The organism is Amycolatopsis sp. NPDC059235, from assembly GCF_042754125.1.
Classification (GTDB): Bacteria; Actinomycetota; Actinomycetes; order Mycobacteriales; family Pseudonocardiaceae; genus Amycolatopsis; species Amycolatopsis albidoflava.
Genome location: NZ_JBHZAG010000002.1, coordinates 56,150 through 113,820, shown reverse-complemented (window position 1 = coordinate 113,820; position 57,671 = coordinate 56,150). Strand labels below are relative to the sequence as shown.

Here is a 57,671-nt window from a genome sequence, read left to right as displayed (position 1 = left end):
TCTCAACGCGATCGAGCGACGGCTGGTCCCAGCGGGCACCGAGATCGTGCTGCACGCGTCGGGGACTTACACCGCCGCCGACTACCAGCCGATCGAACCGTCGGCGCTCGTGCCGGTCACCGGACTGGACGAGGTGCGGGCCGCCGTGGACGCGGCGCTGGCCGTCCCGGTGGGGCGGTGACCGTGCGGACGCTGCGCATCACCGGGCCGCTCGACCGGGCGGAGCTGTCTGCCGTCCTGAAGCGGATCGCCGCCCGGCTTCCGGACGAGCCGTCGTCCACAGTGGACGCTCTTCCAGACGACTTCGACCTCTCCGCACCGCCCCTGCGGGCACGCCTGCGCTCCGTCGCCGAGGACGAGCACGTTCTGCTGGTCGCGCTGCCCCACGCCACTCACCTGCGGTTCGGGCAATTCCTGGCACACCTCGTCGCCGAGCTTTCCGGCTCCCAGGCACCCGAGTTCACCCCGGCCGTCGCAGCGAGCCAGCCGGTCGACTCCCGGCTCGACCTGGCCCCTTCCGGCGACTGCGCGCGGTTGACCACCGAACTCGACGCGCGCTTCGCCGGTCAGCCCGCTTCGGTCTTCCTCACCGCGATCGCCTTGCTGCTGCGGCGCTACACGGGCACCGGCGCGATGACACTCGGCCTGGCCGACGGCTCAGCGCTCGTCGTCGACCTCACTGAGGACCGGCCGGTTTCGGTCGCGCTCAGCGACATCGCCGCCGCCCGGCGCACGGCGGCCACCGGAATCGAAGTAGCGGTCGCGATCGACGAACTCCTCGACCATTCGAGCGTATGCGCTTTCGCCCTCGGCGAGGACGGCCCGCCCATCGCGGCAGGCAGGCTCACGCTGGAACCGGTCGCCCGTTCCTCGACGCCGTACGACCTGGAGATCATCCTGACTCTGCGGAGCCACCGGATCTCGTGGCTCGGGCATCTGCCGGAATCCCTCCTCGCCGACCTCGCCGCCGACCTGCCCACCCTGCTGGCCGAGATCCTCGACCATCCGGAGCGGTCCACGGCGCACCTGCTCCCGCACGCCCGCGGCGACCGGACACCGACCCTCGAACCCTCCGGCGACGCCCTGTTCCCCGCCGACGCGACCTCGATCGCGCACCGGTTCGCCGAGATCTGCCAACGGTTTCCGGCCAACCCGGCGATCCTGACCGACACCGAGTGCCTCACCTACGAAGAACTCGCCTCCCGAGCCGCCGGAACCGCGGCCCTCCTGCGCTCCGGCACCGGCCCGGTCGGACTGCTGCTCCCGCACGGACCGGCGCACATCGTCGCGATCGTCGCCGCCGTGCTCACCGGCCGGCCGTACGTGCCCCTGGACCCGCACCATCCCCCTGACCGGCTGGCCGCGATCCTGTCCCACGCAGGCGCCACCACGATCCTGACCGACCCGGAACACCAGCCCCTGTGCGATCGGATCGCCCCCACGCTGACCGTGCACCATCTGTCCACAGTGGAACTCCGCCTGGCGGACCTCGCCGCGTCCGGCGATTCCCTCGCCTACGTGCTGTACACCTCGGGATCCACCGGCAAGCCGAAGGCAGTCGCGCAAACCCACGCCAACGTCCTCTTCCAGGTCCGCAACCACGTCGACAACTTCCGGATCACCCCCGCCGACCGGCTCGGCCTGCTCACGTCCTTCGGCTTCGACATGGCCGTCACCGACCTGTTCTCCGCGCTGCTCAGCGGCGCCGCCGTGGTGCCGTTCGACGTGGCCGCGCACGGCGTGACCGCACTCGGCGAAGTCCTCGCGAAACACGAGGTGTCGATCTACCACTCGACGCCGACGATGTTCCGCTACCTGACCGATTCCCTCGGCGACCGCCGGCTACCCGCCCTGCGAGCGGTTCTCCTTGGCGGAGAACAGGTCCGCCGCGACGACGTGGAGCGAGCACGCCGCGTCGGTGCGCCGGATTGCGTGTTCGTCAACGGCTACGGCGCGACCGAGATCAGCTTCGTCACGCAGCACCACCTGGGACCCGACGCGCGGGTGGACGGCGAGGTGATCCCGGTCGGCCGCCAACTGCCCGGCGTCGAGGTTGTCCTGCTCGACGAGGCGGGCCGCCGCACCTGCCTGCGCGGCGAGATCACCGTGCTCAGCCAGCACGTCGCACCCGGCTACTGGCGGGATCCGGCCGCGTCCGCAGGAAAGTTCGTGACGATCGACGGCGTGCCCGCCTACCGCACCGGCGACCTCGCCCGCAGGCTGCCGGACGGAACCCTCCTGCACCTCGGTCGTGCCGACCGGCAGGTGAAAATCCGCGGCTACCGAGTCGAACTCGGCGAGATCGAGGCGGCGCTATGCGCTCAGCCTTCGGTGGCGCAGGCCGTCGCGGTGGCCGGGCAGGGCGAGATCCTCGCGTACGTCGTGCCACGGGGCGAGCGTCCGGATCCGGCCTCGCTGCTCGACGCACTCGCCCGGAAGCTGCCGCATTACCTGGTCCCGCGCGAGATCAGCGTCCTCGACACGTTTCCGCTGACCAGCACCGGAAAGGTCGACGTCCGCGCACTACCCGCACCGTCGCCGACGCGCCGTCCTCAGGGTGACGTGCCCCGGGCGATCACCCGCGCCTGGTCGGCTGTGCTCGGCCTGCCGGACCCGCCCGCGGACAAAGACTTCTTCGCCCTCGGCGGGCACTCCGCCCAGGTCCCGATGCTGAAACGCCTGCTGGAGAAGGAACTCGGCGTCGAAATCCCGCTCGGCCGGTTCTTCGACCACCCCACTATCACCGCCCTCGCCGACTCCCTGTCGAGCCTCCCCGACGGCACCCTGGACCGGGTCGGCGACCGCATGTCCCGCCGCCGCGCCGCCCGGGCAGGACGGCGCTCCCCGTGACCGAGGACATCGCGATCATCGGCATGGCGTGCCGCGTCCCGGGTGCCGCGGATCCGGATACGTTGTGGCGCAACCTGTTCTCAGGCGTCGACCCGATCCGCCGCTACTCCGACGAAGAGCTGCGCGCCGCCGGCGTCGAGGAGTCGCTGCTGCGCGACCCTCAGCTGGTGCGCACGGTAGGCCACCTCGACGGAATCGCCGACTTCGACGCGGAATTCTTCGGCTACCCCGCGGACGAGGCGGCGCGACTCGATCCACAACACCGGCTGCTGCTGGAAACCGCGTGGTCAGCTTTCGAGGACGCGGGCTACGACCCGGCTTCGTGCCCAGACACGGGAGTCTTCGCCAGCGTCGGCCCGAGCTGGTACGAGCACTACCGCTTGTCCGGCGCCTGGCCCGGCGCGCATTCAGTAGGCACCGCGACCGACCACGCCGCCGCCCGGGTGTCCCACGCACTCGGCCTGTCCGGTCCAAGCCTGGCCGTGCAGAGCGCGTGTTCGTCTTCGCTGGTCGCGGTATGCCTGGCCGCGCAAAACCTCGCCGACTTCCGCTGTGACCTCGCCCTCGCCGGTGCCGCCGCCATCCCCTACCCAGCCCGCCTGGCCGCAGACGACGGCCTGGTCTCGCTGTCCGGCCGCTGCCGCACCTTCGACGCCGACGCGGACGGCTCGGTTTTCGGCAGCGGTGCCGGCGTCGTCCTGCTCAAACGGCTCGCCGACGCGCTGGAGGACGGCGATGCCATCCACGCGGTGATCCGCGGCTGGGCAGTCAACAACGACGGCGACCGTCCCGATTACCGCGCTCCCAGCGGCAGCGGGCAGGCCGCCGTCGTGCTGGAAGCGTTGCGGGCAGCGGAGATCGACGCCGTCAGCTACCTGGAAGCACACGGCAGCGGCACGCTTCTCGGCGACGCGCTGGAGGTCGACGCCCTCGACCGCGCCTTCCGGCTCGCCGGGATCCCCGGGTGCCTTCTCGGTTCGGTGAAGCCCGCGATCGGCCATCTGGACGGGGCGTCCGGGGTCGTCGGCCTGATCAAGTCCGCCCTCGTCGCCCGGCAGGGCACCGCCCCGCCGACCGCGCACTTCCGGCGCCCGAACCCGCATCTTCCCCTCTCGTCCGGCGGCTTCACCGTCACCACCGAGCCCGTCGACCTGGCCGCACCCCGCCGCGTCGGAGTCAGCTCGTTCGGCCTCGGCGGGACGAACGCGCACGTGATCCTCGAACAACCACCGCCGCTCCCCCGCCCGTCGGCGGCTCCCTCGCCGCACCTCCTCGTGTTGTCTGCTCGCACCCCGCAGGCACTGGCCCAGACGGCGGCCCGGCTCCGGGAGCACCTGGACCGCGAACCGGACCTGCCGCTGGCCAATGTCGCGTTCACGCTGGCCACCGGACGCCGGGCGTGGCCGTGCCGCCAGTTCGAGATCGTCGCTGACCGTTCCTCCGCCGCCCAGCCTGCCGAGTCCCCCGAGCTGGCGAACCTCGGCAGGCAGTGGGCGGAGGGAGGCACGCCGGACTGGTCGGCGGTCTTCGCGGCCGGCCGCCGCCGGGTGTGGCTGCCGACGTATCCGTTCGACCGCACCCGTCATTGGGCCAAAGGGGTCCCGGTGCTTCCCGGATGAGGTCAGGTTTGGTCACGCACCGCCTTCCGCGTCCCGGAGCCGACAGGTGCCCGGAGCAGCCCGCAGGATCGCCGACCCGCGGCCACCGCTCGGTCCTCCCGAGCCGAGGTCAACGCGCGTCGCACAACGGCGCATCGCTCGCCCGTACCAGCGACGCACCCAGCTCCGTCGCCGTATGCAGCACCTTCCGCCCCGCGCGCACTGTCATGATCAACCCGGCATTGCGCAACGCACTCGCGTGCTCCGAAGCCGACGACAAACTCACCCCCGCCTGCACCGCGAGCTCGGTCGTCCCACGCGGCACCACCGCGGCCCGCAGGATCGCCGCCCGCCGAGCGCCCACCAGCGCCGACAGCCCGTCGCCGCTCGAGCGGCCCGGCGCGCTTCGCGCGGACACGCCCGGAATCGGATACACCACGGTCACCGGCTCGCCCGCCCCGCCCGGGATCACCACCGTCTCCGGGGCCAGGCACGACGGCACGAAGTCCAGCCCGTGCGGCGCTGGCAGGTCGCGGTCGGCCGGACTGCCGATCTCCACCACGTTCCCGCACTGGCCGATCGCCCCGGACACCGAGCCGATCGCCCTCGCCACGCCCTGGCGCAGCATGATGTGCCCGCGCTGGACCAGATCCGCCTGCGCGGTGGCCACGATCTCGGCCCACTGCGGCTCGACCAGGCCCCGGTATCCCTCCTCGACGGCCTTCACCAGCGCCGTCCGCGCGTCGCCGCTTCCGGCGGCGAGGTCGTTCAGCCAGGCGGCGGGCTGCTTCAGCCGAAACGTCGCCGCGAGGTCGGCGCGCACCCGGTCGGCGGGAAGGGCCGCGAGGTCGTCGAGCGCGGAGCCGATCTCGGCGCGGCGCGAGACGAGGAAGTCCGGCACCTCGCCGCGCGCGGAGAACAGGTCGAACAGCGGCCGGATCGGCCGAGGCGACCGGAACCGCACCGGGAACGGCCCGGCCGGACGCGCATCCCTTCTCAGCCGGCACAGCGCACCGAGCAGTTCGACAACCGGAAGGGGGCCTTCGAGAAATCGGACGGACTGAAAGGACTCCAGGGTCAGATGAAGCCGGATCACTATACCACCGATCTGACAGAAACGCCGTTTAATCCCCCTCCAGGCGAAGTCAATCAGGCCCGCGTACACGAAGAATACAATCGTCGCGGCAACCGTTCGCCGACTGCGACTTCAATGATTCCGCGACGCATTTATTGATGCGGCAATCGGTGTCGATTCCGGTGTTTCCCGACCCGGGAGGCGTCAGCTCGCGGGCGGCTCGGCGGACTCCGCCATCGCGGCGATCAGCGAGGCCGGACGCAGGTCAGTCCAGTTTTCGTTGACGTAGTCCAGGCACTGCGCCCGGGACGCCGGCCCGTGGACGGTCGTCCACCCGGCGGGCACGGCGGCGAACTCGGGCCACAGCGAGTGCTGATTCTCGGCGTTGACCAGGACGAGGTAAACCCCATTCTCGTCTTCGAACGGATTGGTCACAGCGTTCTCCTATTCCGGTCAGCGACAGCACCGCACTGAGAGCAGGATAGACCAGCATTGCCACGACGACGAGCAGTTTGCCGTCCAGGCTACCCGATTCCCGAATTCTTCGCCGGAATCGGTTCAGAACGGCTTCGCCGGCAGGTACTTGCCGTCCAGGGTGATCACCGCGCGTTCGCCGCCCTCGGGGTCGGCGACCTTCTTCACGTCGAGCTTGAAGTTGACCGCCGAGATGATCCCGTCGCCGAACTGCTCGTGGATCAGGGCTTTGAGGGTCGTCCCGTAGACCTGGAGGATCTCGTAGAACCGGTACATCGTCGGGTCGGTCGGCACCCCGTCCGGGATCGACCCCCGCACCGGGATCGTCTGCAGCAGCAGTGCCGCGTCCTCGCCGAGGCCGAGCAGCTCGGCCACCGCCTCGGCGGACGCCTTCGGCAGCGGATGCTGGCCGAGGACGGCGGCCGTCGTGAAGACCACCGACAGCCCCGAGGCGTCGGCGATCTCCTGCCAGGTGAGGTCCTTGCGGGTCTTGGCCTCCACCGCCTTCGCGGCGAGCGCCTCGCGGACGGCCGGGTCGAACTGGGTGTGCGCCATGGGGGTCCTTTCCTCGGGGATCTCGGGGGGACGCTTTGCCGCCGCGCCGCCGGGGAGTTCAGCGGGACAGGACGCGCTCGTGCAGGCGCCGGACCACCAGCCGCGCGGACTCGAAAGCCCCAGCCTGCCAGGCGGTGAGGTGGGTGAGCCAGTCCCCGGCGAAATACACCCGTCCGGCGGGCTTGCCGAGCAGCTGGTAGGCCGGAGTGCCGAGCGGGGGCATCGCCCACGCGCTTTCGAGGTGCGGCATCAGATGCCAGGTGACCGAGAACGAGTCCGCCAGCTCCGTGCGGTGCTTCGCGCCGTGGATCTTGACGCCCTGCTCCACCGCCCGCTGAACCCGCTGCTCCGGGGAAAGCTCCCCGTATTGCCGGGCATGGTTGCCGTAGCAGTAGTTCACGAGCAGGCCGCGCGGTCCGTGAAAACCGTGCGACGGATACCAGACGCGTTCGATGTCCAGGTCGGTGTCGGTGATCCCGCCGTAGATCCGGTAGTCGGTTTCCCACCAGCGGCTTTTGTACTCCAGGCCGATCTTCGCGGCCGTGCCGAGCTGCCACTTGCCGAGCGCGGCCTGGACGTCCGCGCCGAGGTTGTGCGGAATCCGGGCCAGCACCTGCGGGGGAAGCGCGGCGACGCAGAAATCGGCGACGAGGTGGCCTTCCTTGCCGTCCGGTTCGAGGAAGGTGACGCCGACCTTGTCCGGCGCGTTGACGATCCGGGTGACCGCCGTGCGCAGCCGGAGGCGCTGCGGGCCGAGCGCGCGGGCCAGCGCCGCCGGGATCCGGTCCATGCCGCCGACCGGCTGGAACATCAGCATCGCCTGCTCGTAGGTGAAATCGAAGGAGAAGTACCGGCCGGCGCCGTCGGCGAGCGTCTGGGCCAGCGAGGGCACCGGCCCCAGCGGCACGCCGGCCTGGTCGCCCGCGCCCGGATCGGTCGAGTAGCCGCGCCGGGAGGAGCCGAGGTAGCGCCTGCCCGCGGCCTTGTCCCCGATCGCGCCCCAGTCCCGCAGGAAATCCAGCAGGCGTTCCTTGTCCGTCGCGGTGAGTTCGCCGTCCAGCGCGCCGCGGTCGGTCGCCTTGGCGAGCAGTTCGCTGACATATCCGTACACGTCGGCCTTGGCGGTCCGGATCCGTTCCGGCTGGCGCATTCCGGCCGCCTCGTTGTAGACGAAACCGCTCGCGTTGGCATTGGCGAAGACCTCGATCGGCACCCCGAGTTCACGGCAGTAATCGAGCGTCACCATCCATTGCGCAATCCGCGCCGGCCCGGCGTTCAGATAGATTCCTTCACTGAACGCGGCGGTTTGCGTATTTCCGCGCAGATCGGTCTGCACGGTGCCGCCGCGCGCGGTGAAGTTACGGCCGCCCGGACGATCGGCCGCCTCCAGAACGGTGCAGTCGTATCCCCCTTTCGTCAGTTCGTACGCCGTCGCCAGCCCGGCTATTCCGCCGCCGAGAATCACCACTTTCGCCGCCCCGCGCCCGGTCAGCGCGAAGTCCGACCGGCGCGGCGGCTCGTAACCCGCGCTCGCGTGAGCCGTCGGCGCGAGGCCCAGCGCCCCCATCGTCGCGAACATCGCACCCGCGCCGCCCGCGGCCCCCATTGCCGAAAGAAACCGCCGTCTGCTCAATCCCGGCGGCAAGACGGAACCAGCCATCGGATATCTTCCCCTCTCCCCGAGAACCGCGATGCATAAGGATTTCCTTAGCGCGGCGAAGCTCCGGCGAGCCTACTGCAGATTGCGCGATCCGCTCAATACCGCATTCCGGGTAACCGTTTGAGCCGTCCCGGGTTATATTTTTCATCGGATTACGTCTTCCGCAACGTGGACCGTGCCGCGCTTCAGTATTCGTTGCACCAATTGGCAGCCGAATTCAGCGAAAACCCGGGGAAACGCACGCACCTGGCCCATTCCGCGGTCGATTCCGTGTTCGTCGCCGAACTCTCCTGCCTTTCCCGGGCGTTTCCCGTCGCGGTGGAATATGCCCGCCGGACACCGGACCGTGCGGCAGGATAAAGTGCGGGCGGAGCGAGGGGGCGCGATGGCGGCAGGCGAGGGGCAGTCCCGGTTGCGCTCCGCTGTTCTCGCGCAGGCCTGGCGGCGGATCCCCGGCGTCGAGGTCCTTTCGGCGGACGACGGCGGCCCGCTGACCCGCACGGTCAAGAAAATCGTCGACCCGCTGGTCATCCGCACCGCGGCCCGGCCCCGGCTCGGCCGCCCGCTGCTGGATCCCGCCGCGGCGGCGGAAGTGACCGAGCTGCTGCTGGCCGACTCGGCACGGCTGCGCGCCACGGCAGCGTGGTTCACCCACCTGAAACGGCAACGCCGGGCCCTGCGCATCACGGCGGGAAACGTCCAGGACGTGTGCTTCCCGCTCGCCTACGAGCTCGCGACAACCTTCGCCATGCCGGACGCCTCCGCACCGGAACGAGCCGCGGCGGCATTGCGCGAATGGCACGGCGAAGACGGCGCGGCCGGCGTCGATCAGCTGAGCCGGTACTTGGCAGACCCCCAACGCACCGCCGACTTGACCGCCGAACTGCGTCGTCGCTGGCACACCACCCCGGACCCAGGCCCGGCGGAAGACGCGACAGCCCTGCTCGACGCGGTCGTCAACGGCTTCACCGACCAGGCTTGGCAGGCGCTCGCCGACTCCCCTGCCGGACATGCGTTCGGCCTCGCGCTCCGCCAGCCCGGAGGCACCGCCACGCTCGCCCGGGCCGTCCGCGAGATTTCCGGCCTGCCCGCGCCGGATCTCGGCCTGCAGCGCGGCGAACGCACCGCCGTACCCCCGCTGAATCAGCGTGACGAGACCGGCAACGAGCTTCTCGAACGCAGCATCGAACGCCGGGTGCGTGCCACCCTGCGCCGCCTGCCCGCCGCTGAACAGAACCCCGTCGCCAGCCTCGTCGACGAAGAACTCAGCCGCGCGGCCGCCGGGTTCGGGCTCGAATTGCCGGTGCTGGCAACGTGTTTCGCACTCGGCGTCGTGCTCGCGCCCGCGCTTCGACCGCTCGACGCTCCCCGTGGCGACATCCCGGACTTCGCGCAGCGGCTCAACGCCCAGGTCGCCAGGGAGGGCTACGTCCTGTACGCCCGCCGGGCCCTGGCCGGTTCGACGCCCCTCACCGCGCAGCCGGACGCCGAGATCCTGCGAGAACTGCGCGCGTTCGCGAAGCGCTTCCTCGCCCGGCTGTGGGCTCGGCTGCACGGCTTCGACGTCAACGGCGAGACTCCGACCGCCGCGGCCGACATCCGGGACCTCCTCACCGGGGTTGTCCGGTCGACGTCGCTGGACCTGCGGACGAAGGTGCGCCGCGCCCTCGTCGCCAGCCTGCCCCGATTGGAGGCGGCCTCGTGACGCATCCACGCCCCCGTCGCCAGCCCGCCGCGACTGGAGGCCGCCTCGTGACGCATCCCGTGCACGCCCCCGTCATCGCCGCCGACGGCGCCCTCATCCGCTTCGCGCTCCCCGACCTGCTCGGCGCTCAGGTCGGGTCGATGCGGATTGAACTCACCGACGCCAGCGCGGCCGAACCGTGGCTGACCAGGCTCGTCGGTGCCGAAGCCAGCTTGACCGCGCTCCGCGACGGGCACGTCGACGTCCCGGCCCGCCCCGAACTGGCGCGGCTCGCACTCCTGCTGTGGGCCCGCCGCTGGTGGCCCGCCAGCCCGATCCTCGGAATCCCGTCGCTCGACCCGGCGCTGCTCGATTTCGAAGCCGCCGTCGCGACCACGGCAGTCGAAGACCTCGCCGAAGGCCTGCTCGACGGCTTCGAGGCCAGCCCGGGCGAGCTGTTCGACGCAGCAAACGGCTCGCTCGCCGCAGGACCGGTCGCCGAAGAAGTCCGGCGGCTAAGCACCCAGCTTTCCGCCTGGTTCGACCGCCAGGACGACCTCGAACGAGCCGAAGCCGCCACCGAACTGGCGGATCGGGTGGCCCCAGGCCAACGTGCGTACGCGTTGGCAGCGGGCTCCGGCCCCGCCGCGTCCGGCGAGGGCGTGCTGGCCGAGGGACGCGCCAGTGTCGACTGGGCGCGCGTCCCGCCAGGCGTTCTAGACGCCGCCGAGGACACGGTGACCTGGCGGATCGTCGCGACCAGGACCGCCGCCCGGCTTGAGGTCGAGGTCGCGGGCGCGCTCGACGACGCGTCCCTCACCGCCGTCGCGACTCACGACGGCGAGCCCTTCGCCGAAGTCGCCCTGCACCTCGGCGGCGGAGGATTCGCTGGGACCGCAGACCTGGACGAAGCCGGGACGAGGCTGGCTGCGACGTCCCCCGCCCGGCTCAGCCTCATCGTCGGAGCGGCAGACCCGGACGTCCACGGGACCACGCCGGAAGACCGGGCCGAGGTGATCTCCCTGGTGCGATCCCGCGAAACGCTGCCGCCCGCCGCCCGGACCTTGGCCGAGCGAGCCGTCGCCGACGAGGAGTTCTGACGTGCTCGCCGGGTTGCCGCCACCGCTCGAGCCGCCGGACCGGCCGCGGCCCCCGGAACTCGCCGACGCGGTTTCGCACGGCTATAATTGTCGTTGCGTCGCAAGGCATTTCGGGCTCGATCCGGCTGCTTACCGGGAACTGCCCGCGTGCGCGCTAACCGAAGCCGAGTACGACGCGCTGCTCGCCGAAGCCTTCGCCGTCCAAGCCGAGGCCAAGCGACTCGCAGTGGCGCGGGATGTCGCCGGTGCGCAGCGGGCTTACACCCGAATGCGCCAGCTCGCCCAGCAGCTCGACCGCGTCAGCCTCGAAGTCGCCGCCGTCAGCGATCTGGCCACTGTCTGCTACTCCGCCGGCGATCTCCGCAACGCGCGTCAGTGCGCGGAAGCCGTGCTCAGCGTCTTCGCAGTGAGCACCGCCGCCATCGTCCACTTCGGACAGTACGCCGAACTGCGGATGATCGAAGGATCGCGCGAGGTAGCGGAACGCGTCCTCATCTCACTGTCCACTGAGGAGGGTGACCTCGACAAGGCACGCGAGCTGCTCGCCGATCAGCGCCGCCGCGCGGCTTTCCGCAAGGCCGCCGAACCCGGCCAGTTCCCGCGCGAGCAACTCGACCCGCACGGCGCCGACGAGCTGGAGCTGCGCATCCTCGAAGTGCGCGTGCAAGTGGCCGCCGGAGATCCGGCCGGGGCGCGCGACGCGATCGACAAGATCCTGATCGAGCTGGACAATCTGGCGGAACTCGACGAGGTCCGCGTCCAAGTAGCGGCGCTGCAGGCGATGGCACGCGCCGAACGCGCCCGCATCCGCCAAGCAGGCGGCGAGGAAGCGGACGCGACGGCGGACCTGCTGCGGCTCGCCACCCGGCACGAGGGTCCGGCGGCGGCGAAATTCGCCATCGGACTGGCCGAAACCCGCGCGCTCGGCGGTGATTTCCCGGGCGCGATCGCGGCGATCGTCAAGGCCAGGGACGAACTCGCCGCCGCCGGAGTGACCGGAGACGTCGCCGAGGCCAGCTACGCACTAGGCACGTTGCTGCTGCTCGCCGGCGAAGTCGCACAGGCGCGAGACCAGTTCGAGCACGCGGGAAAGGTGTGGGCTGCGAATGGCGACACTCCGGGCGCGCGTCGACTCGCGTCCGCACTGGCTCGCTGCGCCGCTGCCGAGGGCGACTGGCCGTCCGCGGAGGAGCAGGTGGCCGAGCTCCAGGCGGCGGCACGCGAATCGGGCGAATGGCTGGAGTGCCTGCGCGCCAACTACCTGTCGGCCACGATCGGCTACGCGCGCGGCGAAGACCCGCGAGCGGTGCTGGACCTGCTGCTCCCGGTCGCCCTCGCCGCGCAGGAGTACCGGTTCGCCTTCGCGTCGGCGCAGGCGCGCACCGCGTGGGCGAACAGCGTCGCGGGACCGGCGACGGAACTGCTGATGGTCCTGCTGACCCAACTCGGCGAGACACGGCTGGCGGCCGAGATGATCGAACGCGCCTGCGCGGTCGGCGCGTATCCCGAAGATCGTTCCCTCGACCTGACCGGCGAACTCCCCACGCTGACCACAACGCCCGCCGAATCTGATCAACTTCCGTTGGCAGCACTGGGTTCGGTCACGTCGTCGCTGCCCTTCCGCCTCGCTCCGCCGCCCGGACTGCGCTGGTCACCGTCCTCGCCGATGGAACTGGACGCCTGGTCCCAGCTGGCCGCCGCACGGTACGGATGCGTCCCGGCACCTCGGGCTGTCGAGTCTTGGCCCGCCGCCGACCCGGGCCGCGAGACGTTCATCCTGCGCTATGCCGATGCCGGGCACACCTACCTGAGCTGGCGTACCACGAGCGACCTCGACACCGTCCACACGCACCCGATCGACGCCGATCTCGTCGACACCGCACGCGGATTCCTCGCCGAAGCTTCGCCGACGCCGCGCGAAGGCGAACGGGTCGCCGACGCCGTCCGACGTTCGCTCGACGCCTTTTCCGCCGGAGAACAACGTCTCGCCCGCGTCCTCGCGCTCAACCTCCTGCCCGCCGATCTGGTCGCGCAACTCCGGCGAGCCACTCGCCCCCTGCTGCGAATCCAGCCGTCGCCAGCTCTCGCCACCGTCCCGTGGGGCCTGCTCGCCCTGCCCGATCGACGCCCGGCCCACGTGCTGGAGGCCGACGAGGTCGACACCTGCTTCGACAGCGACGTCCGGATCCTCGATCTCGCCGACGTCTCCCTCCTCGCCCCCGCCGGAATCCCGCGCCGCGAGCCGGCCCCCGGCGGACCGCCCGTCTACCTGCTCGACCCGCGGATCCCCGGCCAGAGCGCGTTCGGCGAACTGGGTTCCGTGCTCGGCAAGCAAGATGCGACCTCGCCCTTGATCCGTCACCTCGACGCCCAGCTCGCCACCGGCCCGGTCCGGCCTGCCGCAGTGCGCGGGCTGGACCTGGTCCGCCGCACCGACACCGACCGTCAGCTGCTCGCCGAGGTACTGGCTTCCGCGTGCTCACGGCTGGTTTTCGCGGGGCACGTCAGCCGCATCCAGGACGTCCACGGCGCGCAGACCGCGCTGCATCTGTCCTGCTCAGCCGACCTGCCGGGCACCGCCGCACCGATCGGCGCGCACCGGCCGTTCACCGCCGCCGACCTGGCACTGTCCGAAGTGGACATGCCCGCACGAGTCGCGCTGATCGGCTGCGCGAGCGCGAGCGACTTCGGCCTGCCCGAACCGTTCGGCGTGCTGCTCGCCGCCGTCGCCGCCGGGGCGGGCTTGGTCGCCGCGACGGTCTGGGCACTGCCGACGTCGGCCGCGGTGCCCGGCGCGGACCCGATGGCCGAGCTGATCATCGCCGTCGACACCGCGCTCGCCGGGCCGGACCCGGTCGCGAAGCTGTGCGCGTGGCAGCGGGAGCGGCTCGCGCACTGGCGCGAACGGCCTGAGCCCGCCCGCTCCCCGGCCTTCTGGGCAGCTCTGACCTGCCTAGACGCCACGGACGACGGCAAGAGCTGGGCTCGATAACAACCCACCCGCTGCCGCACCCGAGCTGACCACCCGTCCGCGCCGGACCTCGACACCACCGACAACGGCAGGGCCTCGAGACAAGCAGCCCACCCCGCCCACAACCCCCTGACCAGCCTCAACTCAACCCGCGACGGCAAAACCTGGGTTCGGTAGCACCCAGCCCGCCCGAAGCTGTGTCCAGCACAACCGCCACAGCGAAAGGCACCCCATGTTCAAGAAAATCCGCGACAAGATCAACGAGGCCACCCAGCAGGGCATGGCCCGAGGCGCGCAGGACTTCCAGCAGCACGCCGAACAGTTCCGGCAGGCCGCCGCCGCGGAAGGCCACGACATCACCCCGCAGCTGCCGACCCCGCAGCTGGCCGCGCAGGCGTTCCGCACCGTCGCCGCCGACCCCGACACGGCCGCTTTCCTGGCGCTGCCGATGCAGGAACAGCTGCGCCAGCAGCAGGAACTCCAGGCCTACGGCACCGAACTGCGCCGCCTCTACGACACCGGCGAGAAGGCCACCCTGGTCATCCGTGCGCTGGAGCCGACCGGCCGGACGGTCGCCGGGCAGGCGCAGTACACCGCGACGCTGGAGGTCACCCGCGCCGACGGGATGACGTACCGGACCGTCACCCCCCTGATCACCCCGCAGGCGACGATCCAGCAGTACGCGCCCGGCACCCGGCACGAAGCCCGCCTCGACCCCGCCGATCCGGCCAAGGTCGCCGTGTTCGGCCCGATCGCGTAGGCGGCCTCGGTGTTCAGCTCATTCGCGTTCGGGCTGCGTGACGATCCTGAAGAGACCCGCGCGTCGAGCCGGCGGCTGTGGCTGCTCGGGATTCCCACCACGCTCGCCTGGGGCGTCGCGGGATGGTCGGGCGCGCTCGGGTTGCTGGACAACTTCCGGCTGATGTCGCTGAACCGCGTCGGCGCGTGGGGGGCCGACGCGGGGCCGGCGGCGTCGCTCGTGCTGTTCTTCAGCCTGTCGGTCACGGTGGCGTCTTCGCTCGGCTTCGCGATGCTGTGGGGCGGCGGAATGTCGTTGCGCCGCATGGGCATCAGCTTCCGCGCGAGCTCACTGGCCGCGGCGCTCGGGGTGACGCTGGGCAGCGGCGTGGCGGCTCCGTCGTGGACGCCGCCGGAATCGGTCGGCGAGCGGCTTCCCCTCCCCGGGGGCAAGGCCGAGCCGTGGTCCGATGTGGACTGGGTGGTCTACTACGAGCCGTTCCTGGTGCCCGTCGTGGCCGGGATCGTCGCGCTGGTCCTGATCGTGGTGCTGTTGCGGTCTTTCCTGCGCGCGGCCGAGGCGGACGACCGCGAGCAGGCGCTGCTGCGCTGCGGCCGCCAGGTGACCGGGTTTCTCACCCGCGTGGACTTCACGAACGTCTGGGTCATGGGGAATCCGCGATTCACCGTCACCGTGCGGTTTCCCACCGAGACCGGCGAACGCGAGGTCGTGGCGACCATGACCACGTCGCTGTTCCAAGCCCCGTCGCAGGGTTCGGCGGTGAAGGTCCGCTACGACCCCCAGGACCCGAAAGCCGTTCTGGTGGAACCGATTTCCCTCTGACTGCCCCAAGGGAGCAGGTCCATGGCAGCCCTTCGCACGATCGCGTTCGGTTTCGTCACCGGCGCGATGATCGGAGCGACCCTGTGCTCGCTCGTCGTCGGCGTCATCGTCGAGAGCGTCCCGTTGTTCGTGACCGGGCTGGGAATTCCGGTCGGCTACGGCATTCTCGTGTACCTCGGCGGCATGCCGCGCCGCGCCCGCGAGGCCGCAGTACCACCGGCGGTGGCGCTCGCGCGGATCGAAAGCCTGCGCGCCGGAGGCACCGAAACCGGCGATCTCCCCGTCGAATTCGTCCTCACGGTCGCGCCGGACGGGGCACCGTCCCATCGCGCGGCGATGAGCCACACCGTCAATCTGGTCGATCTTCCCAGCTACCGCGCGGGCGACGTCCTGGTGGTCGCGTACCCGCCGGACCGGCCGTGGAAGGTCCGGATCGTCTCCAATCCCTCGCCGGGATGGCAACGCCGCGCGGCGAACGCGGTCATCGAGCCCGCGGCCGAGTCCACCTTGGTCCACCCGCCGCCGGAAGGCTGCGCGGCAGGCGTCCTCACGCTGCTCGGGCTGCTGCTCGGCGCGGGCGCCGTCCTCGGGCTTTTCCGCGCCGAACTGTTCGCCCCGGACACCAGCGCGCCCGCACCGCCGCCGCCCGCGTCGTCCGAGGTGACCACGTCGGGCTCCGCGACGGTCGACCTCGGCCCGGAACAGTCATTTCTCGACGAGGGAGAACTGCGCCGCGCCGTCGACACGCTGGCCAAGAGCACCGACGTCTCGCAAACGCTCACCGCGGTTGTCCAGGAACACCGGCTGACGGTCGTCTTCGCGCCGACCGGAGTCCAGGTCCCACGATTCGACCTCCGTACCCTGCCCGTCACCGAGATTCCCGGCCTGGTCCGGAAAGCCTTGCGCACCATCGACGTCGGCACGCCGCAGACCTGGCAGGTCACCGTCGTCCAGCTGCCTTCAGCTCGGACCGTCCGCGTCACGGTGACCGGGCCGAACGGCAGCGGTTCTCTCGCCGGGTGATCAGCCCGCCAAGCCCAGCGACGCGCCGAGCAGCAGCAGTCCTTTGGCTGTCCGCGGATCCGCCCCGGTCAGGTTGGCGATGCGCGACAGGCGATTGTCCACTGTGTTTGGATGGACGTGCAGCTTCCGCGCGGTCTCGCGACGGTTGAAATCGGTGTCGAAGTAGGTCCGGAGCGTCGTCGTCAGATCCGGCTCGCTGCCGAGGCTCGCCGCCAGCGCACGCAGCTGCGGAGTCGCCGCGCTGTCGTGGTTCAGCTGGTATTCGAAGAGGTGGTCGGCGAGCACCGCGACGGTGTCGGGGGCCGAATTCAGCTGCAGGAGCCGTTCCGCCTCTGCCACCGCCGCCGGGATTCCGGACAGCTCGGCCGCGTGGGCGAAGGCGCCGGTGATCGCCACGCCGGTCGTCTGATGTGCTCGCGGAACTGCCTGCCGGGCCTCGGCCAGCGCCGCCTCCTGACTGTCCGAAGTGGACGGAATGAGCAGGAGCCCGCCGTCCGGGTCCAGGGCGGCCAGCACGTCGCCGGACAGTTCTCGACGCAGGTGCTGCAGCAGCAACCGCGCCTTCCGCTGTCCGGCCAGATGCCGGCCGACGGCGTCGCCGGCCGAATCCGCCGGGTCAGCGGCGAACCGCAGCGCCAGCACGCCGTACGCCGGGGCGAGCCGGACGTCCGCCGGTTCCGGCACGGCCTCCCCCGCTGCCAGCCGCCGGACCAGCGCCCGGGCCGCCTCGCGCTGTTCGTGGTCCGCGGTCTGGAACTCCTTTTGATGCGCCTGCACGGCCGCGTTCAGCACCTGGTGCAGGCACTTCAGCAGCACCGCGGTCGTCTCTCCCGGCGGCGATCCGCCGGACAGGTCTTGGATCTCCGCCCACATCTCCTCGGCCGCCAGCAGATACGCGTGCACGAACTCGCTGACCGGCAGCCCCTCCGCGCCCCGCTCCCGGCCCCTCCGGCGGAACAGCTCCAGCTCGTCCTCGCGCAGTTCGCCGCTCTCCCGCACGGCGCGGGCGAACATCCGGCCGAACTCGCGGCACGTGTGCGCCATGTGCAGGTGCAGATGTGCCGGCACCTCGCCCCGGTAGTGCGGGGACGTCTCGACGTACCGGCGGATCGTCCGCTCGCCCATCTTCGGCAGCCGGTGCTCGAAGCTGCGCCACGACAGTTGTGACATGTCACAGCACGGTAGCCGAAAACCTGGGCAATGTGCGCTTCCAGCCGGAATGGTCAGCGGCGACAGTTGGGGTTGTGTCCATGACCGCGATCACAGGAGGCCCCGGACCCATGCGCTGCGAGCCGCTGTTCCGCCCGAAGTCGGTCGCCGTGGTCGGCGTTTCCGCGACCACCGCGCTGTCCTGGGGACGGATCGCGCTGGACCGGCTGCTGCGCGGCGGCTACGGCGGCGAGGTCTTCGCGATCTCCCGCGGCCCGCTCGACCTGCCCGGGGTGCGGCCGGTCGGCTCCCTCGCCGAGATCGGCTACGGCCCGGATCTCGTGGTCCTCGCGACCCCCGCGGAAACGGTCCCGGGCCTGGTCCGGCAGGCGCGCGAACTCGGCTCCGGCGCGGTCATCGTCTTCGCGGCAGGCTTCGCCGAGGGAGGCAACACCGCGCTGGAAGACGAGCTGCGCGAAGCCGCCGGAGACCTGCCGGTGCTCGGCCCGAACTGTCTCGGGGTCGTCAGCCACCCGGCCGGGGTCCAGCTGTCGACGACCGTCTTCCTCGACCGCGAACGCGTGCCGCCAGGCCCGGTCGCGATCGTCACGCAGAGCGGCGCGATGGGTTTCGTGCTCGCCGACCTGCTCGAACAGGCAGGAATCGGCTACTCCTACTACGCGAGCGTCGGGAACGAAGCCTGCCTGTCGAGCCATGAACTCGGCAGCTACCTGCTCGACCAGCCCGATGTCGAAGTCCTCGTGCTCTACCTCGAAGGCGTGCGCAACGCGGACGGTCTCCGCGAACTCGGCCGTCAGGCGCGAGCGGCGGGCAAGACGGTGGTGGCACTCGCGGTGGGCAGCAGCGCCGCCGGCCGGCAGGCCGCGCTGTCGCACACCGCGGCCGTCGCCGGTGACCATTTCCTGCTCGCGTCGCTGTGCCGTCAGGAGGGCATTCACCTGGTCACGGACGACGACCAGCTCGTGGACGCCGTGCTCTGCGCCCGCAAAGGAACGACGCTGCCGCCGGCTCCGCGGCTGGCCGTGCTGACGATGTCCGGCGGCGCGGGCGGCATCCTCGCCGACAACCTGACCGCGCTCGGCGTCCGGATTCCGCCGCTGTCCCGGACGACGCGCGCGAAGCTCGCCGAGGTCGGCGGCGTCGAGGCGGCCGACGAGAACCCGGTCGATCTCGGCGGCAACATCGACCGCTGGCTCGACCGCGTCGGCGATCTCCTCGGCGCGCTCGACGACGATCCGGAGTTGGACGGCGTCGTGCTCTACCTGACGTTCGGCGACCGGTTCCGGGAGGCTTACCACCGGCTGGCCGCGGCCGCCGCCGCGATGCGGACGCCGACGTGGTTCATCTGGGCCTGCGCCCCGCCCGGCGAGCTGGCGCATGTCGGGCGGCCGGACACAGTGCTGCCCAGCATCGGCGCCCTCGTGCGGCGGCTTCGGGTGCTGGTCCCGGACCGGGTCCCGGAACCCGCGCACCACCTGGCCGCCGACGACCGTCCAGTGTGGACTGAACTGCGGGCGATCCCGCTGCTGGAGGACGCTGGCATCGCGCACGTCGACACCGTCGCCGGGATCGATCTCGCGTCAGCGGTCCAGCAACACGGCTGGCCGGAGCCGTATGTGGTCAAGGGCGATGCCGCCGATGTGCCGCACCGGGCCCGCGCCGGGCTCGTCCGCGTCGGCGTCACGGCGGCCGAACTGCCCGCGGTGTTGGAGACGCTCCGGTCCCGGCTGGACGAGGTCTCGACCGACCCGGACCGCACGCTCGTCGTGCAACCCCTGCTGCCGCACGCCGCCGAGCTCGCCTTAGGCGCGACGCGGGATCCGTTGTACGGCACCGCAATCGTCCTCGGCGCGGGCGGCGACCGTGCCGAAGACCCCACCGCACCCCGTCGCGCGCTGCTGCTCCCGGCGACCCCGGAGCAACGGGCCGAACTGGCCGCCTGGGCGGGCGACGTCCTCGCCGCCCCGGCCCCCGCCGTCGCCGCCGCGATCGACGGGCTGATCCGCATCCTCGGCGACCACCCGGAATTCGCCGAAGCCGACCTCAACCCGCTCTGCGTCACCGGAGACGACCTGGTCGCCGTCGACGCGCTGTTCACCGAGACTCTTCAGGAGGCATCCCGTGACTGACCTGCTCGACTACGCCGACAAAGTCTGGCGAGGAGAGGCCGACACCCGCGTCTACCACACCGGCGCGCTGCGCAAAGACGGTCTGCACGAGCTGGCCGAGGGCGTCTGGATGTGGCCGGCGTTCGGCAATGTCTTCCTCTTCCCCACCGCCGACGGCCTGTTCTGCTTCGACACCGGCGAACGCCGCACCGCCAAAGACCTCTTCGGCGCGACCCGCGCCCGCACCGACGCCCCGCTGCACACCGCCGTCTACTCGCACGGACACATCGACCACGTCTTCGGCGTCGGCCCGTTCGACACCGAGGCCGAGGAACGCGGCTGGCGCCGCCCGTCCGTGCTGGCCCACGAGAACACACCGCCGCGCTTCGAGCGGTACGAACGCACCCGCGGCTACAACACGGTGATCAACCAACGCCAGTTCCAGTCGCCCGGATTCCGCTGGCCGGACCGGTACCGGCATCCGGACGTCACTTACCGCGACACCACGACGCTGCGGATCGGCGACCTCGACGTCCGGCTGAAGCACGGCCGCGGCGAGACGGACGACGCGACGATCGCGTGGCTGCCCGATCGGAAAATCCTGTGCTGCGGCGACTTTTTCATCTGGTCCTCCCCTAACCCGGGCAACCCGCAGAAGGTGCAGCGCTACGCCGCCGAGTGGGCGCAGGCGTTGCGCTGGATGGCCGGACTCGGCGCGGAACTGCTGCTGCCCGGCCACGGCGTGCCGATCGTCGGCGCCGACCGGATCCGGACCGCGCTGTCCGACACCGCGGAGTTCCTCGAAACCCTCCACGACCAGACCGTGGACGCGATGAACGCCGGCGCCACGCTCGACGAGGTCGTGCACGGCGTCACCGCGCCCGCCGAACTGCTGGCCAAGCCGTACCTGAAACCGTCGTACGACGAGCCGGAATTCGTCGTCCGCAACGTCTGGCGGCTCTACGGCGGCTGGTACGACGGCAACCCGGCCAACCTGAAACCCGCCCGCCGCGCCGACCTGTCGCGGGAACTCGCCGATCTGTCCGGCGGCTCCGACCGGCTGGCCGCGAGGGCGAGGGAACTGCTCGCCGCCGGGGAACACCGGCTGGCCGGGCACTTCGCCCAACTCGCCGTCGACGCGGCCCCGGACGACGAGACCGCGCACACCGCCCGCGCGGAAGTGTTCACCGCACTGGAAAAAGCCGCGACCTCGACGATGGCCAAGGGCGTCTACGCCTGGGCCGCCGCCGAATCCCAAGCCGTGCTCGACGGCACCGACCGCGCCGAACAACTGCGCGCCCGCACCGCGGGCCGCACCCGCTGGGCCTTCTGAGTTTTCTGAGTTTTCGGTACCACCCCGTCCGACAACGACGTTGAAATGGGGACCCCACGATGAACGCTCCCGCTCTCCCCGCCGAAACCGCCGCCCGCCGGCGCGCCCGCGGCACCAGCGCCCGCGGCTGGGTCGTCACCGGGCTGCTGCTGGTGTTCATGCTGATCAACTTCGCGGACAAGGCCGTGCTCGGGCTCGCCGCGAAGCCGCTGATGCACGATCTCGGCCTGACGCCCGAGGCGTACGGCCTGATCAGCAGCGGGTTCTACTTCCTGTTCAGCATTTCCGCGATCGTGGTCGGCTTCGTGTCGAACCGCGTGCCGACGAAGTGGATCCTGCTCGTGCTGGGCGTCGTCTGGGCGCTGACCCAGGCCCCGATGCTCGGCACCGTCGGCTTCGGCGCGGTGCTGGTCAGCCGGATCGTCCTCGGCGCGGCCGAAGGACCGGCGAATCCGCTGGCCATGCACGCGGCGTACAAGTGGTTCCCCAACGAGAAACGCGGGCTGCCCAGCGCCTTGCTGAACGCGGGGTCCGGCATCGGCGTGGCGCTGGCGTCGCCGCTGCTGACCGCGCTGATCGTCGGCTACGGGTGGCGGTGGGCGTTCTTCGCGCTGCTCGTCGTCGGACTGGTGTGGTCGTTGCTGTGGGCGATCTTCGGGCGGGAGGGGAAGGTCGCCGGGACCGCGTCCGTGCACGCGGACGAGGCCAAGACCGAAGCGGACGAACCCCGCGTGCCCTACCGCCGGATCCTGCTGAGCGGCACGTGGCTCGGCGGTTTCCTGGCCGGTTTCGCCGCGTACTGGGCGCTGTCCGTGCTGGTCGCGTGGGTGCCGCAGTACCTCGAGACGGCGTTGCACTACAGCACGGTGACCACCGGGACGCTGGTCGCGCTGCCGTGGATCGCGTCAGTCGTGTTCAACCTCGCCCAGGGCGCGCTCAGCGACCGGCTGATGCGGCGCGGAGTGTCGAGCCGGGTGGCGCGAGGGGTGCTCGGCGGCATCGCGGTGCTGGTCTCCGGTCTGGCGATGCTGCTGTTCCCGCACACCGGAGGCTGGTTCCAGATCGCGTTGCTGACCGTCGCGTTCAGCCTCGGCGGGGTCGTGTTCGCGCTCGGCGTCACGATGAACGCCGAGATCAGCCCGACCCGCCAGCGCGGCGCGGTGCTGTCCATCAGCGTCGGGCTGGTCACCACCGCCGGATTGCTCGCCCCGTACCTCACCGGGCGGCTGATCCAGGCCGCTTCGTCGCCCGGCAGCGGCTTCACGCTCGCCTTCACGATCAGCGGCCTGCTGTCCGTCGCGGGCGGCCTGCTCGCGATGTTCTTCGTCAACCCGGACCGCACCGCACGGCGGCTCGGACTCCGCTCGGATCGGATCGAGGTGGTCGGCTGATGCCTTTTCAAGACACCAAAAACCCGCTCTACGGCACCGGCGAGATCACCGAGGTCGCGCCCGGCGTCCGTTCGATCGGCTTGCAGGGCAACAGTCTGGCGGTGGAAACGGACGCGGGTCTCGTCGTGGTCGACACCGGGCCGTCTCCGGACCTCGTCGCACCGGTGCTGGACCAGCTTCGCGAGCCCGTGCGCTGGATCGTCTACAGCCACGGGCATCTCGGCTACAACTACGGCGTACCAGGGTTTTTCGACTACGCGGTCGCCCATGGCGAACGCCGCCCGACTGTCGTGGCGCACGAGAACGTCGTCCGGCGCTATCAGCGGTATCTGGAGACCGCCGGGCTGCAGAACCACATCAACACCCGGCAATTCCGCCGCCCGATGGCCGACCTCATGGCCCCGCCGCCGGTCACCTTCCCTGACCAGACCTACCGGGAAGCGATGACCCTCGCCCCGGACGTCCGGCTGCTGTGGGCGCCGTCCGAAACCGACGACGTGACCGCCGTGTGGCTGCCGTCCCAACGGGTTCTGTACGGCAGCGCGGCGGTGATCAACGGCATCCCCAACATCGGGACGCCCATGCGAACCATGCGCGACACGGTGCGGTGGGCGGATACCTTGGACCGGCTCGCCGCGTTGAACCCCGCCGTGCTGGTGCCGGAGTTCGGCCCGGTGATCCGCGAGGACCCGGTCCGGCAACTCACCATGACCGCTGCCGCGCTCCGGTGGCTGCGCGGTGCGGTCGTGGATCAGCTCAACCGAGGCCGGCGGGTGGACGACATCGTGCACGATCTCCGGTATCCGGCCGAACTGTTCGACGTGCCGTGGATGCGCGAGCACTACGGGCACCGGGAGTACATCGTCCGCGACATCGTGCGGTCGGAAACCGGCTGGTGGGACGGAAATCCGACAACTCTGCACCCGTCCCGCCCGGACGTCGCGGCCGCCGTCCGGGCTGAGGCGATCACGGACAAGCAGGCGGTGCTCGACCAGGCCGATCGGCTGCGGGCGAACGGGCGGGTGCAGGACGCGTTGCACGTCATCGACCTGCTGGCGCTCGCGCCCGGGGACGACCCGCTGGTCAAGCAGGCGCGGACGGTGAAAGAGGAGCTGTGCGCGGTGCGGGCGGCGGAGGCCAGCAGTTACGTGTCGCGAAGCTTCTACCGCAGCGGCTGGTGACGCCGCAGCGATCCGGTCGCAGTCCGCGCTCGACCGCCTGATCGGCCCAGCGCCGGGAAGGTCCGTGAGGGGAACCCTGAGGGACTCTGATTCCCTCAGGGTTCCCCTCACGGACCTTTTGCTGGGGCGTTACTGCGCGGGCAACGCCTCGGTCCACGTCAGCTCCAGCCGCTCCGGCCCCCGCTGCCGCCGCGCGCTCAGCCACGGCACCTCGGCCGCGTCGACCGCCAGCGCCAGATCCGGGAACCGGGCCAGCAGTGTGCCCAGCGCGACCTGCAGTTCCAGCCGAGCCATCTGGGCGCCAAGGCAGTGGTGCGGGCCGTGGCCGAAGCCGACGTGGTGGTTGCGCGGGCGGGCCAGGTTCAGGTCCTCTGGGCACTCGAACACCGTCGCGTCGCGGTTGGCACCGTCGACGTCGGCGAACACCGCTTCGCCCTTGCGGATCAGCTGGCCGCCGATTTCGACGTCCTCGCTGGCGATGTGCGCGAAACTGGCGCTCGCGCTGAGCGGGACGAACCGCAGCAGTTCCTCGACCGCCGACGGCATCAGGCTGGGATCCGAGCGCAGGCGGGCCAGCTGGTCCGGGTTCGTCAGCAGGGTGTAGAGCAGGTTGGAGATGTGGTTCGCGGTCGTCTCGTGCCCGACGGCCAGGATTCCGCCGGACAGGTCGATCAGCTCGCCCTCAGTCAGCCGGCCCTCGTCGTCGCGGGCCCGCACCAGCGCGCCGATCAGGTCGTCGGTCGGGGTCTCCCGGCGTTCCGCGACCAGACCGGCGATGTAACCCCACAGTTCGCGCTGCGCGGTCATGATCGCGGTGTGGTCCGAACCGTCGCCGCTGAGCATCAGCATGGTGTCGGTCCAGGTGTGCACCTTTTCGCGATCCTCTTGCGGCACCCCGAGAAGCTCGCACAGCGCGGTGATCGGCAGCGGGATCGAGAACGACGACACCAGATCCACCGGCGGACCCTGTTCGATCATCCGGTCGATCAGCCCGTCGGTGATTTCCTGGACGCGCGGGCGCAGCGTTTCCACCCGTTTCGGGGTGAACGCGGCCGCGACCAGCCGGCGCAGGCGGGAATGCATCGGCGGGTCCATCGTGATGATCGAGCTTTCGCTCTCGATCGCCTCGGTCCCGCGCGGCGCGTCCTTCCCGACGGTCAGGCTGCGCATCAGCCTGCGGTCCACCAGCACCGCCCGCACGTCCTCGTACCGCGTCGCCAGCCAGGCCTCGCCGCCGTAGGGCAACCGCACCCGGCTCATCCCCGGCTGCTCGCGCATTTCCGCGTACCGGGCGTCGACCGCCAGCGCCGACGGTGCGAACGGGTACGGGCACACTTCAGTATTCACGACGAACTCCCAAGTCCGGCAACGGTTTCCACGATCGGTTCTGCTACGGATCCCAGCCACGCCTCGACGGCCGACGCCGTGCTCTCCGCGTCCTCGGCGACGATGCTGAAATGGTCCCCGGGCACGGTTTCCACGCGGTCGGCCCGCGACCAGGTCGTCTGCCACTCCGGCCCGGCCAGGTCCCCGAAGCTGCGGGCGGAACGCAGCAGCACCGTGGGGACCTGGATGTCCGGCGGTCCCGCTGTGGCGAGAAGGCCGAGGTAGCGGCCCATGGCGGTCAGTTGCGCCCGGTCGAATCCGCCGTCGTCCTGGCGGGTCAGCACCTCCCCGGCCAGCGCGTGGACGGCCTTCTCGCCCGGGCCGCCGATCTCGTAGGTGTCCAGCAGGCACAGACCCGCCGGAGCACGCCCGGTGCCGGCCAGTTCCGCGGCGACGGCTTCGGCCAGCAGCCCGCCGGACGAATACCCCAGCAACGCGAAGGGCTCGCCCTCGGCTGCTTCGCGGGCCTGATCGGCGAGAACCGCGACGACCGTGGCGAGGTCGGCCGGAAGCGGCTCGTCCGCGGTGAAGCCGGGCAGCGACAGCACCGAGACGCGCCGGTCTTCGCGGAAGGGTGCGGCCAAGCGTCCATATTGGACGGCACCGGTCATCGCGGCGGGCGAGGGCACGCACAGCAGCACGGGACGTCGCGGCCCCTCGGCCAGCCGTACCGGCCGAGAGCGCGTGGTCGATTCGCGGAACGACGGGCGCAGGTTCGCCGCGGCACCGAGCAGGGCGACGCCTTCCGGCACCCGGCCCGCCGCCACCGCCTCGGCGAACAGCCGCGCGACCGGATCCCCTGGCGTCGGAGCAGACGATTTCTTCGGAGTGTCCGAAAAGGACTCGTTCAGGAACTCCGCCAGGTCCGCGACGGTGGGATGGTCGAACACCAGGGTCGCGCCGAGGGTCAGGCCGGTCAGCTCGGCGAGCCGGTTCCGCACTTGGACCGCGGTGAGCGAGTCGAAACCGAGGTCCGGCAGGGCACTGCCGGGTTCGAGGGCCTCGCCGTGGCCGAGCACCGCCGCGACCTGCGTACCGACCAGTTCCTCCAGCCGTTCCCTGCGTTCCGCCGGCGGCGTGCGGCGCAGCCTGCCCGCGGCCGAACCGCCGGTGCGCCGGGTCGTCCGCACGTGTCCGCGGAGCAGCGGAGGGACGTCGTCGCCGCGCCACGCGTCGAGCCGCAGCGGGGCCAGTACCGGCGCCGGGTCGGCGAGGGCCGCGTCGAGGAGGGCCAAGCCTGCTTCGGCGGTGAGGCCGCCGGTGCGTTCGCCGGTGCGTTCGTCGGAGTTCCACAGCCCCCAGGCCAGTGACTGCGCGGGCAAGCCGAGACTGCGGCGGTGCTGGGCGAGGGCGTCGAGGAACGCGTTCGCCGCCGCGTAATTCGCCTGGCCGGGCGCGCCGAGGAGGCCTGCCGCGGACGAGAACAGAACGAACCTCTCGACGTCCCCGGCCAGTTCGTGCAGGTTCCACGCGGCCGTGGCTTTGGCCTCGAACACCGCGTCGACCTGGTCCGCGGTCAGCGAGGTGAGCATCCCGTCGGCCAGCACTCCCGCCGCGTGCACGATCGCGGTGACCGGGTGCGCGGTCAGCAGCGCGGCGACGGCGGATCGGTCGGCGAGGTCGCAGACCGCCACCTCGGCCTCCGCGCCAAGCGCGGCCAGTTCCGCGGTCAGGCCGTCCCCGCCCCGTCCGGTCCGGCTCGCCAGCACCAGCTTCCGGACGCCGTGGCGGCGCACCAGGTGTTCGGCCGCCAACCGGCCGAGCTGCCCGGTCCCGCCGGTGATCAGCACCGGGCCGGGTCCCCATTCCGCGCTTTCGGCGGCTTCGACAGCGACCAGGCGCGGGGTCAGAGTCCGATCGCCACGCACGACGACGGCCGGCTCGAGGGTGGTGGCGATCAAGTCGTCGGACGGCGGCGCGTCCGTGTCCAGGTGCACGATGCGGCCCGGGTGCTCGTTCTGCGCGGAGCGGACCAATCCGGCGACCGCCGCCCCGGCCAGGTCCACCGGTTCGCCGGGCAGCCCCGCCGCGTGGCGGGTGCTCACCACGATCCGCCGATCGTCGGCGAGCGCCGTGCGCAACGCGACGAGAATCCGGTGGACTTCTTGTTGTGCCGAGGCAGCGTCGGCTCCTGGCGAAACCACCAAAGTCTGGACGTCGTCCGCTTTCCTGCGGGGAAGGACGCACTCGGTCCATTCCGGACGGAGCAACGTCCCGGAACGGGGAGCACGCCGTACGCCGGTGACCGGACGCAACGCCAGAGAGCCGATCGTAGCCACCGGATTGCCCGAGCAGTCCGAAAAGGACAGCGAAACCGTATTCTCCCCCAGCGGTTTCACGTGTACTCGAAGCTCAGAGCTGCCAGCCGACCACAAGTCCGCTTCGGACCACGAGTACGGCAGCAATGTCCCCGCATCGGCAGCCGGACCGAGACCGACAGCGTGCAGCGCCGCATCGGCAAGCCCCGGATGCAGGCCGAACTCGGCGGCGTCCAGCACTGCGGACTCCGGCAGGGCGACTTCGGTGAACACCTCGTCCCCGCGTCGCCAAGCGGTTTTCAGGCCCCGGAACAACGGCCCGTACTCGACGCCGCGTTCGGCGAGAAGCTCATACATCCCGTCGAGATCGATCTCCTCGGCCCCGGCAGGCGGCCAGTCCGGGCCGGTGGCGGGTGCCGGTCCGGCCGGAGCCAGCGCACCGTCGGCGTGCCGGACCCAAGGCGCGTCGCCGGTCTGCGCGTGAATGCTCAACGGCCGCACCCCGGCTTCATCTGCCCCGCCGACGCGGACCTGAACCCGAACCCCGGCGCCGTCGAGAACCAGCGGCGCGTGCACGGTCAGCTCGCGAACCCGCGTGGCCCCCGCCTCTTCACCGGCACGCAGGGCGAGTTCGAGGAAGCCGGTGCCCGGAAACAACACCGAGCCGCCGACAGTGTGTCCGTTCAGCCAAGGCTGCGCGGCGGTCGAAATACGGCCGTGCAGCAGGAATCCGTCGCCCTCGGCGAGCGGGACAGCGGCTCCCAGCAGCGGGTGGCCCGCCGCTTCGAGCCCGGTCGCGGACAGGTCTCCTGCCTCGTCCGAAGCGGACAGCCAGTAGCGTTCCCGCTGGAAGGGGTAAGTCGGCAGGTCCGCGAACCCCGCTGCGCGCGGCGCGAGGACCGCCGCCCAGTCCAGGGAGACACCGTCGGCGTGCAGCGCCCCGATCGCCTCGGCGATGGCGACGTCCTCCGGAACATCGCGACGCAACGCGGCGACGGCCAGCGGCGCGTCCGGCAGCAGCGCGGTGAGCGGTCCGTCCGCGCCGAGTTCGAAAAACCGGGTGACGCCTTGGCTCTCCAACGTGCGGACCGCGTCGCCGAACCGGACCGGGTTGCGGATGTTGCGCACCCAGTAGTCGGCGTCGAAGGATTCGATCGGCTCGCCGGTGACCGTGGAGACGACGGGCAGTTCCGGTGTGGCGCAGGTGACCCGCGCGGCGATCGCGCGGAACGGTTCGAGCACCGGGTCCATCAGCCGCGAATGGCAGGCCACCGAGAGCGCCAGCCGCTTGGTGCGCCGCCCCTCGGCGGAGAACCGGGCGACGACGGCCCGCACCGCCGCTTCCTCCCCGGCGACGACCACCGTTCGCGGACCGTTGACAGCAGCCACATCGACCGCTTCCCCGGCGAATTCCTCCGGATCAGCCTCGATCGCCGCCATCGCGCCGCGCGGCTGCGCCTGCATCAGCGTCGCCCGCACGACGACCAGCTCCGCCGCGTCCGCGAGCGTCAGCACTCCGGCACAATGCGCGGCCGCCAGCTCGCCGCCGGAGTGTCCACACAGGACGTCCGGCAGCAGTTGCCACGATTCGGCCAGCCGGAACAACGCGACCTCGATCGCGAACAATCCCGCTTGGCTGTACCGGAACTCGTCGAGCGGCCCGCCGATCGCCTCCCGCAGCGGACGGTCCAGATGCCGGTCGAGTTCCGCGCAAGCGGCGGCATAAGCGCTCGCGAACACCGGATACGCGGCGGCCAGTTCCGCACCCATGCCCGTCCGCTGTGACCCGGCACCGGAGAACAGGAACGCCACCGGCTCCTCGCCGCGCACCACTTTGCCCTCGCCGCGCACCGCCCTGGCGGCCGGATCGGCCAACCCCGCGAGCAGCTCTTCCCGATCGCGCGCGACGACTGTCGCGCGATGCTCCAAATGCGTGCGCCCGGTCGCGAGCGTCCAGGCGACGTCCGCCGGACGGAGATCCGGCTCGTCCCGCAGCCGCTCGGCCAGCCGTTCCGCCTGCGCCCGCAGGGCCGCCGGATCGCGCCCGCTGAGCACGACCGGCACCGCTACCCCGTCGCTCGCCACGAGTTCGGCGGGTGCCGGAGCTTCCTCCACCACGACGTGAGCGTTCGTCCCGCTCAACCCGAAACTCGACACCGCCCCGCGCCGCGGCCGAGACCCGCGCGGCCACGGCATCGCCTCGGTCAGCAGTTCGACCGCACCGGCAGACCACTCGATCCGGCTGCTGGGCGCGTCCACGTGCAATGTCTTCGGGAGCAGCTCGTGCCGCAACGCGAGCCCCAGTTTCAGCAGCCCAGCGACGCCGGACGCCGCCTGGGTGTGCCCGAGATTGGACTTCAACGACCCGAGCCGCAACGGATCCGCGCCGCCCCGGTCCGCGCCGTAGGTGGCCAGAAGCGCCTGTGCCTCAATGGGATCGCCGAGCGGCGTCGCCGTCCCGTGGGCCTCCACTACGTCGATCTGCGCCGCGGACAACCGGGCCGACGCCAGCGCCTGCCGGATCACCCGGCGCTGCGCCGGACCGTTCGGCGCGGTAATGCCGTTCGACGCGCCGTCGGAGTTGACCGCGCTGCCGCGAAGCACCGCCAGGATCGGGCGACCGGACCGGCGCGCGTCGGAAAGCCGTTGCAGCACCAGCATTACACAGCCCTCGGACCACGCCGTTCCGTCCGCGGATTCGGCGAAGCTCCGGCAGCGCGCGCCGCGGGACAACGTGCCGTCCTTGCTGAACTCGACGAACGTGCGCGGCGTCGACATCACCGTCGCCCCGCCCGCGAGCGCGAGTTCGCACTCCCCCGCGCGCAGCGCCTGCGCCGCGAGATGCACGGTGACCAGCGACGACGAGCACGCGGTGTCCACCGTGATCGCCGGCCCCTGCAACCCGAACGTGTAGGCGACCCGGCCGGACACCATCCCGGACGCGGCGAAACTGCCCGGATAGTCGTGGTACATCACGCCGGTGAACACGCCGGTCCGGCTGCCGCCCAGCGAACGCGGCGGAATCCCGGCCCGCTCCAGCGATTCCCAGCCGGTTTCGAGCAGGAGCCGCAACTGCGGGTCCATCAGCAGGGCGTCGCGGGGGCTGATCCCGAAGAGCCCGGCGTCGAAGTCTCCCGCACCGGCCAGAAACCCGCCCTCCCGCACGGAAATCGACCCCGGCCGGACCCCTTCGGGATCGTAAAGCCGCTCGACGTCCCAGCCGCGGTCGTCCGGGAACCCGCCGATCGCGTCGCCGCCGTCGGAGAGAAGCCGCCACAACTGTTCCGGCGTCTCGATCCCGCCCGGCAGCCGGCACCCAGCACCGACGACCGCGACCGGTTCCGCTCCCGCAGCCGCGGACGCGGACGCGCCGAGCAGCCGCCGGTTCTCGTCTTTGAGCCGATGATTCTCCTTCAGCGACGTACGCAATGCGGCGACCAGGTTGCGTTCAGACTCGCTCAACGGCCCCCCAGGGCTAGATGTGCGGCATGACCAGTCCGACATTACGCACCAACCGGATCACTGCCACCCCCTAGATAGTGGGCCGCCGGTCGCGCACCTGGCTGATCGGCGCGGGGATCTCCGTTTCCTCAGCCGGAATCTGACCACCCTTTCCCTTGCGAGATCTCCCTTTCCTCGACCGAAACGCCGCCGCCCCCTCCCCTCAGATACCGAGATCGACCCCTTCCTGGCGACGCTCCCCAGGCGACCTCGCCAACGGCCGCCGCAGCGTCGCGAGCTGCAACCCGAGCACCACGCCGACACCGATCGCCCTCAGCGAAACGGCCGCTTCCGCCACCGCCTCCCCGCAACCCATGGCCTCGCGTACGCGCTCCCGTCAGATCACTGCGAGATCTCCCTTTCCTCACCCGAAACGCCACCGCCCCCTCCCCTCAAACACCGAGATCGACCCCTTCCCGGCGACGCTCCCCAGGCGACCTAGCCATCGGCCGCCGCAGCGTGGCGAGTTGCAAGCCGAGCACCACGCCGACACCGATCGCCGCGGTGGACACGATCGCCTCCGCCACCGCGTCCCAAGAACCTGGGACGCGGGCGAAGACCTGAGACAGGCTCAGATACATCGCCGGTCCCGGCAGCACGGCACCCGTGAGACCAGGGATCGTGACCACCGCGGTCGGCACCTGCAAGATCCGGGCGGCCGCACCGGCGAGGATGCCGAGCACCGTCGTGGCAAGGAAAATCGAGACCGGAGTGGACAGGCCGAGCACCGATCGTCCCGTCCAGTTCACCAGTGACGTCACGAGTCCAGCCCCGCAGGCGAGCAGCCACCACCGCGCCGGGGTGCCCATCAGGATCGCGTTTCCCAGCGAACCGGCCAGCGCCGTCACCGGCACCAGGGCCAGAGGGAGCGCGGCCAGCGAAACGCGGCTGGCCTCGCCGAGGATGTCGAGGTCGTTCGCGACCGACACTACGACCATCACCCCGGTCGCGATCGCGCCGGTCAGCAGCAGAACCGTCACGATCCGCGCGGCGGCCATCAGATGGAAATCGCCGACCGCGTCCTCCACCAGCGACACCAACGACAGGATCGGCAGCAACAACACGAGATTCGCCGCCGAGAGGCTCGCTGCTTCGTGCCCGGTGAGCACACCGAGCGACAGCAGCGAAATCGCGACGACCAGCACCGTGCTCGCCTTCGCCGCGACCTGGAAGAACTCCGCGATGCCGACCGTGCTCAGCACCCATCCGACGCGGTTCGCGAAGACGAACAACCCAGCCGACACCACCGCGGCCAGCACAGTCCCGTTCGCCTGCAGGCAAATCATCGCCGCGAGCAGGCACCCGCCGAGCAAACTCACGTACCACGGCCACGTCGGCCCGGCCTGAGCGAGGATTCCGGCGTCACGCTCGGCCTCGGCGGGCGAAATCGTACCGGCGCCCGCGCGGACCGCGAGCGCCTCCAGGTCTCCCATCCGGCCGATGTCGCGCGCGTCGTTCGCCTGCACGCTCCCGAACAAAACCAGCGGTTCCGCCTCGCCGCCGGGACAGTATTGGAGGTGAATTGCCCGTACTCCCACCGAAATCCGCAGATCCTCGACGCCGCCCGCGAGCGCCAGCCCGCGCACCGTGCGCACGATCACCGCCGTTTCGAGTCCCTGCCTGAACATCTGCATCGCCACGTCGAGCGCGAAGCTCAGCACCCTTCGCGCTTGTTCGCGCTCGTCCTTTGCCATGAACCGCACTTTAAGGAGCCGCCCAGACAAAAATGCGCCCGCGAACGCGTCGCTCGCGAGGCTTCGCCCGATCGTGGCACGCCGACGCCCGCAGCCTTTGTTCCAGCCACCGGAACCCCTCCGGACAGCCTCTTGCGCGTCCGGCCAGGATGGCCACACTTCTGAGTGAACCGCCGCGATACCTGTGACACGGCCCACATCTGAACCGATACACCGTCTGCCGTGCCTTCGCACCGCGAGCCGAACAGCGCGTCCGAGACCTGGGGGAACCGCCCGTGATCACTGCCGCAGAACTCTTTGTCCGGCAGGCATTCCGGCGACCAGCGGAGGGAACGACCGCGCCGGAGCCCGTGGTCGCGCTGCTCGGGCCGAAGGGCGCGGGCAAGAGCACCGCGCTGAAGGCGATCGCCAAAGCCTGCGGCGGCACGCTCGTGCACGCCCGGCTCGATTTCCGGGACGCCCGCGTCGCCGATCCGATTTCCGCCGTCGCCTGCGTTTCCTTCCTGCTGGCGCGGCACTGGGACAATCTGCCGCGCGACCCGACCTTCCACCGCGTCGGGCTTTCCTTGCTGGCACTGAACGAAACCCTGCCGCCGGACAGCGACGCCGCCCGCGAGTACGTGCTTCAGCTCGTCGGAAGCTACCTTCGCCAGGAGGACGACGAGCGGGTCGCGGACCTGGCCGGCGCGGCGGTCCAGTTCGCCCTGTCGCTGTCCGGGATCGGGGCGCAGGTGCCGGGACCCGCGGTCCGGCAAGCGGTCAGCAGCGGAATCGGCGCCCTGCTGCGACTCGCGAACCGACGACGGCGAAGCGTGCGGCAGGCGCTGAGATGGTTCAGCGGATTGCTGGAGGGAACCGGCGCGATCGACTCGCTGATCGCGCTGAGCCAACGCAGTTCGGATCCGCTCCCGCACGTGATGAACGCGTTCCTGACCGATTTGTCGCGCAGTGCCGACCAGTGGACGACGCCGGTACGGCGATGCCGCTGCCTGACCCCGCACGGGCAGCACGGCCCGCACGAGCACGCCTGGGCCTTGTTGATCGACAACGTCGACGCCACGCCCGCCGGCCGCGCATTCCTGACTGCCTTCGTGAGCGCACGGCAGAATCGGTTGCCCAAGCGCGATCCGCTGCTGGTAGTCGCGGCGATGGACCGATGGTCGGCCGATTGGGGCCATTGGTGGCGGGAACCGTGGCGGACGAAAGCGGACCGCCCGGACAAGCGCCCGATCCCCCTGCTGTCCCAGGCCGATTTCAAGCAGTGGACCCAGCATCTGGCCGCCGGCCAAGCGGGCTCGGCCCGGGCCTGGTATCCCGTCTGGCTGGACCCGCCCGGCCCCGAAGTGCTTCGCGAACTCGCCCCGACCACTCCAGACGGCTGGGACCCGGCCGTCTTCGCCAAGTTCGTCGAGCGGCTCTCCGGCAGCCTGCCCGCCGCCGCGCAGGAGATCGGCCGCTGGGTCACCGAACTGCCGGCAGACACCGCGCTGCTCGCGCGCTCGTTGCTGTTCCAGCAGCACAACGGAACCACGCTGTGGGAACGCGCGCTGAAGTCCTACCTGCCGAGGCCGCTGCTGGCGGACGCACTGCACGTCCTCATTCCGCAGGCGGTCGCGGTGGCGGCCCAGCTCCGACAGCCCGGGCAGGGGGCCAAGTTGAGCCCCGTCGCCTTTCCCGGTGCCAACCAGATCCTGAGCGCACTGCGCGAAAACCTCTGGGTCAGCACCTTCGCCGCCCGCCCTTCGCGACTGTGGCCGGTCGCCGCCCCCGGGCAGGAGCATCCCGCGGTCCTGCATCCGTGGCTGCTCGCTTGCCTGATGGCGGGCCTGCACGCGCAGAGCGCCTCCGACCGGCACGCCGTGACGACGACGTGGGCCGACGTGTTCAGCGCGATGGCGGCCACGTGCGCCGGGCCGAGCGGCGACGCGGACCTGGCCCGGCGGTTGTACTACCACCTCGCCTGCGACAACTTCGAAAAGGCAGTCGGGGAGCTGGTGGGGCAGTTCGCCGAACTCGAGCACCCGGACTGGGTCAGGCTCCTGGACCAGGTGACCGCCGCCCCGTGCCGGTGGCCCGCGCTCGAGCCGGTCGACGACATCGTCGCGCGGCTCGTGCCGGACGCGCGGCCGGGGCGGGAATCGGCCGAAGCCGCGATCAGCTGCATCGTGGCCCTGCTCTGGCTGTACCACGACGCGCACACCCTGCCGGACCCGGCGCGGGATCAGCGGATCCGCCAGAGCTTCTTGCGGCTGGCCAGCAACTATTCGGCCCGGGTGGACACGGACGCGCTCATCGACGCCGCCGAACGATTCGACAGCCGGTAAGCCGCCACTTCTGCGACAGGAGCGCGATGAGCACCATGAAAAGAATCCTGCGCTGGTTCACCGAGAAGTTCCCGAAGCTGGCCAACTGGGTGCTGCGCCGGCCGGTGCTGGCCACCGGCTTCGCCACCCTGACGGTGGTCGTCCTGGTCGTCGCGGGCTTCCTCGTGCCCCCGCTGTTCGCCCGATGCGGGGCAGGCATGTTCGCGGACGCGAGCGACGCGTGCGTCGGCATCAACCTGGACAGCTCGCAGTTCCGGAGGGACGAACCCGAGCACATGCGGGACCTGGAAAAGACGATCCGGGCCAACAACGAAGCCGTGACCGGCAACTACGTGTCGGTGGTGCTGTTCCAGGACATGTCGCCGAACGAGGGCGTCGACACCAGGCTCTACCCCGACCTGTATCCCGACATCGAGGGCGCGATCGCGGGCGTGTGGCGAGCCAACCACACCGCCGCGTTCCAGGGCAGCGTGCCGAAGGTGAAGCTGTTCCTGGCCAGCATGGGCAGCCAGTACGCGAGCTGGTCCGAGGCCGCGGACAAGATCTCCGAGCACGCGGCCGCCCAGCACGTGGTCGCGGTGCTCGGGCTCGGGCAGAGCCTGGACAACACCCGTGCGGCGGCGGCGAAACTGACCGGCCAGGCCCGTCTTCCGGTGATCGGCGCGACGGTCACCGGCGACACCATGAACCTGACTCCAGAAGGCAAGCTCAACACCGGTTTCTTCCGCACCTCGCCCACGAACACCCACTCCGTGGCGGCCGCCGCCCGCTACATCGCGAGCATCGAGCCGGATCCGTCGCGGGTCGCGATCGTGCAGGACAACATCCCCGGCGACGACTACACCCAGACGCTCGGCGCGATGGCCGTCAAGGAAATGCCCGCCGCGCACCGGTTCCCGTTCACGTCGCCGGGCGCACTGCCCGCCGACGTCTCGCGCAGCGACCCGCTGCTCACCCAATTCGCTTATCTGGACCAGAATCTCTGCTCGGTCGCGCCGACGGTCGTCTACTTCACCGGCCGCGGCACCGATCTCGGACCGTTCGTGCAGTCCTGGACGCAGGGGAACACCCCGTGCGTCAACGGGAAACTGACGGTCGTCACCGGTGACGACGGCGGCTCCGCGATCAACGAGGCCAGCCTCCGCGACGCCGTCCGCGGCGGCCACGTCCGGGTGCTGTTCACCTCGCTGGCGAGCCCCGACGAATGGGGTCCGTGCAACGGCTCCGCGGAACAGGCCGCCTACAACACTTTCCAGGCGGTCTTCACCGGCAAACCCGGCACCTGCGACGGCCAGCCGGTCCGCGCGGACGACGGCGCCGCCCCGCTGAGCTTCTCCGTCGCCGACCTGGGCAGCGGCGAAGGCATCCTCACCCACGACGCCGTGATGGTCGCCGTGACCGCCGCCCGCCGCGCCGCGAACGGCAACGCCGACACGGTCGTGCGCGCGCCCCTCTCGCAGATCGGGTTCATCGAGGAAATGCGCTGCCAGAACGCCGTCCACGGGGCGAGCGGCACCATCCAGTTCAGCCCGGATCAGGCACAGTACGGCAACCCGGTGGAGAAGCCGTTCCCGGTCGTGGAGATCAGGGCCGACGGGTCCACTGCGACCGTCTGGAACAAGGCGGTCACGTCTGCGGTGCCGAAGCCGTCTTGCTGACGCCCCGGGCGTTCAGCCAGCCACGGTAGCGACGCAAGGCACCTTGCTGCAGAACGGTTTCCTTCACCAGCGCCAGCTTCGGATTCGTCCGCAACCGCGGCGCACGACCCGCGCCCAACCGTCGCAGCTGGCGGCGCACCCGGGCCATCCCCGCCGCGGACGCCAGCGCTTTGTCCTTGATCGCCACCGGCTCGAGCTCCACAGCGGCGTCCTCGCCGTGCAGCCACTTCTTCGGCAGGTCCGGATCCACCGCGAGCGCGGTCCCCATCCCAGCCAGGTCGATACCGCCCGCCAGCACCTGCTCGGCGACCGACCGCCGGACGATGCCGCCGGTCAGCATCAACGGCAGCGGGCTGGTCCGGGCGAGTTCTTCCGCCAGCGTCAGGAAGTACGCCTCCCTCGCCAACGTGCGCTCGTCAGCAGACCGGCCCGACATCGCCGGGCTTTCGTAGCTGCCGCCGGACAGTTCGACCACGTCGACGCCGAGCGGTGCCAGCATTTCGATGACCCGGCCAGCATCCGCGGCATCGAATCCGCCGCGCTGAAAATCGGCCGAGTTCAGCTTCACCGCGACAGTGAAATCCGACGACACCCCAGCACGCACGGCGCGCACGATGTCGAGCAGCAACCGCGCGCGGTTGGCCAAACTGCCGCCCCACTCGTCGGTGCGCGTGTTGACCAGCGGCGAAAGGAACTGCGACAGCAGATATCCGTGCGCGGCGTGGATCTCGACACCGTCGAACCCGGCTTCCTCGGCACGACGCGCGGTTTCGGCGAAGCGCGCGACCGTCTGTCCAATGTGGTCAGAGGTCATCGCGGCCGGCCGGGCGAACCGCTTGCTCTGCTTGCCGAGGTCCACTTTGGCCTCCGACGGGCCCCACGCGACGCCGGGCAGGTTCGCCATGACCTGGCGGCCGGGGTGGTTGATCTGCATCCACACCCGCGCGCCGCCGCTCTTGGCCGCGTCCGCCCACGCGCGGAACGGCTCCAGCGGCGACCGCTCGTCCAGGACGATGCCCGCCGGCCCGGTCATCGCTTCGGCGTGCACCATCACATTGCCGGTGACCAGCAGCCCGGCGCCGCCCTCGCTCCAGCGGCGGTAGAGGCGGCGGATCGGCTCGCCGGGCACCTGCCCGGGGCCGGCCATGTTCTCCTCCATGGCCGCTTTGACGAGCCGGTTGGCCAGCGCCGGCCCGTGGGCGGGCGCGAACGGCGCGAACAGGGGCGAGGCAGTCATGATTCCTTCGATCCGTGCGGTATGTTTGCAGTGCTCACATGAGAGTAGGAGGCGATGTAAGCGGTGTCAACTTCCTCGAAGGACGGCTACCATCACGGCGATCTGCGGGCAACCCTGCTGACGACCGCGATGGAGATGCTCGAACAGGGCGAGCAGTTCTCCCTGCGCGCCGTCGCACGGAAAGCAGGCGTCTCGCCGACCGCCCCATACCGGCACTTCGCCGACCGCGACGCCCTGGAATCCGCCCTGGCCGCCCAAGGCCTGCGCGACCTGAACGAAGACCTGACCCAGGGCGACGCGATGCCGGCCACAGTCGCCGAACTGGCCGAACTGGGCGTCGCGTATGTCGACTTCGCCCTGCGCCGCTCGGCGTTGTTCCGGCTCATGTTCGGCAACGCCTGCGACGACACGAACGACGACCGCGTCCAGGCCGCCGCCGCGGTGCACGAAACGCTCGCGCGCGCCGTCGCCGCCGTGTTCCCCGAAGCCGACCTGGCCGCCATCACCATCGCGGGCTGGGGAATGGTGCACGGACTGGCCAGCCTGCACCTCGACGGCAAGCTCGCCGGCGACTCCCCCGACGACGTCGCCAAGCAGGTCCGCGCGTCCTTCGCCGCGGTGTTCGCCGCCCGGACAGGCGAGTGACGACCCCGGTGTTGACAGTGCTCACATCGAGGCTTACCGTCATGTAAGCACTGCACACATGACGCGACGGGAGCGACCCTGATGGCATCGACCGGAACCGTGGACGTCGACCTGGGCGGTCGCCTCGTCACCGTGCCCCAGGGCGGCCTGTTCGACCGCTACCGGATGGACACCGACCTCGACGAGGTGGCCCGCGACCCCCGCGTCAGCGGCGTCGAGTTCTTCCGCGGCCTGCCGAAGACGAGGGCCGAATCGCCGATCGGCCCCACCCTGACGCCGAACTTCTACTACCGGATGTCCTCGGCCCGCCTCACCATGCTCGCCCGTTCCCGCGCGATCCGCGCCCGGCTGCCGGAGCAACTGGCCCCGCTGGAGGTCGCGCCCGGCCTGGGCCTGGTATCGGTGATGTTCTTCCGCTACGACGTGTGCGACATCGACTTCTACACCGAGGCCGCGGTCGGCGTCGCGGTCCGGCCCGCGCGGCACGGCAAGCTCGGGTTCGTCGACCTGCTCGCCGCACTGAAAAACGACCACCTCGACACGTTCGTCCTGTCGCTGCCGGTCAACACCGCCATCGCACAGGTCCGCGGCCACGACGGCTACGGCTTCCCGAAGTGGGTCACCGAACTGGACGTCGACATCGACGCCGACCGCACCGCCGCACGCGTCGCCAACGACGACGGCGGCACCGATCTGACGCTGTCCGCGCCCACCCCCGCGCAGACCAGGCACCCCAGCGGCGAACGCGTTTCGACCCTCACCTCGTACACGACGATCAACGGCGCCTGGCACTCGACGTTCAGCCAGACCAACGCCCTGTCGTCCGGCAGCGCGTCTTTCCCGCGCACCGTCGACCTACGCCTCGGCCAGGGCCGGATGAGCGACGACCTGCGCTCGCTCAAGCCGACTCGCCCGGTCCGGTTCGACGTGCTCGCCGAGGGGCAGCTCGCGCTCCACCTGCCGGTCCCGTACTCGGTTCCCCAGCAAGGAGTTTCGCGATGACCAAGGTTCTGCAGGTGCTGTCCGCCGCCCGGGTCTGGACGCTGAAGGACGGCACCGAGCACCCGACCGGATTCTGGGCCGAGGAGTTCGTCGTCCCCTACACGCTGTTCACCGAAGCGGGCTGGGACGTCACCGTCGCCACCCCCGGCGGCAAGCAGCCCGTGGTCGACAACCTCAGCCTCGGCGTCAAAGGCGGCGTTCTTCCGCGCACCGCCAAGAAACTCAAGGCCGAACTCGACCGCCTCTCCCCTGTGCTGGCCCAGCCCGCTGATCTGTCCGAAGTGGACCCGGACGAGTACGACGTCGTCTTCTACTCCGGCGGCCACGGTCCGATGGAAGACCTCGCCGTCGACCCGGTTTCCGGTGCGTTGCTGGCCAAACGGCTCTCGTCGGCCCGGCCGCTCGCGCTGCTGTGCCACGCGCCCGCCGCCGCGCTGGCCGCGAAGAACCCGGACGGGACGTGGCCGTTCGCCGGGTACCGGATGACCGGGCTTTCCAACGTCGAGGAACGGTTCAACCCGTTCGCGTGGAAAGCCAAATGGCTGCTGGAAGACCGGTTGAAGGAGGCAGGCGCGGACTACACCGCCGGACTTCCGTTGAAGTCTCACGTCGTCGTCGACCGCGGCCTGTACACCGGCCAGAACCCCGGTTCCTCGGCCGCGCTCGCGCGGCGGATCATCGCCGACGTCTCCGGCGCATAGCGCAAATGACGCCACGCCTTACGCTCATAGGCTGATTGTGCTCACCCGTCCCCGCGCGCAACGATACCCGGACCGCTTCGCGAGGCGCACCACAAAGCGATAATTCCGGACAGAGACGGACGGATTTCCGATGAGAAAATCACGGTTCAGATCGCTGCTGGCCGCGGCGGGCGGCGCATTGCTCGCATTCCTGCTCATTTCCCCCGCCGCATCCGCCGCATCCGCCGCCCCCGCCGTATCCGCCGTATCCGCGGTGCCCGCCGAGACCGCCTCGCCCGCGACCGTCGGCGACCTCGGCGGCATGCTGCTCCGCGAGTTCTGCCAAGCGAACGGGTTCGCGGACGTCACGCGGCGCGCCGACGTCTGGTTCTGCATCGGGAACCACAAAATCGACACGGCGGTGCCGTTGACGGCCGCCTGCCGGTGGCAATTCTCCGACCTCGTGCGGGCCGGATTCACCGTGACCAACAACGGCGGCCGGTGCTGGGCCAATCCGTCCGCGTACGCCGACGTCGGCGGAATCGCGGTCAACCAATACTGCAACTCCCTCGGCTATTCCGACGCGAGCGTCGGCGACAATGTCGCGTCCTGGCGGTGCGTCGGGCACGGAACGTCGGTCCCCATCGACTTCCACGCCGCCTGCCGCTGGCAGAATCCGGCCTGGGTCGCCAAAGGGTTCAGTCTGGTGTCCTATTTCAACAATTACGGAGACCGCTTCGGGATCCGGTGCCTCGCCCTGTCGCGCTAGCTAGACCTCCGCGCGGAGCCAGCTCGCCGCCGGGGCCTCAGCCGCCTCGACGGCGAGCCGGACCAGGTCCGGGTTGTACCGCGCGAGCAGATAGAACGCCCGGCCCGCCATCACCAGGCTGTCCAGCGACTCCAGCCCGCGGTCCATCGCCGCCAGTTCCAGCTCCGCCCTGGCGACTCCCCACCGCCCGGCGAACAGGTCGAGGATCTTCTCGTGCGCCAGGTCGTTGACGTCCCGGTCCTGTCCCTCGGCGAACACCCGGTCGTTGACCTCCCACGCCAGCCGCACGAGCCGCCGCGCGTCCTCCCACGACGGCTTCTCGCGCAGTTCCCGAAGCGGCAGTTCCTCCCACGTCAGACCCGGATTCACCCGGAAACTGCGCACGAGGAACGTGCGGAGCCGCTCCGCCGGGGCCAGGGTTTCCTGCTCCGCCGGGGTCAGCCATTGCGCCGCGAGAAACCCCAGCCGCTCCGGCTCGGCGGGAAGCCGGTACAGGCCCCGGTGTTCGCCGTGCCGCAAAGCGACCTCGGCGTCGTCATCCCCTGGCTCCGTGCCGCATTCGCCGGCGCACTTCGCCGCCAGGGCACGGAAAATCACCTTTCGGTGAAACTCCGGATAGTCGGCGGCGAACAGCTGACAGGCCCGCAGCGCGCCGAGGTCGCCCTGGTGCGGCGAGTCCCCGATCTCCAGCCCCAGCGCCGCCGTCTGCCACAGATAGAGAAAGGAAGTCCGGTTCACCGCCGGCGGGTCGAGCCGGGTCGGCCGTTCTCGCCGCAACGCGTCCACCAGCAGGATCGCGTCCGAACGCTTGGGGTCCAGCCGATGCGCGACGCAGTACCGGCCGATCTCCCGGGCGAGTTTCGGGTCGATTCCCGCTTCCCGGCCGGCCGCCGCGAGTCCGCCGTAGGACCGTCGGCCGAAGGGCCAGCAGGCCAGGACAGCGACCAGCCGGGCAACGGTCTCGCTGTCGCACACCCCGGCCGCCACCGCTTGGGAGAAGGTCGCGCGCATGCATACCAAAGGTTCCGAGAGCGGCCGGTAGTTCTCTTCCGGCGTGCTGTGCAGCAGGGTCACCTCGTCGTCCGCTTCCAGCCTGCCGTCGCGGTAGTCCGCGTAGATCCGGCCGATGCCCTCCATGCCGAAGACGTCCAGTTCGGCGGCCCGGAGCGCGCCCATGCTGGCCGCGCCGAGCACCCGCACCCCTTCGCTCAGCAGCGCCAGGATTTCCTTGTGCCGCACCGTGCCGACCTGGTGGAAGTAGCCGTCGACGATGCCGACCGCGTCCCCGGCGGCCAGCGACAGCCGGGGCAGATCGCCCGCGGCCACCGGCGGCAGCACCTCGATGTCCGAGCCCCGCGCCAGCTCGGCGGCGTCCGGCAGGCTCGGACCGGCGAAAAGAATACGACGGGGCATGGGCGTCCGTTCGGGGTCAATGGTGCTGGAAGGAGGTTCCCGGGCAGACGACGTGCGCCACCGGGATCGCGAGGTCCGGCTGGGTCAGGTCGACATACAGCGGGGCGTGCCCGGTCACCCGCTCGACTCGCGCGGCGACGTCCCGCACTTCACCGGCCAACGTGGCCAGCGGGGCCGATTCGATGTCGGCGAACGGAATCGCCGGGCCGTCGTGCGCGGTGAAGGGCGGCGAATCCGACGAACGCCGGACGCCGAAGACGCGTGCCTCCCGGTACGGGGCCTTGCCGATGTCGTCGCGCGCCCCGGCGATCGCTGTCGCGCGGGACTGCGCGGCTTCGGTCAGCGCGCGCGACAACGCGACCGCCGCGTCCAGATGAGCGCCGGAACCGGTGAAGGTCGCGGGGAACGCGTCGCTCCAGATGAGGACGTCGAAAGCCGGGATGCCGAACGGATTCGGCAGGAAGCTCATCTCGACGTGCACCTTCGCCGCCCGGTATTTCTCCAGCAGCGCCACCAGCCCGGCGTTCCCGATGGTTTCCGGGTGGACCAGCAACGACTGTTCCCCGGCGGCCCGGCGCGCCATCGAGTCGCGTTCGACCACCTCGTACATCCCGTGCAGCAACGCTTCGTCCAGGGTGTTCCCGCTGGCCAGGCCGTTGCTGCTGATCCGGAACAACGGCGGGAGCCAGCGCTCGTCGAACCGGAAGTCGAGCGTGATCAGCTCGACCGGCACCAGCGACGTGCCGCTGCCGTCGACCTGCCGCGCCGTCCGCCAAGCCAAGCGCGTGTCCGGATTGAGGTAATGCCGGGCGGCGAGGGCGAGTTCGTCGACGCGGTATCCGATGAACCGTTCCGCCTCGCCGACCGCGGCCGTCTCGGTCGGGAATGCCAGCGGATGTTCCGCGTGCCAGAGCTCGACGCCCTCCATCACTCCGGACACCCGGGCGAGCGCGGCGCTGACGCCCTTGCCCTGGGAAACCGAGAGGGTCAGCGCGTTCGGCCGCATCGCTTGGAACACCGGGATCCCGATCTCGTCGAGCCAGGTGACGTCGGCGACCCGGGTGATGCCGAGCCGCGGCAGTTTCGGCTTGATCCACTCCCACGTCTCCTCCGGCCGCCGGCTCCGGTGCGTTCCGTCGAACACCACCTTGGCCGGGCCCGGGTCCGCGGCCGCCTGCTGGGTCATCCTCGCCTCGTTTCTTCCGCGCCGATCGGGCTGGCGGCGCGCACCGCCAGCCCGACCCCGGTCAGCAGCCGCAGAGTTCGCTGCTCTCGGCCACGCCCTCGGCGAACGGGGACTGGAAGGTCGAGATCTTTTCCGAGCGGACGCCCGCCAGGTCGGCTTCCAGTTCGGCGGCCGTGGGCAGCACGATTTCGTTCATGCGGGAACTTCCTTTCATTCTGCTTTTCCCTGAGGACCAGGGAAATTCGGGGGCGCAGGCCTGTCGTCAGACGGAAACGGCCCGTTCGAGCAGCGCCGCGTAGGCGATCCCGCCCTGCCATTCCTTGCGGGCGATGATCCGCAGCCCCGCTTCGGAGCACGCCTTTTCCAGCGCGTCGGGATCGACGAACAGCCACGGGAACCACGGGCCTGCCTCGCCCTCGAGCCACAGCCGCATCCGGATGTCTCCGCGGTATCCGCCGTCCGGGAGTTCGCGGGCGTTGAAGGTTCCGGGCGGCAGTTTGCGCCAATCCGTACTGGTGAACACAATGCGGCCGGTTTCGTTCAGCCACGAGGACAAGCGAAGCAGGAATTCCGGCAGTGCGGCGAGCCTTGCCGCCATTCCGCCGTTTCCGCCGACCGCGAGCACCGTGTCCACAGGTCGCGGCGGCGTGTAGGAGAAAACATCCGCCCGCACACAGGAAACACCGGCGGCCTTCGCCATCGCCACCGCGGCCGGGATCAGCTCGATCCCGTGCCCGGCTACCCCGCGAGCGGCGAGAATCTCCAGGTCACGGCCGGTCGCGCAGCCGATGTCGAGGACGTAGCCGTCCCGCACCCAGTCGAGCACGTCGGAGCCGACCGGCGGCTTGGCTCCGGGCTCCCGTTTCCACCATTCCAGCGGCTGCGGGGCGACCGGCAGCTTGCTGTCGCCGATTTCGACCGTAAAGGATCCCGGCCGGATTTCGCGTTGCAAAGCCTGTTCGAAGAAAGTGACATCCACGCCTGACACTCCCAGCACCATTGCCGAAATGCGGATGACGCCGGACCGGGCAACGAATTACCCGGCTCGACCGAGACCTCAGCATCCAGCGGGCACCCGCCGGAGGCAGAACTCCAGAGTCGCAGCGCCCGCGACGCACCGTCAAAGGTCGTTACCCGAAGAAACTGCCACGCCTGCCCGATCGACTCTCGGCGGAAAACCGGTCGCAGCGCGAATTAGCCCAGCCGTACGAATGGATCCTGCGCCGCCCGGACGTCAGTCGAGCGCGGCGAGAACCAATGCGGCCATCGCGACCGGGTCCCCGTTTTCCGGGCGCAGCACGAGATCCGGCGACGCGGGCCGTTCGTACGGCGCGTCCACTCCGGTGAATCCGGTGATCTCGCCTGAGCGCGCCTTGGCGTACATGCCCTTCGGATCGCGGTCCTCGCATACTTCGAGCGGGGTGTCGACGAAGACTTCCAGAAACGGCAAACCCGCGGTTTCGTGCACAGCCCGCGCGAGTTCGCGGTCAGCCTGATACGGGCTGATCAACGACACGACCGCCACCACCCCGGCGTCGGCGAACAGCTTGGCGACCTCCGCGACGCGGCGGATGTTCTCGGCCCGCTGTTCCGGGGCGAACCCGAGGTCGCCGTTGAGGCCGTGCCGGAGGTTGTCCCCGTCCAGCAGGTAGGCGGGGCGGCCCGAGGCGACCAGCCGGCGCTCCAGCTCCACCGCCACGCTCGACTTGCCCGAGGCGGACAGCCCGGTGAGCCAGACGGTGCGGCCGCGGGTCGCGCGTTCGTCCCGCGACACCGCCGCCGGATGCCAGACCACGTTCGGCGCCGTCGCGCTCGGGCCGGTGATCATGCCCGCCCCGACGGTGTCCCCGGAGTGTTCGTCGACCAGGAGGAAGCCGCCGGTCGGCTTGTTGCGGAGGTAGGGGTCGAACAGCAGCGGCTGTCGCGTGCGCAGCCGGACCCGGCCGATCTCGTTGAGCGACAACGACTCCGCGGCCTCGTCGCGGTGCAGGGTGGTGACGTCCAGCCGGTAGTCGAGCGCGCGGACCTCGGCCTTGGTCTCGCGGGTGGTGTGCCGGACCAGATAGTTCGCGCCCGGAGCGAGCGCGGCTTGTTCGGAGAGCCAGCACACCATGGCGTCAACGTCCTGGCCGACGTGCGGGCGGTTGCCCGGGCGGCAGATCAGGTCGCCGCGGCTGAGGTCCAGTTCGTCGGCGAGTTCGATGGTGACGGCCAGCGAGGCGAACGCCTCCGGCACCTCGACGCCGCCGGGACCCCAGATCGCGCGGACGGTCGTGGTGAACCCGGACGGCAGCACCGTCACCTCGTCGCCGGGCTTGAACACGCCTCCGGCCACCGTTCCGGCGTAACCGCGGAAGTCCCGGCTGTGTTCGCGAATCACGTATTGCACCGGAAAACGCGCGTCGACGAGGTTGCGATCCGAAGCGACGTGCACCTGTTCGAGGTGGTGCAACAGCGAAGTGCCCTCGTACCACGGCATGCTCGCGCCCCGGTGCACCACGTTGTCGCCGTGCAGCGCGGACATCGGCACAAAAGTCAGATCGGGGGTCTGCAATTTCATCGCGAACCGGCGGAAGTCCTCGCGGATTTCCTCGAATCGTTCCTGCGACCAGTCGACCAGGTCCATTTTGTTCACGCACACCACCAGGTGCCGGATGCCCAGCAGACTGGCGAGGAAGGCGTGCCGGCGCGACTGTTCGAGCACGCCCTTGCGCGCGTCGACCAGGATCAGCGCCACGTCCGAAGTGGACGCTCCGGTGACCATGTTCCGGGTGTACTGCACGTGTCCCGGGGTGTCGGCGATGATGAACTTCCGCTTGGGCGTGGCGAAATACCGGTGCGCGACGTCGATGGTGATGCCCTGTTCGCGTTCCGCGCGCAGGCCGTCGGTCAGCAGCGCGAGGTCCGGATACGCGTCGCCCCGGTCCCGGCTGGTGCGCTCGATCGCTTCGAGCTGGTCGGTGAACACCGTCTTCGAATCGAACAGCAAGCGGCCGATCAGGGTCGATTTGCCGTCGTCCACGCTGCCCGCGGTGGCGAGCCGCACCGTCGTGACCCGGTCCCCGGCGCTCATCAGAAGTAGCCTTCCTTCTTGCGGTCTTCCATCCCCGCCTCGGAAATCCGGTCGTCGGCCCGGGTCGCGCCGCGTTCGGTCACTCGCGTCGCGGCGACCTCGGCCACCACTTCCGCGGGCGAGGAAGCGGTCGACTCGACGCAGCCGGTGCAGGTCGCGTCCCCGATCGTGCGGAAGCGAACCGTTGCCGGATAAGACACTTCGCCCTCTCCGGCGGTCAGGAACCGGGTGTCCGCCAGCAGCATCCCGTCCCGCTGGACCACCGCCCGCCGGTGCGCGTAGTACAGCGACGGCAAGGTCACGTCTTCTGCTTCGACGTACTGCCAGATGTCCAGCTCAGTCCAGTTCGACAACGGGAACACCCGGATGTGCTCGCCCTTGCGATGCCTGCCGTTGTACAGATTCCACAGTTCCGGACGCTGCCGCCGCGGATCCCATTGCCCGAATTCGTCGCGGAAGCTGAACACGCGTTCCTTGGCCCGGGCCTTCTCCTCGTCGCGCCGCGCGCCGCCGAACACCGCGTCGAAGCCGTTCTCGCGAATGCCGCGCAGCAAGGTCGCCGTCTGGAGCCGGTTCCGGCCCGCCTTGGGGTCTTCGACGGTCCGGCCCGCGTCGATGTCGTCCTGGACGCTCGCGACCACCATCCGCAACCCGTAGCGCTCGACGATCTCGTCGCGGAACCGGATCACTTCGTCGAAGTTGTGCCCGGTGTCGACGTGCATGACCGGGAACGGCAGCGGCGCGGGCCAGAACGCTTTCGCCGCGACGTGCAGCATCACCATCGAGTCTTTCCCGCCGGAGAACAACAGCACCGGCCGCTCGAAGGTCGCCGCGACCTCGCGGAAGACATGCACGGCTTCGGCTTCGAGCGCACCGAGGTGGCTCAGCTCGTAGGCCGGGGGTGCCTGGGTCGCCATCGGATCCGCCCTTCCGGGGTTCAAGGACAGAAAAGTAGAACAGGTTCTTGCGCTGGGTCAAGCGGCGGAGGACGCTGAACGCATGGATCTGGCCGCACTCGAAGAAATCCGCCGCGTGAAATTCCGCTACCTCCGGTGCCTCGACCTGAAGCGCTGGGACGAGATGGCGGAGACGCTCACCGCCGACGCGCGCGTGCACTACGGCACGCCCTCCTACGGCGAACCGCTGAACTTCGACAACCGCGACGCGCTCATGGAATTCCTGCGCACCACCGTCGGCCCCGGCATCACGACGATGCACTTCGCCGGCCACCCGGAGATCGAAATTGACGGCGACACCGCGACCGGGCGATGGATGTTCCAGGACAAGGTGATCGTCGCCGAGCACCGCGTGGTGATCGAGGGAGCCGCGTACTACGAGGACACCTACCGGCGCGAGGACGGCACCTGGCGGATCAGCAGCACGGGGTATGAGCGGCTGTACGAGACGCTGGTGTCGATGAAGGACCAGCCGGGGTGGAAGCTGACCGCGAACATGTGGGGCCAGCCGGCTTGACCGGAGCGGTCAACGGAGCCGTTCGGCGATTTTCCGCAGTCCGTGAGGGGAACCCTGCGGGAATCAGAGTCCCTCAGGGTTCCCCTCACGGAAGTGCGGCTCATCCAGGGCGGACCCCGCCAGCCTCCGCTGTGACGGCATCCGCGATCGCGGCCAGCGCCGCGCCCCGGCGGGCGATTTCCGCGCCGGTGATCGGTTCGCCGACCGAGAGCGTCAGCACCAGCTCCTGCCGCCCCGACGCGTCGAAAGTCGGGGCGGCGAGCAGGCTCACCGCGTGTTTCTTCCGCGGCTCGAGATCCGCGCCGAGGTACACCCGCTCCCCCAGGCTCGACACCAGTTCGCCGACCAGTCCTCGCACCTCGGGCGGGAGATCGCCCGCCGCCACGCCTGCCATCAGCGTGTAGAGCCGACGGCCCGCCGACGTCAGGCTTTCCACCAGATACCCGTGTTCCCGGCACTCGGCGACCACGCGCCGCAGGTACGCCTCGTCCAGCCGCACCGGCACCGCGGGCGGCGTCGCGAGCCAGGCGTCGAAGGCGGATTCGGCGTCCCACAGCACGTACATCAGCCCGACCGGCGGCGCGAACGGGTACGTCTCGCCGAGCCGCACCTTGCCCGGCCCGGCACTCTGCAGCATCAGGATGCGCCCGTCGACCACCGCCGACGCGGTGCACGTCGCGTGGTACCGGGCGCTGAGTTCTTCCAGGTGGGTACGGGCGATTTCGCTGGCGCCGAAACCCTCGGAGGCCGCGCGGCCGGCCGCGATCATGGCCGGTCCCAGGCGATAGGTCGTCGACCGGGGATCGCGGACCACGTAGCCGCTCGCGGTCAGCTCGGTCAGGATGCCGAGGCAGGTCGGCTTGCTCAGGCCCAGTTCGCGCGCCAGCGCGGACAGCCCGAACCGCTGCCCCGGCCGGGCCGCGAAATAGTCCAGCAGCCGCACGACGCGTTCGGTCGGCGGCGAGCGCCGGGTAACCGCCATTGACCCATCCTTAGAACGCGTTCTAGTCTCAACCGACACCGAACGTACCACCCCGGTACAGAATTGGACCAGCGTGAGGAGTCTCCGGTGCTGACCGAACCGCTCGCCGGCGCGATCGCCGAAGCCGAAAAGATCATCGCCGAGGCGCCGCACGTCCGGACCGAACAGGACCTGGTCGAGGGCTACGACTACCTCGCGGGCAGCATCCGGGCCTCGGTCCAGACGGCCTGGGCCTACGACCGCGACTTCCCGTACTTCACCCTGTCCACCGGCCCGTACACGAAAATGGGCCTCGACAACCCGGACACCCTGTACTTCAACGCGAACATCCGCGAGGACCGCGAGTACGTCGTCACCGGCACCCGCGGCACCACCGCGGACCTGAGCTTCCAGATCCTCAACGGCGACTACACGCCGGTCGAGGTGCCCGACAGCATGACCGCGTTCGACGACCGCGACATTCCGATCGCCGCCGACGGCTCCTTCGAGATCCGCTTCGGCCCGGCGAAACCCGACCCCGAGCCCGGTTACTTCGTGCTCGGCCCTGGCTCGTCGATGCTCGTCGTCCGCGAGGTCTACAGCGACTGGGCGACCGAACAGCGCGGCACGATCCAGCTCCGCTGCGCGGACACCACGGGCCAAGCTCCGCCGGCGCTGTCTCGCACCGCGATGGAGAAACGCTACGGCGTCACCGGAAAGATCCTGCTGAGCCGGATCCGGACGTTTCTCGCCTTCCCCAAGTGGTTCTACCTGAACCTGCCGGTGAACACGATGACCGAACCGCGCAGCACACCCGGCGGCCTGCCCACTCAGTACTCCTCGGCCGGGCATTACGAACTCGCCGACGACGAGGTCATGATCGTCACCGTGCCCCGTTCGGACGCGCCGTACCAGGGCATTCAGCTCGGCAGCCCGTGGTACATCTCGCTGGACTACCTCAACCACCAGACCAGCCTCACCGCCGACCAGGCCCGTGTCGACCCGGACGGCAAGATGCGGTTCGTGATCAGCGAACGCGACCCCGGCGTCGCGAACTGGCTCGAACGCACCGGGCACGACCGCGGTTACGTCCAGATCCGCTGGCAACGGCTTTCCCGGGAACTGACCACTGAGGACGGTCCGGAGGTCGAGGTCGTGAAGTTCGGCGAACTCGCCGACCGGCTGCCCTTCCACAAGGAGGCCCGCGTGACTCCCGAGGAATGGGCAGAGCGGATCGCCGCGCGACAGGCCGCGGTCGCGGCCAGGATGCTGGGCTGAATTCATGGACCTCCTTGCCGGCAAAGTCGTTCTCGTGTCCGGAATCGGCCCGGGGCTTGGCCGCTCGATCGCGTTGCGGTCTGCCGCGGCCGGCGCCGACGTCGTCCTCGCGGCCCGCACCGAATCCCGGCTCGCCGAAGTCAAAACCGAGGTCGAAGCACTCGGCAGGCGCGCCGTCTCGGTGCCCACCGACATCACCGACGACGCCTCGGCGACCAAGCTCGTCGAAACCGCGTTGAGCGAGTTCGGCCGGGTGGATACCTTGGTGAACAACGCTTTCGCCATTCCGCCGATCACGGATCTCGCCGAAGTCGACCTCGACGCCGTCCGCGCCGGCTTCGAAACCAACGTGCTCGCCGCGCTCCGGCTGACCCGGCTCTGCACCGCCGCGCTCGCCGAGAGCGCCGGTTCGGTCGTGATGATCAACTCGGCCGTGCTGCGGCATTCGCGGCGCACCTTCGGCGCGTACAAAATGGCCAAGGCGAGTTTGCTGGCGCTCGCGCAGAGCCTGGCGTCGGAACTCGGCCCGCGCGGAATCCGGGTCAATTCCGTTGCGCCTGGCTACATCTGGGCGGATTCGCTCAAGTGGTATTTCGCTTACCTGGCCAAGGAACGCGGCGTGCCCGCGGAGCAGGTGTACCAGGAAACGGCGGAGACGATCGACCTGCGCCGCCTCCCGGAACCGGACGAGATCGCCGACACTGTCGTGTTCCTCGCGTCCGCGCTGGCCCGCTGCGTCACCGGGCAATGCCTCGACGTGAACGCCGGCGAATACCATCACTGAGGGGAAGATCATGCGTCCAGGACGAGACAGCGTCGGCACGGTCGAAGACCTCCACGCCTCCGCCACGAAACTCACCGGCCTCGACGATTTCGGCGGCGACGAGTACCTCGAAGGCCTGCGCGTGCTGCTCGATTCCTATGCCGGCGAAGCGGATTTGACGCCGTACGGCAACAAAGTCCACCGTGCTTTCCTGCGCGGCGCGCTGGTCGCACGGCTGCTGAGCGAAGCTTCGTGGAAGCAGAATCCGCAGTACGCCGACGTACCGATCGAGCGGCCGATCTTCGTCACCGGCCTGCCGCGCACCGGGACGACCGCGCTGCACCGGCTGCTGACCGAAGACCCGGCCCACCAAGGTCTCGAAGTGTGGCTGACCGAAATGCCGCAGCCGCGCCCGCCGCGCGAAACCTGGGCGGAAAACCCGGTGTTCCAAGCGATTCAGGCCGGCTACGAACAGCACCACGTCGAGCATCCCGAGTTCATGGGCCTGCACCACATGTCGGCGGACCAGGTCGAGGAATGCTGGCAGCTGCTGCGGCAGTCGCTGAAATCCGTTTCGTACGAATGCCTCGCGCACGTGCCCGGCTATTCGCGCTGGCTCGACGGACAAAACTGGACCGACGCCTACCGCAGGCACCGGCGCAACCTGCAGCTCATCGGCCTTCCCGACGCCGGACGGCGCTGGGTGCTCAAGAACCCGAGCCACCTGTTCGCGCTCGACGCGCTGATGGAGGCCTACCCCGACGCGCTGGTCGTGCAGACTCATCGCGCGCCCAGCACCATCATCGCGTCAGTGTGCAGCCTCACCGAGCAGGCTTCGGAAGGCTGGTCGGACACTTTCCGCGGCAAGGTCGTCGGACGCAGCCAGCTCGATCTGTGGGCGCGCGGCGCGGAACAGTTCGCCGCCGCTCGCGCCCGGCACAACCCGGCACAGTTCTGCGACGTCCGGTACGAGGACTTCGTCGCGGATCCGATCGGCACCGTCGAGGGCGTCTACCAGCACTTCGGCCTCGACCTCGCGCCGCAGGCGCGCGAAGCGATGACCACGTTGCACGAGCGGAGCCGCACCGGGGACGCGAAACCGAAGCACCGCTACGATCTCGCCGACTTCGGCCTGACCGCCGAGGAGGTCGACGAGCGGTTCGCCGGATATCGCGGCGCGCACCGAAGTTGAAGCCGTTTCGAGACCGGCATCTTCGGCGAACCGGCCACGCCCGAGGGGGCCGCCCCCTAGGATCTGCCCGACGTTCCTTGAGCGGAGAGCAGGTATGACGACCTTCACCAGCACGATCCTCCAGATCCTCCCGCAGGCGTTGCTGCTGATCGTGGGGCTGTTCGGCCTGATCCTCTCGATCGGCAGGCGCTCGCGCGGCGGCTCCGGGCTGATGGTGGCCGCCTTCGCGGTCATGCTCGTCACCACGGCGCTGAACATCGCCTGGCAGCTCATGCTGACGAACGTGGCGTCCTGGATGGCGTCCGATCACCTGAGCAGCGACGAGATGTCGACGATCTTCCTGGCCGTAGGCATCCCGCTCAGCCTGCTCGAGGTGCTGTCGTGGCTGCTCGTCGTGCTCGCGGTCGCGAAGGGCGGCCGCGCGCCGCAGCCCGGCTTCGCGCCGGGCGGGTACCCGATGGGCGGGCAGCCCGGGATCGCTCCGCAGGCCGGTTACGGCCAGCCCGGGTATCCGCAGACCGGCTACGCGCAGCCTGGTTATCCGCAGCCGGGTCAGCCTGCTCAACCGGGTCAGCCTCAGCCCGGTTACCCCGCGCCGGAGCCGGGTCAGCAGTCTGGCTACTTCCAGCAGCAGCCCGGCTACCCCCAGCCGGAGCAGCCTGGTTACCCCCAGCCCGAACCGCCGCAGCCCCACCCGGGCGAAGGCCCGCAGCAGCCGCCGAACTGACGCCGGTCAGACCACCGCTTCAGCCTCGGCCCGGGTGAGAATCTCGTCGACAGTCTCCTCGACGGTCAGCTCAGAGGTGTCCAGCCACAGCCCGACATGCGGGGTCTCCTCGCGGAGGTACGCGTCCAGTCCGGCGATGCCCGTGTCGCCCGGCTGGTACGCGATCTTCCCCCGCGCCGCCTGCCGAGCCGCGTCGCGCTGCTCCACCACTGCGGCGCTGGGCGCGAGAACCACGACATAACAGGGCCGCGTGCGGAGCGCGTCGACCATTTCCGTCAGGTGTTCGCCGAGCACGATGTCCTGCAGCACCACGGTGAACCCGGCCTCGGCGTACCCGTCGGCGACCTGTGCCGCGAGCGCGTACCGGAGCCGAAGCTGCCGGATCGCCTCGGCGGGCGGGTCGGCCGGGCCCATTTCGACCCGGCCGTTGACCACCATCCGCCGGAACACGTCCCCGCGCACGTGCACGGATTTCGGCAACCGCTCGGCGAGCGCCTGCGCCACCGTCGACTTGCCCGCCGCTTGGATTCCGGTCACCACGAAGATCGTCACGTCCGGGAAGCCTGCCTCCTTCTCCGGCGGCTCGCCAACGATTTTCAGCCTCGCTGCCTGCGTCGCCGGGTGGCAACCAGCAGCGCGAAGCCGGTGAGCAAGCTGAACAGCGAGCCCGACAAGAGATCCCACAACGGTGTCCCGGTCGAGGCCAGCGGCGGCGTCCCCGGCGGACCGGTCGGCGGAATCCCCGGAGCCGGCGGTTTCACCGGAGTGTCGGTGGAACAACCAGGCTCGGCTCCGGTGACGCAACTGGTTCCCGGGTTAGCGGAGACCACGACGTTGCGCAGCTGGCTCCCGGCAGCGGCCTCGGGTTTGACTGTGATCGAATACGTGACCGTGACGGTCTGACCGACCGCCAGCGTCCCGTGCCAGGTCAGCCGTGAGCCGCTCTCGTCGACGGTTCCGCTGGTGGCCTTGGCGTCCTGGTTGTAGGCGGCGTCGTCCAGTACGTCGGAGAGGTCGTCGACGAACGCCGCGTCCGGATAGGCCGCCGCGCCAGTGTTGGCGATATCGAGGGTATAGCTGACCTTCTCCCCCGGTTTCGCCGTCGCCACGCCTGCTCGCTTGGTGATGGTCATGGCTCGCACCGGAGTTTCCGTGCCGCAAGCCGGGTCCCGAGTCAGGCAGTTCGTGTCGTCCGGACTCGTGACTGCGTTGCGCAGGATCTTGTCGCCCCGCGGCGGCTCTCCGACGGTGACCGAATACCGGATGACGACCTGCGCACCTGCCTCGACGGGTCCGGTCCACTGCAGACGCGGGGTTTGGTAGCGGACGGTTCCAGCGGTTGCCGTGGCGTCTCCGTTGTAGGCGGCATCGTCCAGGACTCCGGACAGGTCGTCGGTGAACTGTGCGTGCGGTTGCGGTGCCTCGCCGGTATTGCGCACGGTGACGGTGTAGGTGACCTTCCCGCCCGGTTCAGCGATCGCGGGGTCGGCGGTTTTGGTGATCCGCAGGTGCGGCTTCGGCAGCACGACGCGACAGTCCGGGTCGGTCGAGCCCTCCGGGCAGTTCGACCCGCTTCCGGTGACGGTGTTGACGAGCCGGTGGTCGCCGGCGTTGGTGACGATGACGGAGTAGGTGATTTTCGCGGTGGCGCCCTTGGCCAGATCACCGGTCCAGGTCAGGTTCGGCGGCGCGACGGCGACCGTGCCGGTGTCCGCTTTGGCGTCGTTGTCGTAGGTCGCGTCGTCGAGCACGCCCGCGAGATTGTCCGTAATGGACGCGGCCCGGTAATCGGCCTCACCAACGTTCTCGACGGTGATCGTGTAGCTGACCCGATCGCCGGTCTTGATCTCGGCTGGGGTCGCGGTCTTCGTGATCTTCAGCGCGGGCAACGGTGTGACCGTCCCGCAGTCCGGATCGTGCCCGCCCGGCGGACAATCGCCGCCGGTCACCGCGTTGACCAGCTTCTTGTCCCCGGTGGGCGGGTTGTGCACGGTGACGGTGTAGGTGATCGTCACCGTCGCACCCGCCTCGACGTCGCCGCTCCACGTCAGTTTCGGCGCGGCATAAGCAGTTGTGCCGCTGGTCGCACGAACGTCGTTGTTATAACTCGCGTCATCAAGAACACCACTCAGATCATCCGCGACGGTCGCACCGCGGTAAGCGGCCTCGCCGTCGTTGGCTACCAGGACCGTATACGTCATCGTGTCGCCGGGCCGTGGGTTCGACGGGGCCGCGGTTTTCTTCACATGCAGCGCGGGCAACGGCGTCACCGTCCCGCAATCCGGATCATGCCCGCCCGGCGGACAATCGCCACCGGTCACCGCGTTAACCAACTTCTTGTCGCCGGTCGGCGGATTATGCACCGTCACGGTGTACGTGATCGTCACCGCCGCACCCGCCTCAACGTCACCGCTCCACGTCAGTTTCGGTGCGGCATAAGCAGTTGTGCCGCTGGTCGCGTGAACGTCGTTGTTATAACTCGCGTCATCAACGACACCAGTCAGATCATCCACGACGGTCGCACCTCGGTAAGCGGCCTTGCCATCGTTCGCGACCAGGACCGTATACGTCACGGTGTCGCCAGGCCGTGGGTTCGACGGGCTGACGCTCTTCTTGACGTGCAGCCGAGCGACCGGGGTCACCGTCCCGCAGTCCGGTTCCGTGTTGCCGGGCGGGCAACTGGAGTCGGGCGGACCGGTGATCGCGTTGCGGAGTTCGCTGTCGCCGGGGTGCGTGACGGTGACCGAATAGGTGATCGTCGCGGTCGCACCAGCAGGCAGGTCGGCGGTCCACGTCAAAGTGGGTTCGGCGTAGGTGACACTGCCCGAGCTGGCGCTGGCGTCCTGGTTGTAGGTCGCGTCGTCCAGGACGCGGCTCAGGTCGTCAGTGAACCGCGCCCCTCGATAGGTTGCGGTGCCTGGGTTTCGCGCGGTCACCGTGTAGGTCACCTTGTCGCCGGGCTGAGCCGTCGCGGGCGACGCGGTCTTCGACAACTCGAGGGCGCCGATGCCGGTGTCAGTGCCGCAATTCGGATCGGTATTGCCGGGCGGGCACGTCGAACCGCCGGGGCCGGTGACGAGGTTGGTCAGCCTTTTGTCGCCACCGGGCGGGCTGCCGACAGTGACGGAATAGCGCACGGTCACCGTCGCACCAGCCGGGACGTCGCCCGTCCAGTGCAATCGCGGGGCGGCGAAGGAGGTGGTACCCGAGGTAGCCGTCGCGTCGTTGTTCCACGTCGCGTCGTCGAGCACGCCGGAGAGATCATCGGTGAACGACGCTCCGGGATAGCCGGCCTCGCCGGTGTTGCGCACGGTCACGGTGTAACTGACGCGCTCACCGGGTTTGGCGTCCGTCTTGTCCGCGGTTTTCTTGATTTCGAGCGCGCCGATCGGGGTTTCAGTCGCACAGTCCGTGCTTTTCGGCGGGCAGTTCGATCCTTCCGGGCCGGTCACGGTGTTGCGCAGTTTGTGGTCCCCGCGCGGCGGCGAGTGCACGGTGACCGTGTAGCGGATGGTGACGGTCTGGGCGGCGGGAATGTCGCCGGTCCAGGTCAGTTTCGCGGTGTTCGGGTCGTATCCTGGCTGGGTCGGCGCGGGAGTGCCGCCGAGGGTGGCGGCGGCGTTGTTGTTGTAGGCGGCGTCGTCGATCACGCCGGTGAGATCGTCGGTCAGAGTGACCGCGGACGCCGTCGCGCCGCCGATGTTCTCGGCGGTGATCGTGTACGTGACAGTGTCGCCCGGCTTCGCGGTGGCGGGCGAGGCCGATTTCCGGATCACCAAGCCGGAAATCGGTTCGTCTGTGGTGCACACAGGGTCGGCGCCGCAGTTCGAACCGTCCGGGCCGACTACCCGGTTGGTCAGCCGACGGTTTCCGCGCGGCGGGTCGGCGACTGTCACCGTGTACGTGATGGTGACCGTGGCACCCGCCGCGACGTCGCCGGTCCAGTGCAGCGCGCGGCCTGGGTCGTAGGTAATCGTGCCGGATCCAGTGGCGCGTGCGTCGTTGTTGTAGGTGGCGTCGTCGAGGACGTCGGTCAGATCGTCGGTGACCTGCGCTGCTGGCCACTCAGCCTGGCCGTCGTTGGTCACCGTGACCGTGTACGAGACGACGCTCCCTGGGCTCGGCTTGGCGGGCGACGCGTGCTTCGCGATCTTCAAAGCGGCGATCGGCACGACCGTCGAACACGCCGGATCCTTCGACGGTTCAGCACAGTTGCTTTCCGGGACCGTCACAACGTTGGTCAGCTTTTTGTCCCCGCCGGGCGGTTTTCCGACGGTCACCGAATAAGTCATCGTGACGGTGTCGCCCGGCGCGATCGCGCCCGTCCAGGTCAGCTTGCGGCCGGCGTAGGCCGGCTGGGTCGGGGTCGGCGCGCCGCCGGTCGTGGTGGCCGCGTCGTTGTTGTACGCGGCGTCGTCGAGGACCGCGCTCAGGTCGTCGGTCAGCCTCGCCGCCGGGGCGGGTGCGTCGCCCTCGTTGGCGATCGTCACCGTGTACCGCACGGTGTCCCCCGCCTTCGCCGTCTGCTCGCTGGCGGTCTTGCGCACGACGAGCCGGGAGGTCAGGTTCGGCGCGATCGAGCAGCTGGCCAGGTCGGTGATCGGCCAGGAGCCGCCGGATTCGGACGTGATCAGGCCGACCTGGTTGTCCTGGGCGTTGCCGCCGGGCACGAGCGTCGAGGCGCCGGTTTTCGGGT

43 protein-coding genes (2 of these 43 running past the window's edge) are annotated in these 57,671 nt (G+C 70.1%); 24 read left to right on the top strand and 19 right to left on the bottom strand.

Annotation, left to right across the window (positions count from 1 at the left end):
* The 3 genes in view from ACFXI3_RS01855 to ACFXI3_RS01845 are tightly spaced (each overlapping or abutting the next) and all read left to right on the top strand, a layout consistent with a single transcriptional unit that may run on beyond the window.
* Nucleotides 1-181, top strand: partial view of a DUF6002 family protein gene (locus tag ACFXI3_RS01855; protein ID WP_378397440.1) — the 3' portion only. Its footprint begins 1,178 nt before the window's first position; 181 of the gene's 1,359 nt are visible here — the last part of the coding sequence; the start codon falls outside the window, past its left edge; the stop codon is at nt 179-181.
* Nucleotides 178-2,850 (top strand): amino acid adenylation domain-containing protein, encoded by a 2,673-nt coding sequence (locus tag ACFXI3_RS01850; RefSeq protein WP_378397439.1) that lies wholly within the window; start codon nt 178-180, stop codon nt 2,848-2,850. Before ACFXI3_RS01855 ends, ACFXI3_RS01850 begins: the two co-directional genes overlap by 4 nt.
* Nucleotides 2,847-4,469, top strand: coding sequence for a beta-ketoacyl synthase N-terminal-like domain-containing protein (locus ACFXI3_RS01845; RefSeq protein ID WP_378397438.1), 1,623 nt, complete (start codon nt 2,847-2,849; stop codon nt 4,467-4,469). Before ACFXI3_RS01850 ends, ACFXI3_RS01845 begins: the two co-directional genes overlap by 4 nt.
* A 109-nt stretch (nt 4,470-4,578) precedes the next feature.
* On the opposite strand, the gene ACFXI3_RS01840 is transcribed toward ACFXI3_RS01845, so the two are convergent.
* From ACFXI3_RS01840 to ACFXI3_RS01825, 4 genes are all read right to left on the bottom strand, one after another.
* The gene (locus ACFXI3_RS01840; protein WP_378397436.1) at nt 4,579-5,544 is read right to left on the bottom strand and encodes a hypothetical protein; all 966 of its coding nucleotides are present in this window, start codon (nt 5,542-5,544) and stop codon (nt 4,579-4,581) included.
* Nucleotides 5,545-5,727: 183 nt separating this feature from the next.
* Entirely contained in the window at nt 5,728-5,958 is a 231-nt protein-coding gene (locus ACFXI3_RS01835; protein ID WP_344276296.1) for an MbtH family protein, read from the bottom strand.
* Nucleotides 5,959-6,081: 123 nt separating this feature from the next.
* Nucleotides 6,082-6,552, bottom strand: a complete 471-nt coding sequence (gene cynS / locus ACFXI3_RS01830) for a cyanase (RefSeq protein ID WP_378397434.1) — start codon at nt 6,550-6,552, stop codon at nt 6,082-6,084.
* A gap of 58 nt (nt 6,553-6,610) precedes the next feature.
* A complete protein-coding gene (locus ACFXI3_RS01825) occupies nt 6,611-8,212 on the bottom strand; it encodes a flavin monoamine oxidase family protein (RefSeq protein WP_378397433.1) in 1,602 nt (533 codons plus the stop codon).
* Nucleotides 8,213-8,597: 385 nt separating this feature from the next.
* Between ACFXI3_RS01825 and ACFXI3_RS01820 the strand changes: the two genes are divergently transcribed.
* From ACFXI3_RS01820 to ACFXI3_RS01795, 6 genes are all read left to right on the top strand, one after another.
* The gene (locus ACFXI3_RS01820) at nt 8,598-9,917 is read left to right on the top strand and encodes a hypothetical protein (RefSeq protein WP_378397432.1); all 1,320 of its coding nucleotides are present in this window, start codon (nt 8,598-8,600) and stop codon (nt 9,915-9,917) included.
* Nucleotides 9,918-9,964: 47 nt separating this feature from the next.
* A complete protein-coding gene (locus tag ACFXI3_RS01815) occupies nt 9,965-10,996 on the top strand; it encodes a hypothetical protein (protein ID WP_378397431.1) in 1,032 nt (343 codons plus the stop codon).
* A 1-nt stretch (nt 10,997) separates the two neighbouring features.
* Nucleotides 10,998-13,988: a hypothetical protein gene (locus ACFXI3_RS01810; RefSeq protein WP_378397430.1), complete on the top strand. Its 2,991-nt coding sequence runs from the start codon at nt 10,998-11,000 to the stop codon at nt 13,986-13,988.
* A gap of 211 nt (nt 13,989-14,199) precedes the next feature.
* Nucleotides 14,200-14,727, top strand: a complete 528-nt coding sequence (locus ACFXI3_RS01805; RefSeq protein WP_378397428.1) for a hypothetical protein — start codon at nt 14,200-14,202, stop codon at nt 14,725-14,727.
* Nucleotides 14,728-14,736: 9 nt separating this feature from the next.
* The gene (locus ACFXI3_RS01800; RefSeq protein ID WP_378397427.1) at nt 14,737-15,549 is read left to right on the top strand and encodes a DUF3592 domain-containing protein; all 813 of its coding nucleotides are present in this window, start codon (nt 14,737-14,739) and stop codon (nt 15,547-15,549) included.
* A 21-nt stretch (nt 15,550-15,570) separates the two neighbouring features.
* Entirely contained in the window at nt 15,571-16,572 is a 1,002-nt protein-coding gene (locus ACFXI3_RS01795) for a hypothetical protein (protein ID WP_378397426.1), read from the top strand.
* Here ACFXI3_RS01795 and ACFXI3_RS01790 read toward each other — a convergent pair whose 3' ends face one another.
* Nucleotides 16,573-17,742, bottom strand: a complete 1,170-nt coding sequence (locus ACFXI3_RS01790; RefSeq protein ID WP_378397425.1) for a PucR family transcriptional regulator — start codon at nt 17,740-17,742, stop codon at nt 16,573-16,575.
* 80 nt (nt 17,743-17,822) lie between these two features.
* On the opposite strand from ACFXI3_RS01790, the gene ACFXI3_RS01785 reads away from it, so the two are divergent.
* From ACFXI3_RS01785 to ACFXI3_RS01770, 4 genes are read left to right on the top strand one after another with little or no spacing between them, the layout of a single operon-like run.
* Entirely contained in the window at nt 17,823-19,871 is a 2,049-nt protein-coding gene (locus ACFXI3_RS01785; protein ID WP_378397423.1) for an acetate--CoA ligase family protein, read from the top strand.
* Complete coding sequence (locus tag ACFXI3_RS01780) at nt 19,864-21,183, top strand: alkyl sulfatase dimerization domain-containing protein (protein ID WP_378397422.1); 1,320 nt, start codon at nt 19,864-19,866, stop codon at nt 21,181-21,183. Before ACFXI3_RS01785 ends, ACFXI3_RS01780 begins: the two co-directional genes overlap by 8 nt.
* A 59-nt stretch (nt 21,184-21,242) precedes the next feature.
* On the top strand, nt 21,243-22,574 hold the full coding sequence (locus ACFXI3_RS01775) for an MFS transporter (RefSeq protein ID WP_378397421.1): 1,332 nt from the start codon (nt 21,243-21,245) through the stop codon (nt 22,572-22,574).
* A complete protein-coding gene (locus ACFXI3_RS01770) occupies nt 22,574-23,755 on the top strand; it encodes an alkyl sulfatase dimerization domain-containing protein (protein WP_378397420.1) in 1,182 nt (393 codons plus the stop codon). Before ACFXI3_RS01775 ends, ACFXI3_RS01770 begins: the two co-directional genes overlap by 1 nt.
* Nucleotides 23,756-23,884: 129 nt before the next feature.
* On the opposite strand, the gene ACFXI3_RS01765 is transcribed toward ACFXI3_RS01770, so the two are convergent.
* The 4 genes from ACFXI3_RS01765 to ACFXI3_RS01750 all read right to left on the bottom strand — a co-directional run bounded on the left by ACFXI3_RS01765 (nt 23,885) and on the right by ACFXI3_RS01750 (nt 32,594).
* On the bottom strand, nt 23,885-25,102 hold the full coding sequence (locus tag ACFXI3_RS01765) for a cytochrome P450 (protein WP_378397418.1): 1,218 nt from the start codon (nt 25,100-25,102) through the stop codon (nt 23,885-23,887).
* On the bottom strand, nt 25,099-30,861 hold the full coding sequence (locus tag ACFXI3_RS01760) for an SDR family NAD(P)-dependent oxidoreductase (RefSeq protein ID WP_378397417.1): 5,763 nt from the start codon (nt 30,859-30,861) through the stop codon (nt 25,099-25,101). The genes ACFXI3_RS01765 and ACFXI3_RS01760 overlap by 4 nt, the downstream gene beginning before the upstream one ends.
* A gap of 202 nt (nt 30,862-31,063) precedes the next feature.
* On the bottom strand, nt 31,064-31,198 hold the full coding sequence (locus tag ACFXI3_RS01755; RefSeq protein WP_378397416.1) for a hypothetical protein: 135 nt from the start codon (nt 31,196-31,198) through the stop codon (nt 31,064-31,066).
* A gap of 94 nt (nt 31,199-31,292) precedes the next feature.
* Nucleotides 31,293-32,594 carry a threonine/serine exporter family protein gene (locus ACFXI3_RS01750; protein WP_378397415.1) on the bottom strand — a complete coding sequence of 434 codons (1,302 nt, stop codon included), beginning with the start codon at nt 32,592-32,594 and terminating at the stop codon, nt 31,293-31,295.
* A gap of 275 nt (nt 32,595-32,869) precedes the next feature.
* On the opposite strand from ACFXI3_RS01750, the gene ACFXI3_RS01745 reads away from it, so the two are divergent.
* Both ACFXI3_RS01745 and ACFXI3_RS01740 read left to right on the top strand, forming a co-directional pair.
* Nucleotides 32,870-34,918 carry a hypothetical protein gene (locus tag ACFXI3_RS01745; protein ID WP_378397413.1) on the top strand — a complete coding sequence of 683 codons (2,049 nt, stop codon included), beginning with the start codon at nt 32,870-32,872 and terminating at the stop codon, nt 34,916-34,918.
* 26 nt (nt 34,919-34,944) lie between these two features.
* The gene (locus ACFXI3_RS01740) at nt 34,945-36,576 is read left to right on the top strand and encodes an ABC transporter substrate-binding protein (RefSeq protein ID WP_378397411.1); all 1,632 of its coding nucleotides are present in this window, start codon (nt 34,945-34,947) and stop codon (nt 36,574-36,576) included.
* On the opposite strand, the gene ACFXI3_RS01735 is transcribed toward ACFXI3_RS01740, so the two are convergent.
* Nucleotides 36,545-37,813 (bottom strand): NADH:flavin oxidoreductase/NADH oxidase family protein, encoded by a 1,269-nt coding sequence (locus ACFXI3_RS01735; protein WP_378397410.1) that lies wholly within the window; start codon nt 37,811-37,813, stop codon nt 36,545-36,547. The two genes, ACFXI3_RS01740 and ACFXI3_RS01735, sit on opposite strands and share 32 nt — an antisense overlap.
* Nucleotides 37,814-37,876: 63 nt before the next feature.
* Here ACFXI3_RS01735 and ACFXI3_RS01730 point away from each other — a divergent pair, with 63 nt between their 5' ends.
* From ACFXI3_RS01730 to ACFXI3_RS01715, 4 genes are all read left to right on the top strand, one after another.
* The gene (locus ACFXI3_RS01730; protein WP_378397409.1) at nt 37,877-38,458 is read left to right on the top strand and encodes a TetR/AcrR family transcriptional regulator; all 582 of its coding nucleotides are present in this window, start codon (nt 37,877-37,879) and stop codon (nt 38,456-38,458) included.
* An 81-nt stretch (nt 38,459-38,539) separates the two neighbouring features.
* Nucleotides 38,540-39,460 carry an acetoacetate decarboxylase family protein gene (locus tag ACFXI3_RS01725; RefSeq protein WP_378397408.1) on the top strand — a complete coding sequence of 307 codons (921 nt, stop codon included), beginning with the start codon at nt 38,540-38,542 and terminating at the stop codon, nt 39,458-39,460.
* On the top strand, nt 39,457-40,161 hold the full coding sequence (locus tag ACFXI3_RS01720) for a type 1 glutamine amidotransferase domain-containing protein (RefSeq protein WP_378397407.1): 705 nt from the start codon (nt 39,457-39,459) through the stop codon (nt 40,159-40,161). Before ACFXI3_RS01725 ends, ACFXI3_RS01720 begins: the two co-directional genes overlap by 4 nt.
* 130 nt (nt 40,162-40,291) lie before the next feature.
* Complete coding sequence (locus ACFXI3_RS01715) at nt 40,292-40,909, top strand: hypothetical protein (protein WP_378397406.1); 618 nt, start codon at nt 40,292-40,294, stop codon at nt 40,907-40,909.
* On the opposite strand, the gene ACFXI3_RS01710 is transcribed toward ACFXI3_RS01715, so the two are convergent.
* The 6 genes from ACFXI3_RS01710 to cysD all read right to left on the bottom strand — a co-directional run bounded on the left by ACFXI3_RS01710 (nt 40,910) and on the right by cysD (nt 47,498).
* Nucleotides 40,910-42,322 carry a TfuA-like protein gene (locus ACFXI3_RS01710; RefSeq protein ID WP_378397405.1) on the bottom strand — a complete coding sequence of 471 codons (1,413 nt, stop codon included), beginning with the start codon at nt 42,320-42,322 and terminating at the stop codon, nt 40,910-40,912.
* A gap of 16 nt (nt 42,323-42,338) precedes the next feature.
* Nucleotides 42,339-43,508: a YcaO-like family protein gene (locus ACFXI3_RS01705; RefSeq protein WP_378397404.1), complete on the bottom strand. Its 1,170-nt coding sequence runs from the start codon at nt 43,506-43,508 to the stop codon at nt 42,339-42,341.
* A gap of 61 nt (nt 43,509-43,569) precedes the next feature.
* Nucleotides 43,570-43,704 carry a hypothetical protein gene (locus tag ACFXI3_RS01700; protein ID WP_344276375.1) on the bottom strand — a complete coding sequence of 45 codons (135 nt, stop codon included), beginning with the start codon at nt 43,702-43,704 and terminating at the stop codon, nt 43,570-43,572.
* A 66-nt stretch (nt 43,705-43,770) separates the two neighbouring features.
* A complete protein-coding gene (locus tag ACFXI3_RS01695; RefSeq protein ID WP_378397403.1) occupies nt 43,771-44,487 on the bottom strand; it encodes a class I SAM-dependent methyltransferase in 717 nt (238 codons plus the stop codon).
* Between the two features lie 255 nt (nt 44,488-44,742).
* A complete protein-coding gene (gene cysC, locus ACFXI3_RS01690) occupies nt 44,743-46,581 on the bottom strand; it encodes an adenylyl-sulfate kinase (protein ID WP_378397402.1) in 1,839 nt (612 codons plus the stop codon).
* A complete protein-coding gene (gene cysD, locus ACFXI3_RS01685; protein ID WP_378397401.1) occupies nt 46,581-47,498 on the bottom strand; it encodes a sulfate adenylyltransferase subunit CysD in 918 nt (305 codons plus the stop codon). Before cysD ends, cysC begins: the two co-directional genes overlap by 1 nt.
* Nucleotides 47,499-47,580: 82 nt before the next feature.
* Here cysD and ACFXI3_RS01680 point away from each other — a divergent pair, with 82 nt between their 5' ends.
* Nucleotides 47,581-48,054 carry a nuclear transport factor 2 family protein gene (locus ACFXI3_RS01680; protein WP_378397400.1) on the top strand — a complete coding sequence of 158 codons (474 nt, stop codon included), beginning with the start codon at nt 47,581-47,583 and terminating at the stop codon, nt 48,052-48,054.
* A gap of 100 nt (nt 48,055-48,154) precedes the next feature.
* Here the strand turns inward: ACFXI3_RS01680 and ACFXI3_RS01675 are convergent, their stop codons facing one another.
* Complete coding sequence (locus ACFXI3_RS01675) at nt 48,155-49,036, bottom strand: helix-turn-helix domain-containing protein (protein ID WP_378397399.1); 882 nt, start codon at nt 49,034-49,036, stop codon at nt 48,155-48,157.
* An 87-nt stretch (nt 49,037-49,123) separates the two neighbouring features.
* Between ACFXI3_RS01675 and ACFXI3_RS01670 the strand changes: the two genes are divergently transcribed.
* From ACFXI3_RS01670 to ACFXI3_RS01655, 4 genes are all read left to right on the top strand, one after another.
* On the top strand, nt 49,124-50,293 hold the full coding sequence (locus ACFXI3_RS01670; protein WP_378397398.1) for a hypothetical protein: 1,170 nt from the start codon (nt 49,124-49,126) through the stop codon (nt 50,291-50,293).
* A 4-nt stretch (nt 50,294-50,297) separates the two neighbouring features.
* Nucleotides 50,298-51,077, top strand: coding sequence for an SDR family oxidoreductase (locus ACFXI3_RS01665; RefSeq protein WP_378397397.1), 780 nt, complete (start codon nt 50,298-50,300; stop codon nt 51,075-51,077).
* A gap of 10 nt (nt 51,078-51,087) precedes the next feature.
* Nucleotides 51,088-52,248, top strand: coding sequence for a sulfotransferase family protein (locus ACFXI3_RS01660; RefSeq protein WP_378397396.1), 1,161 nt, complete (start codon nt 51,088-51,090; stop codon nt 52,246-52,248).
* Between the two features lie 94 nt (nt 52,249-52,342).
* Nucleotides 52,343-52,975 (top strand): hypothetical protein, encoded by a 633-nt coding sequence (locus ACFXI3_RS01655; protein WP_378397395.1) that lies wholly within the window; start codon nt 52,343-52,345, stop codon nt 52,973-52,975.
* A gap of 6 nt (nt 52,976-52,981) precedes the next feature.
* On the opposite strand, the gene ACFXI3_RS01650 is transcribed toward ACFXI3_RS01655, so the two are convergent.
* Entirely contained in the window at nt 52,982-53,527 is a 546-nt protein-coding gene (locus tag ACFXI3_RS01650; RefSeq protein WP_378397394.1) for an AAA family ATPase, read from the bottom strand.
* 44 nt (nt 53,528-53,571) lie between these two features.
* Nucleotides 53,572-57,671, bottom strand: partial view of an internalin gene (locus ACFXI3_RS01645; RefSeq protein ID WP_378397393.1) — the 3' portion only. The gene runs 850 nt beyond the window's last position; the window shows 4,100 of its 4,950 coding nt (coding positions 851-4,950); the start codon falls outside the window, past its right edge; its stop codon occupies nt 53,572-53,574.

Excerpts from the sequence above, each read along its gene's own strand:
- ACFXI3_RS01710 (WP_378397405.1), bottom strand. The coding sequence starts at position 42,322 with ATGCCCCGTCGTATTCTTTTCGCCGGTCCGAGCCTGCCGGACGCCGCC.
- cysC (WP_378397402.1), bottom strand. The coding sequence starts at position 46,581 with ATGAGCGCCGGGGACCGGGTCACGACGGTGCGGCTCGCCACCGCGGGC.
- ACFXI3_RS01735 (WP_378397410.1), bottom strand. The coding sequence starts at position 37,813 with ATGACTGCCTCGCCCCTGTTCGCGCCGTTCGCGCCCGCCCACGGGCCG.
- ACFXI3_RS01675 (WP_378397399.1), bottom strand. The coding sequence starts at position 49,036 with ATGGCGGTTACCCGGCGCTCGCCGCCGACCGAACGCGTCGTGCGGCTG.
- ACFXI3_RS01750 (WP_378397415.1), bottom strand. The coding sequence starts at position 32,594 with ATGGCAAAGGACGAGCGCGAACAAGCGCGAAGGGTGCTGAGCTTCGCG.
- ACFXI3_RS01795 (WP_378397426.1), top strand. The coding sequence starts at position 15,571 with ATGGCAGCCCTTCGCACGATCGCGTTCGGTTTCGTCACCGGCGCGATG.
- ACFXI3_RS01775 (WP_378397421.1), top strand. The coding sequence starts at position 21,243 with ATGAACGCTCCCGCTCTCCCCGCCGAAACCGCCGCCCGCCGGCGCGCC.
- ACFXI3_RS01805 (WP_378397428.1), top strand. The coding sequence starts at position 14,200 with ATGTTCAAGAAAATCCGCGACAAGATCAACGAGGCCACCCAGCAGGGC.
- ACFXI3_RS01725 (WP_378397408.1), top strand. The coding sequence starts at position 38,540 with ATGGCATCGACCGGAACCGTGGACGTCGACCTGGGCGGTCGCCTCGTC.
- ACFXI3_RS01820 (WP_378397432.1), top strand. The coding sequence starts at position 8,598 with ATGGCGGCAGGCGAGGGGCAGTCCCGGTTGCGCTCCGCTGTTCTCGCG.
- ACFXI3_RS01770 (WP_378397420.1), top strand. The coding sequence starts at position 22,574 with ATGCCTTTTCAAGACACCAAAAACCCGCTCTACGGCACCGGCGAGATC.
- cysD (WP_378397401.1), bottom strand. The coding sequence starts at position 47,498 with ATGGCGACCCAGGCACCCCCGGCCTACGAGCTGAGCCACCTCGGTGCG.
- ACFXI3_RS01740 (WP_378397411.1), top strand. The coding sequence starts at position 34,945 with ATGAGCACCATGAAAAGAATCCTGCGCTGGTTCACCGAGAAGTTCCCG.
- ACFXI3_RS01715 (WP_378397406.1), top strand. The coding sequence starts at position 40,292 with ATGAGAAAATCACGGTTCAGATCGCTGCTGGCCGCGGCGGGCGGCGCA.
- ACFXI3_RS01700 (WP_344276375.1), bottom strand. The coding sequence starts at position 43,704 with ATGAACGAAATCGTGCTGCCCACGGCCGCCGAACTGGAAGCCGACCTG.
- ACFXI3_RS01680 (WP_378397400.1), top strand. The coding sequence starts at position 47,581 with ATGGATCTGGCCGCACTCGAAGAAATCCGCCGCGTGAAATTCCGCTAC.
- ACFXI3_RS01705 (WP_378397404.1), bottom strand. The coding sequence starts at position 43,508 with ATGACCCAGCAGGCGGCCGCGGACCCGGGCCCGGCCAAGGTGGTGTTC.
- ACFXI3_RS01655 (WP_378397395.1), top strand. The coding sequence starts at position 52,343 with ATGACGACCTTCACCAGCACGATCCTCCAGATCCTCCCGCAGGCGTTG.
- ACFXI3_RS01660 (WP_378397396.1), top strand. The coding sequence starts at position 51,088 with ATGCGTCCAGGACGAGACAGCGTCGGCACGGTCGAAGACCTCCACGCC.
- ACFXI3_RS01720 (WP_378397407.1), top strand. The coding sequence starts at position 39,457 with ATGACCAAGGTTCTGCAGGTGCTGTCCGCCGCCCGGGTCTGGACGCTG.
- cynS (WP_378397434.1), bottom strand. The coding sequence starts at position 6,552 with ATGGCGCACACCCAGTTCGACCCGGCCGTCCGCGAGGCGCTCGCCGCG.
- ACFXI3_RS01785 (WP_378397423.1), top strand. The coding sequence starts at position 17,823 with ATGACCGCGATCACAGGAGGCCCCGGACCCATGCGCTGCGAGCCGCTG.
- ACFXI3_RS01825 (WP_378397433.1), bottom strand. The coding sequence starts at position 8,212 with ATGGCTGGTTCCGTCTTGCCGCCGGGATTGAGCAGACGGCGGTTTCTT.
- ACFXI3_RS01665 (WP_378397397.1), top strand. The coding sequence starts at position 50,298 with ATGGACCTCCTTGCCGGCAAAGTCGTTCTCGTGTCCGGAATCGGCCCG.
- ACFXI3_RS01790 (WP_378397425.1), bottom strand. The coding sequence starts at position 17,742 with ATGTCACAACTGTCGTGGCGCAGCTTCGAGCACCGGCTGCCGAAGATG.